The 45,650-nt window shown below is 70.8% G+C and carries 32 protein-coding genes; 17 read left to right on the top strand and 15 right to left on the bottom strand.

The features are described from left to right. The first annotated feature begins 349 nt into the window (after window positions 1-349). Entirely contained in the window at window positions 350-4,054 is a 3,705-nt protein-coding gene (locus AB0I16_RS31595) for a serine protease (protein WP_363253105.1), read from the top strand. Between the two features lie 159 nt (window positions 4,055-4,213). Further along, window positions 4,214-5,167, top strand: coding sequence for a bifunctional riboflavin kinase/FAD synthetase (locus AB0I16_RS31600; RefSeq protein WP_363253079.1), 954 nt, complete (start codon window positions 4,214-4,216; stop codon window positions 5,165-5,167). An 85-nt stretch (window positions 5,168-5,252) separates the two neighbouring features. Here the strand turns inward: AB0I16_RS31600 and AB0I16_RS31605 are convergent, their stop codons facing one another. The 8 genes from AB0I16_RS31605 to eccE all read right to left on the bottom strand — a co-directional run bounded on the left by AB0I16_RS31605 (window position 5,253) and on the right by eccE (window position 17,081). Next, window positions 5,253-6,254 carry an ABC transporter ATP-binding protein gene (locus AB0I16_RS31605; RefSeq protein ID WP_363253080.1) on the bottom strand — a complete coding sequence of 334 codons (1,002 nt, stop codon included), beginning with the start codon at window positions 6,252-6,254 and terminating at the stop codon, window positions 5,253-5,255. A 29-nt stretch (window positions 6,255-6,283) separates the two neighbouring features. After that, window positions 6,284-7,303, bottom strand: coding sequence for an ABC transporter ATP-binding protein (locus AB0I16_RS31610; protein ID WP_363253107.1), 1,020 nt, complete (start codon window positions 7,301-7,303; stop codon window positions 6,284-6,286). A gap of 35 nt (window positions 7,304-7,338) precedes the next feature. Next, complete coding sequence (locus AB0I16_RS31615) at window positions 7,339-8,316, bottom strand: ABC transporter permease (RefSeq protein WP_363253081.1); 978 nt, start codon at window positions 8,314-8,316, stop codon at window positions 7,339-7,341. Continuing rightward, window positions 8,313-9,416 (bottom strand): ABC transporter permease, encoded by a 1,104-nt coding sequence (locus AB0I16_RS31620; RefSeq protein WP_363253082.1) that lies wholly within the window; start codon window positions 9,414-9,416, stop codon window positions 8,313-8,315. Before AB0I16_RS31620 ends, AB0I16_RS31615 begins: the two co-directional genes overlap by 4 nt. Window positions 9,417-9,419: 3 nt before the next feature. After that, on the bottom strand, window positions 9,420-11,312 hold the full coding sequence (locus AB0I16_RS31625) for an ABC transporter substrate-binding protein (RefSeq protein WP_363253083.1): 1,893 nt from the start codon (window positions 11,310-11,312) through the stop codon (window positions 9,420-9,422). Window positions 11,313-11,672: 360 nt separating this feature from the next. Further along, window positions 11,673-14,801 carry an SCO5717 family growth-regulating ATPase gene (locus tag AB0I16_RS31630; protein WP_363253084.1) on the bottom strand — a complete coding sequence of 1,043 codons (3,129 nt, stop codon included), beginning with the start codon at window positions 14,799-14,801 and terminating at the stop codon, window positions 11,673-11,675. Window positions 14,802-15,105: 304 nt separating this feature from the next. Further along, window positions 15,106-15,873, bottom strand: coding sequence for a hypothetical protein (locus tag AB0I16_RS31635; RefSeq protein ID WP_363253085.1), 768 nt, complete (start codon window positions 15,871-15,873; stop codon window positions 15,106-15,108). Next, window positions 15,873-17,081 carry a type VII secretion protein EccE gene (gene eccE / locus AB0I16_RS31640; RefSeq protein ID WP_363253109.1) on the bottom strand — a complete coding sequence of 403 codons (1,209 nt, stop codon included), beginning with the start codon at window positions 17,079-17,081 and terminating at the stop codon, window positions 15,873-15,875. Before eccE ends, AB0I16_RS31635 begins: the two co-directional genes overlap by 1 nt. Window positions 17,082-17,458: 377 nt before the next feature. Here eccE and eccB point away from each other — a divergent pair, with 377 nt between their 5' ends. Both eccB and mycP read left to right on the top strand, forming a co-directional pair. Beyond that, window positions 17,459-18,997: a type VII secretion protein EccB gene (gene eccB, locus AB0I16_RS31645; RefSeq protein ID WP_363253086.1), complete on the top strand. Its 1,539-nt coding sequence runs from the start codon at window positions 17,459-17,461 to the stop codon at window positions 18,995-18,997. Window positions 18,998-19,020: 23 nt separating this feature from the next. Further along, window positions 19,021-20,274, top strand: coding sequence for a type VII secretion-associated serine protease mycosin (gene mycP, locus AB0I16_RS31650; protein ID WP_363253087.1), 1,254 nt, complete (start codon window positions 19,021-19,023; stop codon window positions 20,272-20,274). A 22-nt stretch (window positions 20,275-20,296) separates the two neighbouring features. Here the strand turns inward: mycP and AB0I16_RS31655 are convergent, their stop codons facing one another. The 3 genes from AB0I16_RS31655 to AB0I16_RS31665 all read right to left on the bottom strand — a co-directional run bounded on the left by AB0I16_RS31655 (window position 20,297) and on the right by AB0I16_RS31665 (window position 23,655). Continuing rightward, on the bottom strand, window positions 20,297-20,785 hold the full coding sequence (locus AB0I16_RS31655; protein WP_363253088.1) for a hypothetical protein: 489 nt from the start codon (window positions 20,783-20,785) through the stop codon (window positions 20,297-20,299). Between the two features lie 102 nt (window positions 20,786-20,887). Then, window positions 20,888-23,146 (bottom strand): hypothetical protein, encoded by a 2,259-nt coding sequence (locus AB0I16_RS31660; RefSeq protein ID WP_363253089.1) that lies wholly within the window; start codon window positions 23,144-23,146, stop codon window positions 20,888-20,890. After that, window positions 23,146-23,655 (bottom strand): hypothetical protein, encoded by a 510-nt coding sequence (locus tag AB0I16_RS31665; protein WP_363253090.1) that lies wholly within the window; start codon window positions 23,653-23,655, stop codon window positions 23,146-23,148. The genes AB0I16_RS31660 and AB0I16_RS31665 overlap by 1 nt, the downstream gene beginning before the upstream one ends. Window positions 23,656-24,062: 407 nt before the next feature. On the opposite strand from AB0I16_RS31665, the gene AB0I16_RS31670 reads away from it, so the two are divergent. From AB0I16_RS31670 to AB0I16_RS31685, 4 genes are all read left to right on the top strand, one after another. Further along, the gene (locus AB0I16_RS31670) at window positions 24,063-24,500 is read left to right on the top strand and encodes a hypothetical protein (RefSeq protein ID WP_363253091.1); all 438 of its coding nucleotides are present in this window, start codon (window positions 24,063-24,065) and stop codon (window positions 24,498-24,500) included. 1,813 nt (window positions 24,501-26,313) lie between these two features. Then, entirely contained in the window at window positions 26,314-27,432 is a 1,119-nt protein-coding gene (locus tag AB0I16_RS31675; protein WP_363253092.1) for a S8 family serine peptidase, read from the top strand. Between the two features lie 167 nt (window positions 27,433-27,599). Continuing rightward, window positions 27,600-27,938 (top strand): WXG100 family type VII secretion target, encoded by a 339-nt coding sequence (locus AB0I16_RS31680; RefSeq protein ID WP_363253093.1) that lies wholly within the window; start codon window positions 27,600-27,602, stop codon window positions 27,936-27,938. Window positions 27,939-27,995: 57 nt separating this feature from the next. Next, on the top strand, window positions 27,996-28,298 hold the full coding sequence (locus AB0I16_RS31685; RefSeq protein ID WP_363253094.1) for a WXG100 family type VII secretion target: 303 nt from the start codon (window positions 27,996-27,998) through the stop codon (window positions 28,296-28,298). 187 nt (window positions 28,299-28,485) lie between these two features. Here AB0I16_RS31685 and AB0I16_RS31690 read toward each other — a convergent pair whose 3' ends face one another. Then, window positions 28,486-28,791, bottom strand: a complete 306-nt coding sequence (locus AB0I16_RS31690) for a DUF397 domain-containing protein (protein WP_363253095.1) — start codon at window positions 28,789-28,791, stop codon at window positions 28,486-28,488. Between the two features lie 94 nt (window positions 28,792-28,885). Further along, window positions 28,886-32,869 (bottom strand): type VII secretion protein EccCa, encoded by a 3,984-nt coding sequence (eccCa, locus tag AB0I16_RS31695; RefSeq protein ID WP_363253096.1) that lies wholly within the window; start codon window positions 32,867-32,869, stop codon window positions 28,886-28,888. Between the two features lie 394 nt (window positions 32,870-33,263). Between eccCa and eccD the strand changes: the two genes are divergently transcribed. The 6 genes from eccD to AB0I16_RS31725 all read left to right on the top strand — a co-directional run bounded on the left by eccD (window position 33,264) and on the right by AB0I16_RS31725 (window position 40,584). Further along, entirely contained in the window at window positions 33,264-34,790 is a 1,527-nt protein-coding gene (gene eccD / locus AB0I16_RS31700) for a type VII secretion integral membrane protein EccD (RefSeq protein ID WP_363253097.1), read from the top strand. 249 nt (window positions 34,791-35,039) lie between these two features. After that, window positions 35,040-35,327, top strand: a complete 288-nt coding sequence (rpsO, locus tag AB0I16_RS31705) for a 30S ribosomal protein S15 (protein WP_055568703.1) — start codon at window positions 35,040-35,042, stop codon at window positions 35,325-35,327. Window positions 35,328-35,696: 369 nt separating this feature from the next. Beyond that, the gene (locus AB0I16_RS31710) at window positions 35,697-37,925 is read left to right on the top strand and encodes a polyribonucleotide nucleotidyltransferase (RefSeq protein ID WP_363253098.1); all 2,229 of its coding nucleotides are present in this window, start codon (window positions 35,697-35,699) and stop codon (window positions 37,923-37,925) included. Beyond that, on the top strand, window positions 37,922-39,301 hold the full coding sequence (locus tag AB0I16_RS31715; protein ID WP_363253099.1) for a pitrilysin family protein: 1,380 nt from the start codon (window positions 37,922-37,924) through the stop codon (window positions 39,299-39,301). The genes AB0I16_RS31710 and AB0I16_RS31715 overlap by 4 nt, the downstream gene beginning before the upstream one ends. A 48-nt stretch (window positions 39,302-39,349) precedes the next feature. Next, window positions 39,350-40,102: a 4-hydroxy-tetrahydrodipicolinate reductase gene (gene dapB, locus AB0I16_RS31720; protein WP_363253100.1), complete on the top strand. Its 753-nt coding sequence runs from the start codon at window positions 39,350-39,352 to the stop codon at window positions 40,100-40,102. Between the two features lie 29 nt (window positions 40,103-40,131). Further along, window positions 40,132-40,584, top strand: coding sequence for a hypothetical protein (locus AB0I16_RS31725; protein WP_363253110.1), 453 nt, complete (start codon window positions 40,132-40,134; stop codon window positions 40,582-40,584). A gap of 39 nt (window positions 40,585-40,623) precedes the next feature. On the opposite strand, the gene AB0I16_RS31730 is transcribed toward AB0I16_RS31725, so the two are convergent. Beyond that, window positions 40,624-41,184: a PH domain-containing protein gene (locus AB0I16_RS31730; RefSeq protein ID WP_363253101.1), complete on the bottom strand. Its 561-nt coding sequence runs from the start codon at window positions 41,182-41,184 to the stop codon at window positions 40,624-40,626. A gap of 122 nt (window positions 41,185-41,306) precedes the next feature. After that, window positions 41,307-41,546, bottom strand: coding sequence for a hypothetical protein (locus AB0I16_RS31735; RefSeq protein WP_062781321.1), 240 nt, complete (start codon window positions 41,544-41,546; stop codon window positions 41,307-41,309). 189 nt (window positions 41,547-41,735) lie between these two features. Between AB0I16_RS31735 and thyX the strand changes: the two genes are divergently transcribed. From thyX to AB0I16_RS31750, 3 genes are all read left to right on the top strand, one after another. After that, entirely contained in the window at window positions 41,736-42,476 is a 741-nt protein-coding gene (gene thyX / locus AB0I16_RS31740) for an FAD-dependent thymidylate synthase (RefSeq protein WP_363253102.1), read from the top strand. A 190-nt stretch (window positions 42,477-42,666) separates the two neighbouring features. Then, window positions 42,667-43,566 (top strand): 4-hydroxy-tetrahydrodipicolinate synthase, encoded by a 900-nt coding sequence (gene dapA / locus AB0I16_RS31745; RefSeq protein ID WP_363253103.1) that lies wholly within the window; start codon window positions 42,667-42,669, stop codon window positions 43,564-43,566. Window positions 43,567-43,699: 133 nt separating this feature from the next. Beyond that, entirely contained in the window at window positions 43,700-45,385 is a 1,686-nt protein-coding gene (locus AB0I16_RS31750; RefSeq protein WP_363253104.1) for a ribonuclease J, read from the top strand. Window positions 45,386-45,650: the final 265 nt, after the last annotated feature.

Raw genomic sequence — 45,650 nt, forward strand, 5'->3', positions numbered from 1 at the left:
GTGGGCCACGTCGAGCATGCGGTCGAGCAGGTCGGCGTGGGCGCCCGAGCCGCCGGAGGCACGCCGGGCCGCCACCACGGCGTCGACGGTGCCCTCGGTCCGCCGCTCCACTGCCCCCCTCTGCAATGTGTCCGTCACGGCCCGCCGATTCACCCCTTCGGGCGGGCGCTCGGAGTGAACCGGGGGAGCGGAAGGGGGCGCGTTCGCACCGCGTCCTGTCCGGCTGATCACCGCCGACCTACGGTCGGGACACGCGGTACGGCCGGGAGGTTCGAGCATGGCGGGACGGGGTCCGGGGGCAGGGGACGCCCCGGGCACAGGGGAGCGGGGCGGGCACGAGGCCCTCGACATGTCCCTGGTGCGGGTGTGCGACCCGGCGGGGCGCCCGAGGGGCATGGGCTTCGCGGCCGACGACATCGGCACGGTGATCACCGCGCACGAGGTGGTGGACGGCCTCGCGGGCCTCGTCCTGCGCGCGCCGGGCGAGCGGACCTGCGTGGTCTCCGCCGACGCCGTGGTGGCGCTGCCGGACAGGGGCCTCGCCCTGGTGCGCACCGAGGGCCTAGGCCTGCGTCCACTGCCGCTCGCCGTACGGGACTCCGTGGCACCCGGCACCTACGTCCGCATCGCCGCCTGCGGCTGGCGCGAGGCCCGGCTGCTCGGCTCGTCCCCGGTGACCTACCCCGCGCGGGACGGCGTCCACCCGCTGGCTTCCGCCCTTGAGCTGGCCATCGGCACCTCGGGCACCGACGCCCTGCGGCTCGGCGGCGGCGCGGCGGGCGGCCCGGTCGTGGACGCCTCGTCCGGCACGGTGCTAGGCGTCCTCGGAACCGCACTGCTCCCACGAACGCCCGACACGTCCCCGCCCGGAGAACCACCCCCACCACACCGACCCGCGGCCTTCGCCGTGCCGCTGAGGGGGGCCGTGCGGCCGGCGGGGGTCGGGTCGGTGCGGGGGGCCGGGACAGTGGCGGGGCCGGGGCCGGGGACGCTGCCGGGAGCCGGAGCAGTGGCGGGGGTCGGATCGGCGGTGGGAGTCGGAGCACTGTCGGCTGCGGGGCCGCCGGCGGGGGGCGGTTCAGTGGCGGGAGCGGGACCACTTCCCGGGGTCGGGCCACTGTCCGGAGGTGGTTCGGCGGGGGGAGGCGGGGCGCTGGACGGGGGCGGGGCGCTCGGGGAAGTGGTCGGGCGCAACGCCGCGACCGTGCCCGCCTACGGCCCCGACCTCAACCTCGCGGGCGCCCTGCACCTGACGGCGACCTCGGCGGGGTCCGACGGCCCGCGCCCCGAGCTGCTCGAACCGGTCGCGAGGCCAGGGACGGCAGCGGAGTTCGACGCCTTCACCGCGGGCCCCGCCTCCGTGCTCGCCCTGGTCGGCGACCCCGGCACGGGCCGTACGACGGAGCTGGCCGTGCTCGCCGCCCGGCGGGCCAGAGGCGCCGCGCCCCTGCCGACGCTCTGGCTGCGCGGCGCCGACCTGCGGGGCACGGACACCTCCGTGGCCGACGCCGTGGAGCGCGCGCTCTCCAGGGCGGGGCGCATCCTCGCCGCCGCGCGCGACACCCCGGCGGACCAGGGCCTCGGCGACATCTCGGCGGGGCGCGTCGCACGGCTCCTACGGGACGCGGGGCGGCCGCTGCTCCTGCTCCTCGACGGGCCGGAGGAGATGCCGCCCGCGGCGGCGCACCGCCCGGCCGCGTGGAGTGAGGGCACCGCTGCGTGGCTGCGGGAGACGGGCGCGCGGCTCGTCGTCGCGTGCCGCGCGGAGTACTGGGAACAGGCGGGGGCGCACTACGCCCCGGGGACGCTGCACGGCACGGACGCGGGCACCGGCCTGCCTCCCCGCGTCCACCTCGGCGACCTGCCGGAGCCGCGGGCACGCGAGGCCCGCGAGCGGTACGGCATCCCGGAGGGGGCCCTCGCCGACGCCGACGCACGGCACCCGCTGGCGCTGCGGCTGCTCGGCGAGGTGCGGGCGGCCCTGCCCGACGCGCCACCACCGGGCACACCCTCCAGGGAGGAGGTCCTCGCCGCCTACCTGGACCTGCTCTGCCTGCGGATCGCGGTGCGCCTCGCCGCGCCGAACGGACTGCGGGGCACCGCCGTGCGCCGGCTCGCCGCGAAGGTGTCCGGGCAGGTCCACGAGGCCGCCCGGCGCAGCCTCGGCCCCGGCCACGGCGAGCTGGACCGGGCCTCCTTCGAGGCGGTCTTCCCGTGGGGAGCGGCACCGGACCCGCGCTTCCACGGCTGCACGGGGTGGGCGTCGGCGGTCCTCACCGAGGGGCTGCTCGTGCCCGCGGGAGCCGGTTACCGCTTCGCGCACGAGGAGCTGGCCGACTGGCTCCAGGGCACGCACCTGGACGTGGACGTCGCCCTGGACGCCCTGGTCCACCGGCACGGCCGCCAGGGTCCGGCCGTGCCCGAGCAGCGGAGCCCGGCCTCGGGGCGCCCGTCGCCGGTGCCCCGCCACCGGATCGGCCCGGTCGTCCAGGCCCTGCTGTCGCTCGGACGCCAGCGCGGCCCCGCCGCACTGGCCCCGCGTCTGCGCGATCTGGCGGACGCGGCGGCGCGGCCCGCGGACGCCACGCCCGGCGGTGCGGACACCGACGCCGCGTGGTGGGGGAGGCATCTGCTGCGGGGGGTCCTGTCACGCGTGCCGGACGCGGCCCCGTATCTCCCGGTGCTCGAAGTCCTCGCCGACCGCGGGGAGTTCGACACCGGCTTCTGGCTGCGGCTGCCGCTGGGGGAGGGCGAGCGGTTCGCGCTGCTGCGGCGCCTCGTCGTGCGCGACGGGCCGCCGGGGACCCCCGGCCGCTGCCTGGACGCCGTCGCCAAGCTCCTGGCCGCCGACCCCGTGGGCGCACAGCCGCGGCTCATCCGCTGGTTCGCCGACGAGCGGCCGCTGGACGCGGCGCCCGACGCCACCGTGGCCTCCGCCGCGCAGGCGCTCCTGTACACCCACCGGCACCGCGCCGTCGACGCCCTCACCGACGCCCTCGTCGAGAGCGGCCACGCCCGCGCCGACGAACTGCTCGCCGCGCTCGCCGAGGAGGAGCCCGCCGCGGTCTGCCGCGCCGTCGACCGCTGGGCGCAGGACGAGCGGCCCGGACGGCGCGCCGCTGCCGCCGCGCACGGTCTGCGCGCCGCCGCGCACACCACCGCCGAGGCCGACCGCGAGCTGCTGCGCTACACCGCGCTGACCCTGCTCGCGGCGCCTGGCGGTGAGTCCCTGCACGGGGCCGCGCTCGCGCTGCTGGTCCGCGATCCGGCGACGCGTACGCGGTATCTCACGCGTGCCCTGCGGCTCTTCTCCGACGGGGACGCGCGGATGCCGGTGAGCGCGGTGGCCGCGGCCCTGCCCTCGCATCCCGAGGCGGTGCTCGCCGCCTTCCGGGCGCGGTTGCGTGCGCCGGGGCCCGTCGCGGAGGACGTGCTGGGCGGCCTCCTCGACGTGACGACGCCCGCGCTCGCCGAGCGGGTCGCCGCCCTGGTGCGCGACCTCCTCGCGGCAAGGCCCGAGGCCGGTGAGGCCGCCGCGGCGTACGTCGACCGGCGGCTCGACGAGGGGCCCGGCGTACGGGACGTGCTGTCTCCCCTGGTGCTGGTGGTGCTGCACAGTCCGGTGCCGTCGGTCAGGGCCACGCTCGCCCCCGTACTCGCCGGCCCGGGCGGCGCGGCTCCCGGCGGTGTCGCTTCCCGTGGTGCCGCTGCCGGTGATCCGCGGGGTGAGCTGCTCGACGCCCTGCTCGGACAGGAGCGGGACCCCGTGGTCCTGGAGAGCGTCGTGCGGAGCGTGGCCCGTGCCGCCGCCGCACGCGGCGAGGAGCAGACGCGCGAACGCCTGCTCCGGGCGGCGCGGCCACTGGTGCGCACGCCCGGGGGCGCGTCCCGCTTCGGCCGCTGCCTGGTCGAACTGGCCCGCTCCGAGCCCGGCTTCGCCGCCCTCGTGACCCGGTGGTTCCGCGGAGCCCCCGAGGAGTGGGCCGCCCTGGTCGGCCCGGACACCCGCCGGACGATCGAGAACCTCGCGGGCGGGGTGCGGGTGCCTGCCTGAAGCCCCGCGTCCGGGGCCGCGAGTGACCCCCGCCACCCCGGACGAACAGACACCGATGCGAGCCGGGGCCGCCCGGCATGGCAGTCTTAGACCTGCGTAATCGGCAATGGGAACGTACAGACGTCACGGACGTACACAGGTTCGGCGAGGAGCAAAGAAGTGCAGCGCTGGCGTGGCTTGGAGGACATCCCCCAGGACTGGGGGCGCAGCGTCGTCACCATTGGTTCCTACGACGGCGTGCACCGCGGGCACCAGCTCATCATCGGCCGGGCCGTGGAGCGCGCCCGGGAGCTCGGCGTGCCCGCCGTGGTCGTCACCTTCGACCCGCACCCCAGCGAGGTCGTGCGCCCCGGCAGCCACCCGCCGCTGCTCGCCCCGCACCACCGGCGCGCGGAGCTGATGGCCGGCCTCGGCGTGGACGCGCTGCTGATCCTGCCGTTCACCACCGAGTTCTCGAAGCTGTCGCCCGCCGACTTCGTGGTGAAGGTCCTCGTCGACAAGCTGCACGCGCGCGTGGTCGTCGAGGGCCCCAACTTCCGCTTCGGCCACAAGGCCGCGGGCAACGTCGACTTCCTCGCCGAGCTCGGCCGCACGTACGACTACGAGGTCGATCTCGTCGACCTGTACGTCAGCGGCTCCGCGGGCGGCGGCGAGCCCTTCTCCTCGACGCTGACGCGGCGCCTGGTCGCCGAGGGCGACGTCACGGGCGCCGCGGAGATCCTCGGCCGCCCGCACCGCGTCGAGGGCGTCGTCGTGCGCGGTGCCCAGCGCGGGCGCGAGCTCGGCTTCCCCACCGCCAACGTCGAGACGCTGCCGCACACCGCCGTCCCCGCCGACGGCGTCTACGCCGGCTGGCTGCACGCCCAGGGCGAGGCGATGCCCGCCGCGATCTCCGTCGGGACGAACCCGCAGTTCGACGGGACCGAGCGGACGGTCGAGGCGTACGCGATCGACCGCGTCGGGCTCGACCTGTACGGGCTGCACGTGGCCGTGGACTTCCTGGCCTTCGTGCGGGGGCAGGCGAAGTTCGACTCCGTCGAGTCGTTGCTCGTCGCCATGGCGGCTGACGTGAAGAGGTCCCGGGAACTCGTCGAGGCCGCCGGGCGCGCGTAGCCGCCGTGCGTTGCCCGACCGCGGATGCGTCGTGGTTCGCTCGCGCAGTTCCCCGGGCCCCTGACGGGGCTTCGCCGGGCGCCCCTCAAGGCGCCCCGCCCGCGGCCGCCCAGTGGCAGGCGACCTGTGTCTCGCCGCCGCCGGACAGGAGCGGGAGGTCCACCTCCCGGCAGCGGTCCGCCACGCCCGCCCGGCCGGCCTCGCCGGAGGCGAGGACCTGGCACCGCACATGGAACCGGCACCCGCCGGGAACGCGGGACGGGTCCGGCGGCTCACCGGAGAGGACCACCGGGTCGCCGGGGGCCTCGGGCAGCACCGAAAGCAGCGCCTGCGTGTACGGATGCCGGGGCGAGGTCAGGACCTCCTCCACCGTGCCCGTCTCGACGATGCGGCCCAGGTACATCACCGCCACCCGGTCCGCGATGTTCCACGCCAGCCCCAGGTCGTGCGTCACCACGAGCGCCGACAGCCCCAGCTCCTCGCGCAGACGCAGCAGCAGGGCGAGGATCTCGCCGCGTACGGAGGCGTCGAGCGAGGCCACGGGCTCGTCGGCGACGATCAGCTCCGGCTCCAGGACCAGCGCGCCCGCGATCACGACCCGCTGGCGCTGACCGCCCGACAGCTCGTGCGGATAGCGCAGGAAGAACCGCTCCGGAGGCCGGAGCCCGGCCCGGGAGAGCGCCTGCGCGACCGCGGCCCGCTCGTCCCCCGCGTACCCGTGGATGCGCAGCCCCTCGGCCACGGCGTCGTACACCGTGTGCCGCGGGTTGAGCGAGCCGCTGGGGTCCTGCAGGACGAGCTGGACGCGCTTGCGGTACGCCTTGAGGGCGCGCCCCGCGTAGTTCAGCGGCTCCCCGGCGAACGTCACCCTGCCCGACGTCGGCGGCACGAGACCCAGCAGCGAGCGCGCCAGCGTCGTCTTGCCGCACCCCGACTCGCCGACCAGGGCGACGATCTCACCGGCCCTGATGTCGAGGTCGACGCCGTCCACCGCCCGCGCGGTCGGCGCGCCCCGGCGGCCGGGGAAGGCGATGTGCAGGCCGGCGGCCGACAGTAGCGGGCCGCCGGGCTCCTGAGTGGTGGTCATGCGCGGGTCCTCTTCACGGTTCTCCTCGGTCACGGTGTGCGCTCCGCCGCCGAGGGCGCCGCCGTGGGCTGCGCGGGAAGCGGGGCGCCCGCGTGCACGCAGGCCGCGCGGTGGTGCGGGCCCGCGTCCCGCAGGGCCTGGTCCTCCGTGGAGCAGGAGTCCAGGGCGACCGGGCAGCGCGGGTGGAAGGTGCAGCCCGTGGGGAGCGCGGAGGGGTCGGGCGGATCGCCGGGCAGACCGCGCGGCGCGAACCGCGACGCCGGGTCGCCGATCCGCGGGAAGGCCGCCGACAGGGCCTTGCCGTAGGGGTGCCGGGCGCGCTCGTAGACCTCGGTGGCCGGGCCCTCCTCGACGACGCGGCCCGCGTACATCACCGCGAGCCGGTCGCAGGTGTCGGAGAGCACGGCGAGGTCATGACTGATCATCATCAGGCCGAGGTCCTGCTCGGCCACCAGCTGTTCGATCAGCCGCAGGATCTGCGCCTGGATCATCACGTCGAGGGCGGTGGTCGGCTCGTCCGCGATGATCAGGCGGGGATCGCAGGCCAGCGCCATCGCGATCATCACGCGCTGCCGCTGGCCGCCGGACAGCTCGTGCGGATACGCCGCCGCGCGCGCGGCGGGCAGCCCCACGTGTTCGAGCAGCTCGCCGACCCTCTTCTCCGCGCCCGCCCGGGTCGCCTTCCCGTGCAGCAGGATCGGCTCGGCGATCTGGTCGCCGATGCGGTGCACGGCGTTCAGCGAGTGCATCGCGCCCTGGAAGACGATCGAGGCACCGGCCCAGCGCACCGCGCGGACCCGCCCCCACTTCATGGTGAGGACGTCCTCGCCGTCGAGCAGGATCTCGCCGGACACCTTGGTGCCCGCGGGCAGGAGCCGCAGCAGGGCGAGGGCGAGCGTGGACTTGCCGCACCCCGACTCGCCGGCCACGCCGAGCTTCCGCCCCGCCTCGACATGCAGGTCCACGCCACGGACGGCGGCGGCGCCGTTCGCGTACGTCACTTCGAGGTCGCGCACGTCGAGGAGCCGGGGCCCATCGGCCTTCTGCACGCCGTTCCTCTGTACGTCGTTCTTCTGTACGTCGTTCAACGGGTGGCCCCCAGCCTGGGGTTGAGCACGGATTCCACGGCACGGCCGCACAGCGTGAACGCCAGCGCGACGACGGCGATGGCGAGGCCGGGCGGGGCGAGGTACCACCAGTGCCCGGCGCTGACCGCGCCCGCCTCGCGCGCGTCCTGGAGCAGGCCGCCCCACGAGACGCTCGTCGGGTCGCCGAGGCCGAGGAAGGCGAGCGTGGCTTCGGTGAGGATGGCGCCGGAGATGACCAGCGTGGTCTGCGCGAGGACGAGCGGCATGACGTTGGGCAGCACGTGCCGGGCCATGATGTGGCCGTGGCCGCCGCCGAGCGCCTGCGCCCGCTCGATGTAGGGCCGCGACTCCACGGCCAGCGTCTGCGCCCTGACCAGGCGTGCCGTGGTCGGCCATGTCGTCACGCCGATCGCCAGGATGATCGTCCAGATCGTGCCGGACAGCACCGCGGCGAGCGCGATGGCGAGCACGAGCGTCGGCATCACCAGGAACCAGTCCGTGACGCGCATGATCACCGTGGCGTACCAGCCCTTGAAGTGCCCGGCGGTGATCCCCACCAGCGTACCGATGGCCACCGACAGGACGGCGGCGAGCAGCCCCACGGTCAGCGACATGCGGGCGCCCCACACGAGCAGGCCCAGCAGGTCGCGTCCGAACTGGTCGGTCCCCAGCGGAAACTCCCCGCTCGGCGACTCCATCGGATCGCCCGGCGCGTCGGTCACGCTCTGCGCGTCGGAGCCGACGAGCAGGGGCGCGAAGACCGCGGCGAGGGCGATCAGGACGAGCACGGCGAGGCCGACGAGCCCGGCGCGGTGCGTGCGGTACTCGCGCCAGAAGCGCGCCGCGGAGTGCCTGCGCCGCGTCCGGGCGAGCGACCGCGCGCTCTTCGCGGTCGCCGCGGGGGGCAGCGGCGCGGAGTCGGCCGGTGTCGGTCCGGCCGGTGCCGGGTCGGTCGGTGCGGATTCGGTCGTCATCGGCCCACCCGGGGATCGAGCAGCGGATAGATCACGTCGGCCAGGGTGTTCATCAGGATCACCGCGACGGAGAAGACGAAGAACAGTCCCTGCACCAGCGGCAGGTCGGGCACGCTCAGCGCCTGGTAGAAGAGCCCGCCGAGGCCGGGCCAGGAGAAGACGGTCTCGACGAGGATCGCGCCCGCCACCACCGTGCCGAGGTTGACGAACATCAGGGTGACGGTCGGCAGCATCGCGTTCGGCACGGCGTGCCGACGGCGTACGAGATCGTCGCGGAGCCCCTTGGCGCGCGCGGTCGTCAGATAGTCGCTGCCCATCTCGTCGAGCAGGGACGACCGCATGACGAGCAGGGTCTGCGCGTAGCCGACCGCGACCAGCGTGATCACGGGCAGGACCATGTGGTGGGCGACGTCGACGACGTACGCGAAGCCGGTCTCGCCGCCCGATTCCAGGCCGCCGGTCGGGAACATCCCGGGAATCGGTCCGATGCCCACCGCGAAGGTGATGATCAGCAGCAGCCCGAGCCAGAACGACGGCACCGAGTACAGCGTCAGGGCGAGCCCGGTGTTGAGGCGGTCGCCGAGCCTGCCGTTGCGCCAGGCGGTGCGGGTGCCGAGCCAGATGCCGATGAGGGTGTACAGGACGTACGCCGTTCCGGTGAGCAGCAGCGTCGCGGGCAGGGCCTCGGTGATCTTGTCCATCACCGGGGCGTGGAACTGGTACGAGGTGCCGAAGTCGCCGGTCAGGACGTTGCCGGTGTAGTCGAAGAACTGGGTCATGACCGGCTTGTCGAGGCCGAACTCCTTGCGCATCGCGGCGAGCTGTTCGGCCGAGACGCGCTTGCCGCCCGTCATCTGCTTGACGGGGTCACCGGGGATCAGCCGGAACAGGAAGAAGCTGGTGACGAGCACGGCGAACAGCGACACCGCCGCACCGCCGATCTTGCCCGCCGCATAGAGGAGGTAGGCGCGGGTGTCGCGGGCCCGGGGCCCGCGGGCCGGCGCCGCCCCGGCCTGGACCGGGTCGGCGCCGGCCCCGGGGCCCTTGGGGCCCTTGGGGCCCTCGGTGTCGAGCAGTGCGGGATTGCTGTCAGCGGTCATGCGTTACTCGCGGTCCTCTGCGGTCGAACGGCGGCGCAGGGCGAACAGGACTCCGCCGCCCACGAGCACCACCGCGGCAGCGGCGATACCGATGATGACACCGGTCGGGCTGCCGTCCTTGGAGGAACTCTTCCCATCCGCGGGCACGGCGGACCACCAGCTCCAATATCCGTCCTGGCCGTAGATGTTGCCCGCCGCCGTCGGCATGGTGGTGATGGACTTGATCTGGTCGGTGCGGTAGGCCTCTACGGCGTTCGGGTACGCGAGGACGTTCATGTACCCGGAGTCGTACAGCCACGACTGCATCTGCTTGACGATGTCGGCACGCTTGCCCTGGTCGTACTCGGCGAGCTGCTTCTCGTACAGGTCGTCGAACTTCTTGTCGCAGATGAAGTTGTCCGTGGCCGCGCTCTCCTTGGCCTTCACCGGCAGCGCGGCGCAGGTGTGGATGCCCAGCACGAAGTCGGGGTCGGGGTTGACGGACCACCCGTCGAAGGCGAGGTCGTACTCACCCGCGTACCAGGGCACGGACACGTCGTCGAGACAGTTGACCTTGAGCCCGATCCCGAGGTCGCCCCACCACTCCTTCAGGTACTTGCCCACGGCCTTGTCGTTGGGGTCGGTGGCGTGGCACAGGATGCGGAGGTCCAGCGGCCTGCCGTCCTTGCCGACGCGCTTGCCGTCGCCGTTCTTCTTGTAGCCCGCCTCGTCCAGGAGCCGGGCGGCCTTCTCCGGGTCGTACGCCATCCGCTGGTCGGCGCTCGGCTGCCAGGCGTACTCGGAGAAGCGCGGCGGGATGTAGCCGGCGCCCTCGACGGCGTGGCCCTGGAACACCTTGTCGACGATGGCCTCGCGGTCCACGGAGAGGAAGAGCGCCTGGCGCACCTTCTTGTCCAGCAGCGCCGGATGGCCGTCACCGAACTTCTCGCCGTCGCGCGTCTTGGCCCCCGGGTTGGTGGCCAGGGCGAAGAACCGCCGGCCAGGACCCTCGTTGACCTTGATGTTCTCCTCGTTCTTGAGGGAGTCGGCCTGCGCGGGCGTGAGCGCGGGCTGCCCGGCCACGAACGACACCTCGCCCTTGCGGAGGGCGGAGACGGCCGCGTCCTGGTCCTTGTACGTCTTGAACACCAGCTCGTCGAACTTGGGTGCGCCGCGCCAGAAGTCCTTGTTGGCCTTCAGCCGCACGTACTGGTCGACCTTGTAGTCCGTCAGGATGAACGGCCCGTTGCCGACGACCGGGAAGTCCTTGTCGTTGTTGAACTTCGAGATGTCGTCGACCTTCTCCCAGACGTGCTTGGGAACGATCGGCACATCGAGGGCGGCCATGGTGGCCTGCGGCTTCTTCAGCTCGATGACCAGCTTGGTGGGGCTGGGCGCGGTCACCTTCTTGAAGTTGGTGACGAAGTTGGAGTTCGCGGTGGCGGTGCCCTCCTTGGACATCACCTTGTTGAACGTCCACGCCGCGTCCTCGGCGGTCGCGGGCTTGCCGTCCGACCACGTGGAGTTGTCCCGGATGGTGTACGTCCAGGTCAGCTTGTCGGCGGAGGGCTTCCAGTCCGTGGCGAAACCATCGATCGCACGGTTGTTCTTCGCGTCGTAGTTCGTCAGGTACTCGTAGGTGAGGCGGTGCAGGCTGGTGCTGAGCAGCCGCTGGGCGAGGAACGGGCTGAGCGAGTCGACGCTCTGCGCCACGGCGACGGTCAGGACCTTCTTGCCGTCGTCCGCCTTGGCCTCGGCCTGCTGCGGGGCGGGGTTGAGCGGTGTGGCGAGACCGGCCGCGAGGGTGAACGCGGCGGCACCCCCGGCGAGCACGAGCCTCAGCCGCCCACGGGGCCGGGGTGCGTGCGGAGCCGCTTCCGTCACTGCTGTTCTGCCGTGCTGATCTTGTGTGTCCATGGGTCGGTGACCTCGCGTCATCGCTCGCGCAGGGATGGCTGGTTGAACTGGTTGAACGCTGGAATGCACGCTGGTTGATCAAGGGACGTCAGCTGGTTGCTGTGTGTTTACCAGCGCCGGTCAGCACACGTCAACGGCAGGTGAACCCCATGTGGCCTGCGGAAATAACGACTTGACGGCAACTTCACCCGCATTGGTCAAGACCTCTGACGCAGGGCTGGTGAGGGGGTGGCGGCTGGGGGAGCAGCAGGTGGGCGGCTGCGCGCGGACCGGCGTCCGCGGGGTACCGCCGGACGGGCGAAACGCACGGCGGGCCCGCGCCGGTGAACGGCACGGGCCCGCTGGTGCGAGGGGCGGTGACTACTGCTGCGGAGGCTGCGGCTGCTGCTGATGGGGAGCCGCGGGCTGCTGCGCGGGGGGCGGGGCCTGCCAGTCTTGCGGCTGCTGGGGGTGAGCCTGCGGGGGGATGCCGGGCTGGGGGTGCTGCGGGTGGGGCTCCGGCTGCGGGTGGGGCTGCTGGGTCTGGTGGGGCTGTTGTGGGGCATACGGCTGGGGCTGCGGCTGCCCCGGGTAGGGCGCCCCGGCGTGCTGCGGCGGCTGCCCCTGGCCGGGCAGCGGAGGGGCCACCCGGGGCGGCGGGTTGCCGTCCGAGGTCCAGAGCCCCTGCTGCTGCTGGGCCCGCACGAAGTCCTCGGCCACCATCGCCGAGAGGTTGAAGTACGCCTCCCGCACCTTCGGCCGCATCATGTCGAGATCGACCTCGGCGCCGGCGGCGAGGTGCTCGTCGAAGGGGACGACGACGACCCCCCGGCACCGCGTCTCGAAGTGCGACACGATGTCATCGACCTTGATCATCTTTCCGGTCTCGCGCACCCCGGAGATGACGGTGATGGACCGCGAGACCAGATCCGCGTACCCGTGCGCGGACAGCCAGTCCAGCGTCGTGGACGCGCTGCTCGCCCCGTCGACGGAGGGGGTGGAGATGATGATCAGCTGGTCGGCGAGGTCGAGAACCCCGCGCATGGCGCTGTAGAGCAGACCCGTGCCCGAGTCGGTCAGGATGATCGGGTACTGCTTCCCGAGCACGTCGATGGCGCGCCGGTAGTCCTCGTCGTTGAACGTGGTCGACACGGCGGGGTCCACGTCGTTGGCGATGATCTCAAGCCCGGAAGAGGCCTGCGAGGTGAAGCGCCGGATGTCCATGTACGAGTTGAGGTACGGGATCGCCTGCACCAGGTCGCGGATGGTGGCCCCGGTCTCGCGGCGCACCCGGCGCCCGAGCGTGCCGGCGTCCGGGTTGGCGTCGATCGCGAGGATCTTGTCCTGCCGCTCGGTGGCGAGGGTGGACCCCAGCGCGGTGGTGGTGGTCGTCTTGCCGACGCCGCCCTTGAGACTGATGACGGCGATGCGGTAGCAGGACAGCACCGGCGTCCTGATCAGCTCCAGCTTCCGCTGCCGCTCGGCCTCCTCCTTCTTGCCGCCGAGCTTGAAACGACCGCCCCCGGACCGGCTGCTCTTGGCCTTCGGCTTGGTGTTGCGCAGCAGCCGGTCGGAGGACAGCTCGACGGCCGCGGTGTACCCGAGCGGAGCCCCCGGATTGGTCCGCTCCCGCTGATCGTGCTGGACGGCCTGCGGCCAGGCGGCGCCGGTGCGGGGGTCGACGGGGGGCTGGGGCGCCTGCGGTTGCGGCTGCGGCTGTCCCTGGGCGGGGGGCTGGGGCAAGCCGTGCGGCTGCGGCTGGGCCTGGCCTTGGCCTTGGGGGCCTTGGGGGCCTTGGGGCTGCGGCTGGGCATGGGGGGCCGGAGGTTGCTGCTGGGCATGGGGGGCCGGAGGCTGCTGGGGGAAGCCGTAACCACCGGCTTGTACGGGGGTGTCGCCCGCGCCCGGCTGCTGCGGGAATCCGTAACCGGCCTGCGGCGAAGGCGCGGGTGCGGCGGCTCCGGCCTGCGGGAACCCGTAACCCTGCGGTGCCGGGCCCTGGGCGGCCTGGCCCTGGGGGGTGTGCCAGCCGCCGGGGGCCGGCGGCTGCGGGGTCTGGGGCTGTACGGGCGGTTGCGGCGACGGCTGGGCCTGCGGGGGCACGGCTGCGGGGGGCGGGGGTGCCTGCTCCGGCGTAGGGTCGGGCGGCGTCTGCGCCTGCACGGCGGGGGCGGGCTGCACCGGCGGCTGCTCTCCCTGGACCGGTGGCGCGGGCTGGACCGGCGGTGCGGCCTGGGTCGACGCGGGCCACTGGGGCGCGGCGGTCGGAGCCGCGGGCTGGTAGGCGGGAGGCAGGGGCGGAAGCCCACCCTGCGGCGCGACCGGCGGCGAGGCCCAGGAGCCGGGCACGGAGTCCCGCACACCGCTGCCGCTGTCACTGCCGCTGTCACTGTCAGTGCCACTGTCACCGGCAGTGGCAGGCTCGGCACCCCGAGGAGCAACGGCTTCGGCGGACGGAACCTCGACGGGCCCGGGAGACTCGGCGGGCTCGGCGGCCTGGACGGGCTCGGGGAACTGGACGGGCCCGCCAGGCTGGACGGACTCGGCGGCCTGGGCGGGCTCGGCGGCCTGGACGGGCTCGGTGGTCCGGCCGGCCTCGGCAGAGGGCTCCGCCTCGGTGGCGGAACGCTCCTCGATCTCCCGCTTCAGCGCACGCGCGGAGAACCGCATGGTGGCACCACTCTCAAGGTCGCCACCCCCCAGGCCCTCCGCGACGGGCGCGGCAGCGGCCGCGGGCCCTGACTGCGCATCAGGACCGGAGGAACCCTGCGCGTCCTCGGCACCGGAAGCCTCCTCGGCGCCACCTTCCGCGTGACCTTCCGTGTCACCCTGAGCGTTGGCCTTGGCCTCGGCCAGTGCATCGACCTCGTTCTTCGGTACGACACCGGTCACGTGAACGGAAGCGGCGGGCCCGGCGAGAGCGGAGCTCCAGTCGGTGGCGGCACCTCCGGACGCGGATTCAGGCGCGGAGCCGGCAGCGGAAGCAGAACCGCCCCGCTCCTCGCCCACACCACCCACACCACCCGGATCAGCGGGCTCGAACCCGCTCCCCACGGGAAGCTTGGGCACCGCACCCGAAGAGGCCCCGTCCCCGGAAGCGGACTCGGCAGGCGCCACGGGCTCCGCACCGACCGGAGGAACCGGCCCGGTGGGCGGAGCCAGCGGAACGGGCGGCATGGCGAACGACGGCAGGGGAGCCGGTTCCGGAGCCGGAGCGGACTCGGGGGACGGCTCAGCCTCAGGCGCGGGCGGAGCGAACGGAGCGGAGTCGGGCGGCTCAGCGGAGGCGGAGGGCTGCGCGGCGGGCGGCGGCGTGGTGACCGGGGGAGTGGAGACGGGCGGAGGCGGGGGCGTCTCCCCGGCGCCGCCCGAAGCGTTCTGCGTGTACCAGGCGGGCGGCGCGTAGTCGATGGTGAACTCGCCCGTCGTCTCGGCAGCGGACTCCGCGTCGGACTGATCATCGACGGGTGTGTCCCAGCCCCCGCGGATCTCGTCCCGATCGCTGTTCACAATGCCTCCTGATGTGGTCGAGCACCCTCGTGCCGTGGTGGGGGGCGACCGTTCGTGTCGTCCGATCCGCCTGGCTCTCCCCGTTGAGGACGCGCACGGCCCACACGTGGGTTCTTGTGTCGCGCCTTGTCCCAGCCTAATCACCGGAACCGGGAGCACGGCAGGGCAGTCCGCCCCACCAATGCTGTCCATTGCGTCACGCCTCGCTCAGAAACGAGCCGCATACACCAAACAGCGAAGGACAAACCACCCAACGAGGCATGGAGCACTCCGAAGCCCCCGTCAACTCCGCATCCGCGGCGGCTCAGTCCACCCGCCGAGCGGCACCCAACAATCCGGTCTCGGCGTCAGTGGCCCGCGTCATCACGTACTGCCGGTCGCGGTCGGCACACCACAAGGTCACCCCGTCCGCGAGCGTCGGCAACGACGCGACGTCGGCGTCCGGCAACCCGAGCAGGCGCCCGATCCGCACCGCCTCGTCCGGCGACACCCGCTGCACGCCCACCAGCGACGCCTGCCGCACGAGCCGAGGCGCGACGGGGCTCAGATAGGGCAGCACCGTCAGCACGGACTGCCACGGCGCGGAGACGACCCGCCCCCGAGGCGGCCGCATCCCGCAGTCCCGCACCACGAGCACGGGACTCCCCGCGGACGCCCCCTGCGGCGGCACCCGCCCCACGTCGTGCACGGCCATCCCGCTCTGCCCGGCCCCGAGCACCCGCGCCAACTGCGCCCACGCCCCGGCCCGCCCGGTCTCCACAGCCACCCGCGCCCCGGTCGCGGCGGCCCGCAACGCGATGACCTGAGCCGTCCAGAGACCGCCGACGAAGAGAATGTCGTACGGCGTGGGACGGCTGACGCCCAGTGCCGCGGGCCGGCCCTCGGCATCCACACCGATCACGACCCCGTCGTCACCGATCGGCAGGGTGAGCGCGTCCACCTGACCGGCGGGGAGGGCGTGCCTCGCGTGCCGGGGGCCGACCAGCCCGAACCCGCCTCGTGGAGCCGCCGCGAACGCGCCCCTGGCGGGTTCCCCCGGAGAGCCCGGGAGGAAGGGAGCCGAGCCGGCCATCAGCGAGTACCTCCGAGCGGCATGGTGGCCAGCATCCCCGGCAGCTGTTCATGGTCCAGCCGCACCAGCCCCGTACCGGCCTGCCGTGCAGCCCGCTCCAACGAGCGCCGCGCTGCCACGAGTTCGGCATCACCGCGACCGGTCACCCGCAGGTGGCCGCGGACGGTGGTCCCGTGCTGCGCGCCACGCCCGAGCGTGAGGCTGAACGTCGTGGTCAGCGCCGGCACCGCGGTGAGAAGCGCCACGAGCTGCGGCAGCGCGGGCCCCCCGGAACCCCGCAACTGCGGCCAGCGCTTCACCCAGTAGGTGGTGTGGCGCCGGTTGTCGCACCGCCAGACACGCGGAGACTCCTCTGTCCTGCGCTCCAAAACCGCGCCCCGGTCGGCCAGAGCCGTCACCAGGGGGTTGGCGCAGGCGGAGGTCGCGATGGCGGAGGCCACCTCCTGCTCGTTCAGTACGGTCACGCGGAACCCCGCTCCCGTGAGCCGACTCGCGAGCTGGTCCGCGGCCCGCACCACGCACTTCTGGGCCCCGAGCAGGCCGCCTCCACGCGCCGCCACGGCTTCGGGGGAGAGCTCCGGGTCGAGTTTGAGGGCGATCCAGGTGATCCGCACGGCGGGCGCGCCCGTGAGGGCCTGCAGCGGCGCGTAGTTGGTGACGGCCAGGGACTGCTGGGGCAGGTGCAGTGCGGGCGCGGGCTGGGTGTGCAGCACGATCTGGGCGGACTCAAGCCGGATGCCGTCCACTTCGAGTGCGTCACGCACCAGGTGCACCGGCAACGGCTGCCGCCCGCGATCGGCCCGCAGCGCCGTCACGGCTGATTCGACCTGGAGGACCGCCGTCACGAACGTTCCGTCCCCGACCAGGCCGACCCTGCGACGGTCCCGTCCGCTGTAGGCGTACGTCCGGAGAGCGGGGTCGCATTCGACCGCCGGTGCGAAGGCGGGGTCGGTGCCCGGCGGTATCGACCGCTCCGCGGCACTGCGCCGACGGGAGCGCAACGCCCGAGCGGCGTCGAGCCATTCGTGCAGGGGGCGGCCACGGCGACGTACGACGGCGAACAGCACGAGCACCACCGCGACCACGGATGCCGGGGCGAGCGCCAGAGGGCCGGCGACCCAGGCCGCGACGAGCAGAGCGGCGGCGACCTGGAGCAGCACGAGCCGCAGCAGGCCGGCCGAGCCCGACTCGCCCGGGAGGGGCCGCAGATGGACGGGGTCCGCCCCGGATGCCCCCGCCGCGGACGATGGGCCGGCGGCCGTCTGCGTACCTGTCTGAGTACGCGTACTGGGACACGTCCCAGTACGTGTCCCAGTACGCGTCCCTGTACGTGTCCCAGTACGCGCCCCTGTACGTGTCCTCGTACGCCTGTGCGACGCTGAAGTCACCGGCCCAACCCCCGCAATTCTCCCGAACCGCCTTATCCGGCAAGGCGCTTGGACCTCTCTTACCTCACCCAGCCCGCACGCGCGGTTACTCAACAGGCATAGTAGGGCCCGGCCCGACTACGGAGTGCGGGGGAACGACTCGCAACCGTAACCGGACAGCAGCCACTCAGGTCGCTCACGGGGAGAAGCGGACACGTATGGCATCACGGCGGGACGAACTCAACGCGTACACCTTCGCGAAGCGCCGCACGCTGGCCGCGTTCATCCAGCCCTCACCCTTGGGCTCGGAGGAGGGAGCCCCCCGCCCCCTGCGGGCGGTGGTGCCCGGACTCGTCGTCGCGGTGGTCGTCCTCGCGGTCTTCGGCGCGTGGGGAATGTTCCGGCCCGCCGCCAAACCGGGCTGGGACGAGCCCAAGAAGCACGTGATCATCGCGAGCGACTCGACGACCCGCTACGTCATCCTGGAGACCCACGGCAAACCCCAGCTGCACCCGGTCCTCAACATGGCCTCGGCCAAGCTGCTCCTCGACTCCGGCGAGGGCAAGGTCATCAACGTCGACGAGTCGGTGCTCGACAAGGGCACGGTCCCCCACGGGGCCACCATCGGCATCCCGTACGCGCCCGACCGCCTCCCCTCGGCGCGGGAGGCGGGCTCCGCCAAACGCTGGGCGGTCTGTGAGCGACCGGTCGAGGGCGGCAGCAGCGTCCAGAAGGCCGCGTTCGTCCTGGGAGAACGCGACCGGCACCGCACCGACGGCCGTGAACGGCTACGGGGCGGCGAACTGCTGTACGTCATGGGCCCGGACAGGACACGCTCTGTGGTCGACGCCCGCGGCCGGGCGTACCGGATCGCGGAGAAGGAAGACCGCGGACTCCTCCTGCGCGTCCTCGTGGGATCGGGCCGCGAACCGCAGAGGGTGTCCAGGCAGTGGCTCGACACCCTGAGCCCCAGGGACGCGATCGCCTTCCCCGAGATCGACGGCCGCCCGGGCGCCGACGCGAACGTGCCGGGCCTCCAGGACGACGCGGCGAACAAGGTCGGCATGATCCTCACGGCGACCGACGGCGAAGGGCCCAAGCACTACGTCGTCCTTCGGGGACGGATCGCCCCGGTCTCCGATTTCACCGCGAAACTGCTGCTCAGCAGCCCCGACCTCGACCTGGAGGAACTCGGGCAGAACGGCCGCGCCCGGCAGATGAGTGCCGCGGCGTTCCGCCCCGCGACGGAGGAGTTCGGGGCGGAGAACGACTGGCCGCGCCTGGAGCCGAGCACCGCCAACGAGGCATCCGGCACACGCGGCGGCAGGAACACCGTCTGCAACGTCCTGCGCGACGTCGACGCCGACGACGGCACGACCACCCTCAGCACATGGGCCGGCTCCGACTTCCCCGCACCGCTCCCCACCGGTTCGTCCAGCGCGTACGTCACCCCCGGCTCCGGCCAGCTCTACCGCCAGTTCCTCGGCTCCGAGACCAGGGCCGGAGGCGTCTTCCTGGTCACCGACACGGGTCTGCGGTACGCGATGCAGTCCAACAGCGACAGCGCGACCGACGACGCGGGCATCGGCACCTCCGCCGAACAGCGCGAGCGGCAGCAGCAGGAGGCGCGGCAAGCCCAGACGCGCCTCGGATACGGAGACAAGGACATCACTCCGGTCCCCGCTGCCTGGTCCACGTTCCTGCCCACGGGACCACGCCTTTCGACGGCCGCGGCGCGCCAGCCGCAGGGCTCCTGAGGCGCGGGACGAGGAGCACTGAGATGACGCAGCCGTTCACCGTACGACGCCGCGGCGCGAGCAGGGCCGCCGGAACGATCGCCGCCGCGCTGACGCTCGCGGTGGCGCCGCAGGCCGGGACGCCGGCCGCCGCCGACTCCGTACCCTCCGGGCAGTGCACGTTCCCGTCCGAGAAGCACGAGGGGCGCCCCTGGTCCCTGCAACGCGTGCTCCTGGACGAACTGTGGCTCCAGTCCACGGGCAGAGGTGTCCGCGTAGCCGTGATCGACACCGGCGTGGACACCCAGAACCCGCAGCTGAAGCCGGCGGTGGACGTGTCCCGTGGCCGCAACTTCCTCCCCGCCGAGGACGACGAGGGAGAGAAGATCGAACGAGGCAGGGCGAACGGTACGACGGACAGGGTCGGCCACGGCACCCGCGTGGCGGGCATCATCGCGGCACGCCCCGCCAAGGGCACCGGCTTCGTGGGCCTCGCCCCGGACGCGACGATCATCCCGATCACGCAGAACGACGCGGAGGGCCACGGCACGGCCGCCACCCTCGCGAAGGCCATCGACCACGCGGTCGACGCCGACGCGGACGTCATCAACATCTCCCAGGACACCGCGAACGCGGCGGAACCCGCACCGGAACTGAAGCGCGCGGTGGACAGGGCGCTCGGGCAGCACCGGGTGGTGGTCGCCTCGGCGGGCAACGACGGCCTGGGCGGCAACATCAAGAAGACCTACCCGGCCTCCTACGAGGGGGTGCTCGCGGTGGCGGCCTCGGACCGCAACAACGAACGGGCCGCCTTCTCCCAGTCCGGCGACTTCGTCGACGTGGCGGCCCCCGGCGTCGACATGGTCTCCACGGTCCCGGGCGGCGGCCACTGCGCGGACAGCGGCACAAGCTTCGCGGCCCCCTACGTCGCCGGCCTCGCCGCCCTCATCAAGTCCAAGCACCCCACCTGGACCCCACGTCAGATCACGGCCCAGATCCAACAGACAGCAGAACGCCCGGTACCCGGCCACGACCGCCTGGTGGGCTGGGGCGTGGCGGACCCGACCCGCGCCCTGACGGAGGACGACCGCCCCCTCGAATCCCCGACCCCGAACGGAGGAGTCACCCGCGCGGACGCCCCGACACCCGCAGAACTCCACCTGGGCGAATCCGCAGAAGAACGAACAACCCGCCTGGCCACGTACGCCGTGGTCGCAGCGGTGGTTGTGACCGCCGGACTCGGCGGGGCGGGGGTGGCTGCGCGGGACGCTCGGCGGCGAAAGCGTTCCAGGCGATGATGCGCGACGCAACCGCTGTTTTCTATCTACCGGAGCATTTTTTCGAGTTCTCCAACGCGCCCGTATAATTGCTGATCAGCTTCTTCATGGCAGGAGCATCACTGTGGTCGGGCGTAAAGACTTGAATAACGGTGAACAGGGCTTGCTGCGGGTGCGCCGGGTCGCTACATGCGTTGACCTTGCCCACGGCGCCAGTACCTGAGAAAAGATATTTTTCGCTGGTCTCTACCGGGCGTGCTTCAACGTGTGCATGAACAGACGCAACTTCGGCCACGTTGCCCTGTTCGTCCCACCATACTTGGCTGACTCGGAGGGCGGTCTTTCCATCCACCGCAATATCGCACCGTTCGGTTCCGCCGGATGGATGTTCTCGACGGAAGGTGGCCTGCTCGCCGTCAGGCATGAACGGGTCGAGCAGGGCCGCCTTGACCTTGACCGTACAGAGTGAGCGAGGCAGCGAGTATTCCCTCTTTCCTTGCTTCTCGGAACACGCCGACAAAGCGAGAGTCATCAAGGATACCGCGAGTAGTGCCGGACCGATTCGATTACGTGACCGTGGACCGTGACTGCGTAGCTGGAACACCTCTCTCCTCTCCGGTGCAAAGCCCCGACGTCAGATGGCTGTGTGGATGTCCGAAGCCATGGCCGACACATTTGTTCCAGCGACCTGGAAGCCGCGTTGTGCTCCAATTCTCGCCGTTTCCCCGATGTCATCCAAGTCTTTGCGGTGGTGTGCATCGCGCGCACTCTCCGCGCCTTTCTCGCTGTACTTACTGTTCGTTTCCAATCCGCTTTCCCACCGCTCTCCCATGGCGGGGCCGGCCTGTGCTTTAGCCTGTCCTTCGGCATCCTTGAACAGCGATTCCAGTACCATGCTGCTTGCAGTACTCGCTGCACCTCCAACGGCGGCCCCCGTGATCGGGTTGGCAATGTATGCAGTGCCTACTCCAATTCCGGTTCCGATACCTCCGGAGATTGCATTCTTCCACTGAGAAATGGCTTCACCGTACTCTTTGTCGCTGGCCTCGGCCGGTCCCGCCACGGCTTCCTGACGTCCGATTGCCAGGGTTCCGGAGATCTCGCCAGAGCCATACGCGATTTGATCGATGCTCCTTTCCGGATTGCTGTAGCGGAGCTCGGTCGGCAGGTCCGGGTCCAAGTGATATTCCATGAGGTTCGCCATGTAGGATTTTTGACCCACTTCCACGGCCGCGTATCCTTCGCTGTGCTGGCCGATGGCGAAGAGGAACCGGATCGCATCCCTGTGATGCAAGGTGGCTTCGGAACCAGCTACCGGAAACAATCTGTCTGTATCTCGGTCGTGGTCATTGGTCATGGCTCGATTGATGTCCGGCAGATATTCCGAGGCGATCTGCCCGACACTGTCACTCAAATACGGATGTTCGGTCAGACGTTTGGAGTCGTCCGAGATCGATGAGACCAAACTCTTCATTAGTTTTGCCTGCTCCGCATTGTGCGGCATGTTATCCATCGGCGGCGGTAGCTCACCTGCCGGGTGACCGGTTGTGGCGGCCTCAAGAGCAAGGCCCAGGTTGTTGCGTCCGGTATTACTGAGCTCCCCTGAATCATTGACGTCGTTCGGCCAGCCTCTCTCCTCGAAGAGATACTGGAAGTTGGACTTCGACTTTCCGTCGAACGGATTGTTCTCGTCATTTTTGGAGATGAACTCATCGTTGAAGAAGCTGGTCGCCGCGTGGGGGCTGTTTGACAGACCTTTCAAATAACCGGCCGTCGGGTCCCATCCCGTGTCGCTCCCAGTTCGGTTCAGATGCACATCATTCCCGCTGCGTCGCCATGCTGTTCCTTCACCGTTGCCCGTCATTCTCTTCTCGGTCTCCATCAACCGAGAGCCGTAGTCGGTCAAGAACTGGTCGTCGAAATTTCCCCATCGCATGAGATTACTCATGACCTGGAAGCCCATCGGGCCGCTGTTCCCGACGGGCTTGTTGCCGAGGTCCACCACCTTGCTCGTCCATTCGGTCATGCCGAGTGAGTCGCTCTGGGTGGCCGTGGCCAGGGTGAGACTGAGGTGTTTCTGCAGGTCGTCGAACTTGCCGTGTCGTGCGTGGTTCAACTGGGGGTTCGCGTTCGGGTCGTTGATGTCGGCCCAGAACTCCAGCGTCCCCTTGGCGCCGAGATTCGTGGCGAACTGCTCGGCGAACAGTTCGTCGTCGGCGTACTTCTTGAGGCCGGAATTCAGTCGGTCGAACTCCGCGACGGTCAGATCGGCCGGGTTCTTCTTCGCCAGCTTGGAAAGCTTGTCCGCCTCCTCGGTGGCCGCCACCGCGGCGTCCCTGCTCTTGTACTTGGCGTCAGCGAACCCGAACCTGCTCAGGTCCGCAATCGCCTTGAGAGCCGTCGCCGCTGAAGCGTCGCTCTTGGTCGCCTTGTCGAGGACCTTCTGAACGTCATCGCGGAACGCGTCGACTTCAGCTTGACTGCGGTCCGGTACGGACGTGCCCTTGGCGGCACGGTCCGGGTGGATGTTCATATCGACTCTGAAGCCGCCCCCGCCGGTCGACGTGACCGTCAAGTTCTTCTTCGCACCGTCCGCGATCAGACCGACGAGCTCTTCCTGGTGCTTCCGCAGTTCTCCCAAGGTGTCCCGCATGATCCTGCTGATGCTCTGGGCCTGCGTGTGCGCATCATCGAACTCTCCCGCCGTCTTGGCGATGAACTCACGTGAGACGGTGGCGTTGTACCCCGCCCAGTCGGCCTTCTTGGCCGCTCCCGTCAGCCCTTTCTCGGCGGCTCCCTTGAGATCGTCGAGCTTGTCGACCATCTTCGACCAGTCACTGACAGCCTCGTCGAGCAACTTGAATTCCGCGAAGCGGAGCGCGTCGAGATCCATCAGTCGTCCTTCTTCTTCGGCGGGCCGTAAACGGGATTGTCCTTACCGGGCTCGCCGACCCGCTCGTCGAAGCCGGCATCGAGCATGTCGATGCTGCTCATCTGGCGCCGGATGTAGTGCTCGTCGTCGGCATGCAACTTCTTGGTGACCCGCATGTGGTTGGCGATGTGCGCGCACGCGTCCCGCAAGGACGTGAGCTGTTCCTCCCAGCGCGTCGACACGTGCTGGAGTGCGGAACCCAGAGCGAACCCCTGCCCCGTGAGGTCGGCCGCGGCCTTGTCGCTCCCCGAGAGTGCGCCCCGGCCCTCTTTCCACAGCCGGTCGTAGAGCGTGAAGGCGTGATCGCCGATTTTCGCCAAATCTCCCTGGCTGACGCGCAGGTCACCGTAGGAGGCGGGATCGGGCGCGGTGCTGCCTCCCGTGCCCGGCTCGACCTGGTTCAGCTGCATGTGTGTCGGCTGCCGATCCGCGGCCTGCGACTTCAGCTGTTCCCACTCGTCCCACGCCACGCGCGAGCCCCTTCCCCGTGTTCGAAGCGCATCTTCGGATGCCGGGTGTTGCACCTCAACCTAGCAACGTGCCCAAGTCCAGGCGGTGTTGTTCGATCCCGTGTCATCCGGCACGGCCAGTGCGACTGGTGCATGCCGGGTTGTGACTCCTGGGGCAGCTGGTTCGGCTGCGACTCGGGTGGCTCGGGCATGGCTCGTTCCCAACCGCACGCCCGGAGAGCCGAGTTGGCCACCTTACGGAGTGTGACTAGAGTGACACGCGCACGGTAAGTGACCACCAGCCACACCGCGATCACGAGAGGGTCGGGAGGCGGGTAACGGGGAGGGAAGGCCCAGTGCTTTCTGCGAACGTGCACGGGGGAGTCACGGCGTCGTCAGGCGCTGATATCAGGCGCGGGCTGGAAGCGTTGAAGACGTTCCGGCGGCGCATCAACACGCTTCTCACGGAGTTCGAGGGTTCAGCCGGCGGTTCCGCGAAGGTCGGGGCGCAGAAGGTCTCCCGCGCCTCCTTCAGCGGGGCGGGGAGTGCCTTTCCCGAGGCTGACGGGCTGTACGCGGAGTACGACCAGGTCCACGAACAGCTGACCTCGCTCTCGAAGATGCTCGGCGACCAGATCGACGCCATGGGGATCGCGGTGCACGGCGCCGACGTCGGCTTCGACAACCTCGAAGAGGACCTGCGGCAGCGCTTCTGGGCCATCCAGACCAGAGTCGGCCGCCAGGAGGTGCCGAGCGAGCGCGAACGCGGCGGCGAGCCGGACGCGCAGGGCGGCCAGGGCGGCCAGGGCGACCAAGGCGGCCAGGGCGGCCAGGGCGACGAGAAGTCCGACGCGGGGTGGTCCTAGTGGCGTTCGAAGGACACCGTCTCAACGACATGATCGACCTGGTCGACCAGGCCAGACCGGAGGACATCGAGAGCGCCGGCAAGGCGTTGCAGGGCGCGCGGAACGCGATCGCGTCCGCTGCCCGGGAGCTCGGCCGGCACATCGACCGGGTCGACTGGGAGGGCGAAGCGGGCGAAGCCTTCCGCAAGTGGGGCAAGAGTCTCGTCAACGACACGCACAAGCTGTCCGACTTCGCGGCTGCCGCGAGTTCGCACATGGAGTCGGCAGGTGCCGGGCTGGCGTCCGTGCGCGCCTCCATGCCGCCCCGGGACAACCGTGCCGACCCGAAGGCCGTGGAGGACATCCCCTCGCCGAAGCGGGTCGAGGGGAACGAGGAGTACGGCGCCGCCGTCAAGGCGGAGAAGCACCGTCAAGAGGCCATCAACCAGATGAACCGGCTGGCGTCGTTCTACCTGGTGTCCCGGGAAGGGATGGCGCGCCAGGAGCCACCTACGTTTTCGGCGATGCCCGACGTCGGGGTGCCCGAGCCGGTCCCGGGCAAAGACCCCGTGTCACTCGGTGAGGGACGGGGAGGGCCGTCCGCCACCGCGCCCTCCGGTGGTGCTCAAGCCACCCCGACTGACCGGTTCCTGGATCCGGTGGCCACCGGCGGCAACGCTTCGCCCGACGGCCCCTTGTCACATGGCTCCTCCACGCCTCGGCTCGATGGGCACGGCCCCATCAACACTCCGGATCGAGCGGTAGGTACGGAACTCGACAGTGTGCAGACCTTGCCTCCACAGACCACTGCCCCTGTGCCTGGACCCCCGGCTCCGTCCTCTGGACCAACGCAACACGACGTGACACCAGTTATGCCTATGGGCAGTGGTCGTTCCATCCCAGGGCCCGGTGACCTCACTACACGTACGCCAGGTCCGCCGGCTGCCTCGAAACAGGTGCCGTCCGCCCAAGGGCGCCCGGGATCGGCTGGACCGGGGAGGGCTTACGACAGTACGGGGCGCGGGTCGGCGCCACCGAACGGTCGATCTGCCCCCATCGGCCCGACCGCGCAGGGGCGGAGCGCCAGCAGCCCCGCGGTCTCCGGGCAACCGCCCTTGGGCCGCCCCATCATGGGGGGCACTCCGCGACAGGTCGGCGATCCGGGCCCACGGTCCGGCACCCCGCATGCGGCCGGTGCCAGGCCGGCCCAAGGCGTGGTCGGTGGTCGGCCCAGTCCGGGGCCAGTGTTCGGTGGGGGCGAAAGCAGGGTGGCGAAGGGGCCCGGGGCGGGCGCTGGGACCACTGGCGGCTCGCGTGTCACGAGCGGCAGCGTCGATCAGCGGGGACTCGCGGGAGCGGGCGCGCAAGGCAACGGCGCCAATGGGCCGACCCCGCGCCGGGACGGCAACCGCCAAGGCGGCGTGGTCGGCACTCCCAAGACTCGCGAGCAGACGTCGGGAACTCGTAGAGGCGGCTTCACCGCCGGGGGCACCGGCCTGGTGCGAAATGCCAATGGTGATCATCGGCCCTCCGCACAGGATGACGTAGAGGGGGCGCCGCGGTCCGCTGAGGCGATCGAGGACGAAGAGATGAGTCTGCCCGATGGGCGGCGCGAGGTACCACCAGTGATCGGTTGACTGTGGGCGAGGAAATGCAGGGCATGGAATCGGGACCTGATCGGCGTGGCAGGCGGAACAACGCGAGGATGAGCCATATGCGGAGAAGGCTCAAGGTTTTTGGTCCCGTGGTCGCCGGACTCCCGCTTTTGTTCACATGGTTGGCACCGAGTGCGGCTGCCGATGACGTTCCTTCCAACCAGTGGTATCTGCGAGCCATGGACGCGGAAAACGTGTGGAAGGCCAGCACTGGTGAGGGCATCAGCGTGGCCGTCATTGACACGGGAGTCTCAGAAACGCCCGCACTTCGAGGACGTGTTGAGTCAGGCAAGGATTTCGCCGGAGTGCCTGGCGGCCCATTGAACGACTACCACAGCCACGGCACCACGATGGCGGAGCTCATCGTGGGGTCCGGCAGAGCAGGGCTGAAGGGCCTGGCTCCCGGAGCCAAGGTCATTTCGTTCCGGGTTGGCCTTGGCAAGACTTTCAGGAGCAGGAAGTCGAGCGGCATTCCGGACGCCATCCGAGCCGCGGCCGACAGCGATGCCCGGATTATCAGTATGTCCTTCACTGGTGAATACCTGAGACCCAGCGAAAAGAAGGCCGTAGAGTACGCCCAGTCAAAAGGCAAGTTGCTGTTCGCCGGCGTCGGCAATGATGCGCAGACGAAGAACTTCGTCGGCTACCCGGCTGCGTACCCGAACGTTGTCGGAGTATCCGCCGCAGACAAAACCGGCAAGGTGGCCAAGTTCTCGGAATTCGGGGAGTACGTCGACCTCGCCGCCCCCGGCCTCGGCATTCCCCGCTGGTGCGACAACACCTTCCGCTCCTACTGCGACGAAGGAGGCGGCGGTACCAGCGCCGCCACCGCCATCGCCTCCGCCTCCGCGGCCCTCGTCTGGGCCAAGCACCCCGACTGGACCGCCAACCAGGTCCTCCGTGTCCTCATCGACACCGCGGGCCGCGACTGGCCGAAGGACGAGCCGAGCGACTACCTCGGCTATGGGCTGATCCGGCCGGCCCGCAATGTCGTCAAGGGCCAGGGGAAGCCCGGGCCCGCGGACGTCGATCCCATCACCAACGAGAAGACCACCGGTGCCGGTTCCGACGGCGGTGACTCGGCGCCTGACGCCTCCGCCTCCGCCTCCGCGCCCGCCGCGCCCACGCGACCCGCGACGAAGGAGGCCCCTGACGGGGAGAAGGGTTCCGCCGCCGAGCGGTCCCCGGAAGATGACGACGGCGGCAGCCTTCCGTGGCCGGTCCTGGGCGGCCTCGCCGCGGTCCTGGCGATCGGCGGAGGCGCCTTCGCCGCGATGCGCGCTCGACGCCGCGCCTGAGCCAGGCGGGAGCACGGCCTCCCGGCCTGATCACGCTCCGAAGCCACCCCAGATGTCCCAGCCGTCTTCAGCCATCCCACCAATCCCACCCATCCACTCCACCCCACCCATCTCACCATCCCACCCATCTCACCATCCCAACGACAGTTCACGAAGGGAGCCCAGCCGTGGCTGAAGGCCAGAAGTTGAACAACCAGCAAGTGGCGCTTCTGAAGAAAGAGATCGTGGGCAAGTACGACTCGGTCCAGAAGCAGCTCAAGCGTCTCCAGGGCACGCTCGACATGATGGAAGGCAACTGGCGGGGCATTGGAGCGCATGCCTTCGACAGGAAGCAGACCGAGATCAACGAGCACATGAGGGCGGTCGGAAACATCCTGGTCGACTTCCTTGAGGGCATCAGCGGCAACGAGAAGCTCACGGAAGGGCTTGAGGACCAGGTCCGGTCGACCATGGACAGCATCGACGTCCAATACGGCGCACAGAAGTCAGCGATCAGCAGCTACTGAACCACTGAGGTCTACAAGGGAACGGGTTTCCCACACCTACTGAGAGACGGGGCAGGCATGGCGAACGTGCACTTGGACGAGCTCGCGGTCAAATACGGCGGCCTCGACGCCATCACCACCGAACTCGGCATCCAGGCGAGGCAGCTGGAGGCCGACCTGGCGGACATCAAGCGCGCCGTGGCCAAGGTGGCCGAGGGCTGGGAGGGTGAGGCCCACACGGCGTACGTCGCGAAGCAGAAGGAATGGGACAAGCACGTCGAGGCCATTCACCGGGCGCTCGTCGACATCGGGCAGAAGGTCGGCCGGGCCGGCGGTGACTACCGGGGCGGCGACCTGAAGGGCGCCAGCTACTTCCAGTGAGCCAAAGGGCATTAGCTGCTGCCATAAGGCACTCCAAGACGCACCCAGGGAAGAACTCCAGGGAGCACTCCTGGAGGCACTCCAGGAAGCGCGGCAGGAGTGCCCGGCAGCCGGCGTACGGCATAGGGGTGGACGCGCGCGGGAGGCGTCCACCCCGTCCTATGCGTGACCGGTACGAGGCGTCACGTCACTCGGCCGCCGCGACCCCGCCATTGCGCACAGAAGGCTCCAGGTCGAATTCCCCGTCCCGCGCGCCCAGGACGAACGCCCGCCATTCCGCCTCCGTGTACCGCAGCACGGTCTCCGGGTCCAGTGACGACCGCATGGCCACGGCGCCCTCGGGCAGGTACGCGATCTCCACCCGCTCCTCGTGCTCCTCGGTGCCCGGCGCGCTGTGCCACTCGACGCCGGAGATGTCGAGGGCGTAGAGCTCCTCCTTCTCGCGTTCCTTGCGAGCCTTTTCCCGCGCCTCTTTGTCGGGTGCATCGGCCATGGCGGAGGGTCCTTTCACAACGTACGAAAGAGCTGTGGGGCCACCCTACTTGCGGGCTCCGCCCCTGTTCGGAGGTTGGGCAGAACGGCGGCCCTCAGAATTCCGCGTCCGCCAGTCCCGTCTGCACCATCGGTTTCCCGCGCTTCCGGGACACGAAGATCCCTCGTCCGGCCGGCATGGGGCGCGGCCGTACACCGCCCAGGATGTCGCCCTCGTCGGGGTCGCCGGCGAGGACGACCCCCTGCGCGCCCAGCTCCTTCATGCGCTGCATGAACGGTTCGTACGACGCCCGCCCCGCGCCCGCCGTCGACCGGGCGATGATGAACCGCACCCCCACGTCACGGGCGAACGGGAGGAGCTCGGTGAGGTCGCCGAGCGGGTTGCCGCCGGACGTGGAGACCAGGTCGTAGTCGTCGACGATCACGTACACCGTCGGGCCCCGCCACCAGCTGCGCTCGCGGAGCTGCCGCGCGGTGACGTCCGCGGGCGGGGTGCGCCGCTGGATCAGGTCGGCGAGGGCCGCCATGTGGTGGTCCATGGCGTTGGACATCGGGATGTACTCGGCCAGGTGGGAGGCCGGGGCGGCGTCGAGGAGGGAGCGCCGGTTGTCGACGACGAAGAGTTTGCAGACGTCGCCGCCGTACCGCTCCGTCAGCCGTTTGATGAGCAGCCTCAGCAGGTTGGACTTGCCGGACTCGCTCTCCCCGAAGACGAGGAAGAAGGGGTCCTGGTCGAAGTCCACGAAGACGGGTTCGAGGTTGTTCTCGTCGAGGGCGAAGGACAGACCCCGGTCAGGGAAGAGGTGCCCCGGGGGCAGCTCGTCCGCCGGCAGTGCGCGCGGCAGCAGACGGACCGCGGGCGCACCGGGTGCCGTCCAGTGGCGGGCGGCCTCCGCGGCCAGGGCGGCCGTGGCCTCGGCGAGGCCGGTGTCCGAGGACTGCCCGTCGATACGGGGGACCGCGGCCATGAAGTGCTGCTTCTGCGGCGTCTGACCGCGCCCGGGCACCCCGGCGGGGACGTTGGCGGCGACCTTGCGGTCGAACTCGGAGTCCATGGTGTCGCCGAGCCGCAGCTCCAGGCGGTTCATGAGGTGGTCCTTGAGGTTCGCGCGGACCTCCATGGACCGCGACGCGGTGAGGACCAGGTGGATGCCGTAACCGAGGCCCCGCGCGGCGATGTCGAGGACGGCCGGCTCCAGGCCCTCGTACTCGGACCGGAAGTTGCCCCACCCGTCGACGAGCAGGAAGACGTCGCCCCACGGCTGGTCGGTCACCGAGATCTCGCCCCGGGCCCTGCGCGCGCGGAGGTCGGCGATGGACGCGATCCCCGCCGTGCGGAAGTACTCCTCCCGCCGGGACAGCACGCCGTACACCTCGGCGACGGTGCGTCGGACCCGCTCGGGGTCGAGGCGCGAGGCGACACCGCCGACGTGCGGGAGCCCGGCGACGGACGCCATCCCGCCGCCTCCGAAGTCGAGGCCGTACAGCTGCACTTCGTGGGGCGTGTGCGTGAGGCAGAACGCCGCCATGAGCGAGCGCAGCAGGGTCGATTTCCCGGACTGGGGTCCGCCGACGATCTGCATGTGGCCGGCCGCCCCGGAGAAGTCGCACCACAGGGGATCGCGGCGCTGTTCGTACGGCTTGTCGACCAGGCCCAGCGGTATGACGAGCCGTCCCGTGCCCTCGTGGCCGGGTCGGCCGAGGCCGCGGCCCTCCACCGCCGTGAGCCCCGGGAGCAGCGCGTCCAGCGGCGGCGGGCTGTCCAGCGGCGGCAGCCACACCTGGTGGGCGGCCGGGCCCTGCGCCTCCAGGCGGCGCACGATCACGTCGAGGACGGTGTCGGCGAGCGCGTCGTCCGCGCTGCCCGGGTCCGGGCCCGCGGCGGCCCGCGGCTCGGGCGCGGTCACGGCCGCATGGCGCACGGGCACCTCGGCGGCGGTGAACAGCACCGGTCGGCGGTCCACGGGGCGCGGGCCGCCCGGCACGGTGGCCCGGCCCGATTCCGGCCGGTACACGCCGGAGACGTAGGCCGCCTTGAAGCGCACCATCTCGTCGGTGCCGTACGTCAGGTAGCCGGAGCCGGGCACGTTCGGAAGGTGATACGCGTCCGGCACACCGAGAGCGGCACGCGACTCGGCGGCGGAGAACGTGCGCAGGCCGACGCGGTACGAGAGGTACGTCTCCAGGCCGCGCAGCCGGCCCTCCTCCAGGCGCTGCGAGGCCAGGAGCAGATGGACGCCGAGCGACCGGCCGATGCGGCCGATCTGCACGAACATGTCGATGAAGTCGGGCTTCGCGGTGAGCAGCTCGCTGAACTCGTCGATGACCAGGACCAGGGACGGGATCGGCTGGAGCGCGGCACCCGCCGCACGGGCCTTCTCGTAGTCGTGGATGTTCGCGTGGTTGCCGGCGTCCCGCAGCAGCTCCTGGCGGCGGTTCAGCTCACCCCGGATGGAGTCGCCCATGCGGTCGACGAGGGCGAGGTCGTCCGCCAGGTTGGTGATGACGGCGGCGACGTGCGGCAGCTGCGCCATGCCCGCGAAGGTCGCACCGCCCTTGAAGTCCGCGAGGACGAAGTTCAGGCTCTCCGAGGAGTGCGTCACGGCGAGGCCGAGCACCAGCGTCCGCAGCAGCTCCGACTTGCCGGAACCGGTGGCTCCCACGCACAGCCCGTGCGGGCCCATGCCCTCCTGGGCCGCCTCCTTGAGGTCGAGCATCACGGGGCGGCCGTCCTCGCCGACGCCGACGGGGACGCGCAGCCGTTCCGCGAGCGAGCGGGCGCGCCACGTCCGCCGCGTGTCGACCGAGTCGGCGTCGCCGAGGCCGAGGAGGTCGGTGAATTCGAGGTCGGCGAGGAGGGGTTCGTCCTCGTCACCGCCGGACGGGACGCGCAGCGGGGCGAGCTGCCGGGCCAGGGCCTCCGCTCCCTCGTACGAGAGGACGTCCGGAGTGCCTTCGTACACCAGGCCGTGGTCCGACTCGATCCGCAGCGCCCCCGGACGCACCGCGAGCGACAGTCCGCCGCGCCCGTGCGTCAGCTCACCCGGTACGACCTCCACGACCGTCACGCCCTGCAGTCCCTCCGGTGAGGCGAGCGCGGCCGTCGGAGGGAGCGAAGGGCCGTCGAGCACGACGACGACGTGCGGCTCGTCCGGCAGGGGCGACCCCTCCGGGTGGAAACGCGGCCGTCCCCGGAGGCGGGCGGTCAGCAGGGCCTCCAGTTCGATCGGGTCGCCGGTGATGAGCCGGCGGCTGCCCGCACCGTCCGCTGCCCCGGGCACCTGGCTGTGCGGCAGCCACTTGGTCCACTCCCACGCGGGCGCGGCTGCCGTGCCCGTCCCGACCGCGATCACCAGGTCCTGGGGGGAGTGCAGCGAGGCGAGGGAGGCGATGAGCGCCCGCGCCGTGCCCCGTGCCGTCTCCGGGTCCCCGCTGACCGTCACGTGGTAGAAGGCGCGCAGGGAAATGGCCATGGGCAGGTCTTCCAGCGTGCCGTGCGCGGCGAGGAAGCGCTGCATCGCGCCCGCGGTGAGCGGCTCCAGCTCGTCCACCGGGGCCGTCTGCGGCGGTACGAGCGGCGTGGCGAGCGACTGAGGCCCCAGGCCGATGCGCACCTGTGCGAAGTCGGCGTCGCCCGTGCGGCGCTCCCAGACCCGGCTGCCCTCGGCGACCAGGGCCCACAGCTGTTCGGGGGAGGGGTGGAGGTAGTACTGCGCGTCGCGCTGGGCCCGCGCCGTCTCGACGGCGGCGCGGCGGGTCTGCTTCAGGTATCCGAGGTAGTCGCGCCGCAGGTCCGCCAACTGCCCCTGGTTGCCGCGGCGGTAGCGGACCAGCATCGCCACGGACATGGCCACCGTCGACGCCACCATGACCATGCCCATGACCTTCATGAACGGGTGGGCGCTCGGCATGAAGAAGAACACCACGGAGCCGCCCATGCCGAGCATGGGCAGCAACTGCATCATCGCGCCCTCCTGCTGCCCGCGCGGCAGCTCGGGCGGGGGCCGCAGCACGACCTCGTCGGTGGGGACCGGCGAGGGCAGCGTCCGAGGCGGGCGCTTCACGACGATGTGGCTCACTGAGCACCAATTCCCTTGTCGGGCGGGCGTTCCGCTCGCCGCCCGGTGACCGGGGGGCGTGATCGCTGTGTGATCATACTGATACCGGTAGTCACCGCTCGGGGGCAGGGTGCCTGACGCGCACCCGTGCGGTGGGAGATCCGGCCAGCCAGCGGGGCGGGCAACTGCCGGAAGAATGCGGGCATTTCCCGGTACGCGTCGGGGGCACGGCCCCCGGAATCAGCCAGGAGGACCGGTTCTCCCGCGACCGCGCCACGCCCTACGAGACAGTCGGTGAACGCGGCGCGCGCGACATCAGCAACAACGGCACCACGGTCGGCAGCGAACGGTCGCCGGTGAACGGTCGGCAGCGGCCGGAACCGGCACGGGCATCAGCGACGAGGGGGAACAGCAGGTGGGTACGACGGCTTCCACGACGGCCACCGGATTCGGGCGGCCCGGCGGCGGAAACCCCCCTGAAAGCTCATCCGGGCCTGGTGCCGGGGCCGGGGCCGGCACGTCCTACGGCTTCTGCCGGGTCACCATCGTGGCGCCCGACAGCCGCATCGACGTGGCGCTGCCCGACGACGTCCCGGTCGCCGACCTCCACCCCGAGGTCCTGCGGCTCTCCCGGCAGGGCCCGGCCGAGGGCGCACCGGTCGGCTACCACCTCGTACGCCGTGACGGCACCGTCCTCGACAGCGCCCGCACGTTCGCGGCCCAGCGCGTCCTCGACGGTGAGATCCTCACCCTGCGTCCGTTCTCCGCGTCACTGCCACCCGCTGTCTTCGACGACGTCTCCGAGGTCGTCGCGGCCGCGGTGACCCGTGACCACGTGCTGTGGACCGGCGACCTGACCCGCGCCGCCGGACTCGTCGGCGGGGCCGTGCTGTCGTCCCTCCTCGCATACGTCGCCTGGGCCGCCGCCCCCCACCACGACCTGCATGGACTGCCGGGCGTCCTCGCCGCCGTCGCCGGCGTGCTGCTGCTCACCCTCGCGGGGGTCCGCGCGCGGGTGTACGACGACCGGGCCGCCGCCCTCGCCTTCGGCCTCGGCGCGCTGCCGAACGTGGCGGCGGCGGGCTCCGGGCTGCTGCCGGTGACCGACGGGCAGGGCGTGGGCAGGCTCCAGTTCCTGCTGGCCTGTGCCGCCGTCCTGACGGCATCCGTGATCCTCGGGCTGCTCTCACCGAGTGGCGACGGGCCGTTCGTCGCGTGCGTCTTCGCCTCCGCGGTCGGGCTGGCCGCCACGTTCCTCGCGGCACTGTGGCGGCTGGAGCCGGTCGAGACCGCTGCCCTGTGCGCCCCGCTCGCGGTCGGGGCCCTGGCCTTTCTGCCCGGCCTCTCCATGCGCTTCGCCCGGCTGCCCATCGGCTACGAACCGCCGCACGGCGCGCGGGGCGGCTATGGAGCGGACCCCGCCCCGCAGGAGCCCGTCGACGCCGAGCGCATCGCTGCGCAGGCCCGCCGCGGCCAGGAACTGCTCGTCGGCCTCGTCGGCGGCTGCGCGCTCGTCGCGATCGGGTCCGCGGTGGTGCTCGCCCTCGCCGCCGATACGTGGGGACAGGTCCTGGCCCTGGCGACGGGGATCGCGATGCTGACGCGTGCGCACCTGTTCCGCTACACCGCCCAGGTCGCCGCGGTCCTGGCCGCGGGTCTGGTGACCCTCGTCCTGCTCGGCATCGGCCTCTGCCTCGACCTGCCGGTCGGCCCGGCCGGTGACGGCGCGGCACCGGACCTGCGGACCATCTGGCTCGTCGTGGGGATCGCGGCGGCGACGGCCCTGGTCACCGGTGTCGGCATGATCGCCTCACGCACCGGGGTGACCCCGTTCTGGGGCCGCTTCCTGGAGATCGCCGAGTCCTTCGTCCTGCTCACCCTGGTGCCGCTGACGCTCGCGGTCTTCGGCGTGTACGCCGAGGCCAGGGCCATGACGAGCTGAGCGCGCCGAGCGAGGGTCCGAGGCCGGCGGCCGACCTCCGCTACGGGGCCGTCGCGCCGGCTGGTAACCTGTGTGACGACCGTCAGTCTGCGCACCTCCGGATCCGGCAAGGATCAGGACGGGAGACGCAGGGACCCGGGCCCGTGAGGGCCCGCCCGACGGCCATCCCCGCCTCACGAGTCCCGTAAGCCCCCCTGAGACGTAGACCAGGGGCACTCGGAGGCACACGAAACACCACGAGGAGTACGCGTGTCGCTCGACGCCGCTACGAAGAAGCAGATCATGACCGAGTTCGGCCAGAAGGAGGGCGACACCGGCTCCCCCGAGGTTCAGGTCGCGCTGCTCTCGCGCCGCATCTCGGACCTGACCGAGCACCTCAAGACGCACAAGCACGACCACCACTCCCGTCGTGGTCTGCTGATCCTGGTCGGCCAGCGTCGCCGCCTGCTGCAGTACCTGGCCAAGAAGGACATCCAGCGCTTCCGCGCACTGGTCGAGCGCCTGGGCATCCGCCGCGGTGCGGCGGGCGCCAAGTAAGACGCCGTGAAGGGAGCGGTTCCCACTCGAAGCACTCGAAGGGGGCCGCTCCCTTTGCTGTACGTGCGCGGTGTCACCCCGGCTTTGTAGTCTGGTGACGAAAGCACGTCCCCGTGGGTAGGGACCGATCACGGTCCAGCGCCCCCGGGACACCAGTACGACCCCACGAGGGAGAGACGCACCCAGCCGCCGCCGGTCCTCGGTAGTGGCCCCCGGGAGAAACCCCCGGGAGCTTCGATCGAAGACCGGCCCGCACACACGGCGCGTTTCTCCGCACGGTCCCCGTCCACGGAAGGACGCATGGGACGCCGCCCCCGGGCCACACGGGACCAGGGGCGAGAAGACGAAACGTAGACACGTAGGAGAACAGTGGAGAACGAGACCCACTACGCCGAGGCCGTCATCGACAACGGCACGTTCGGCACCCGCACCATTCGCTTCGAGACGGGCCGTCTGGCCCGTCAGGCCGCCGGCTCCGCCGTGGCCTACCTGGACGACGACACGATGGTCCTCTCGGCCACCACCGCGTCCAAGAAGCCCAAGGACCAGCTCGACTTCTTCCCCCTGACGGTGGACGTCGAGGAGCGGCAGTACGCCGCGGGCAAGATCCCCGGCTCCTTCTTCCGCCGTGAGGGCCGGCCCTCCGAGGACGCGATCCTCACCTGCCGCCTGATCGACCGCCCGCTGCGTCCTTCCTTCAAGAAGGGCCTGCGCAACGAGATCCAGGTCGTCGAGACGATCATGGCTCTCAACCCCGACCACCTGTACGACGTGGTCGCGATCAACGCCGCCTCCTGCTCCACGCAGCTCGCCGGCCTGCCCTTCTCGGGCCCGATCGGCGGCACGCGCGTGGCGCTCATCAAGGGCCAGTGGGTCGCCTTCCCGACGCACACCGAGCTTGAGGACGCCGTCTTCGACATGGTCGTCGCCGGTCGCGTCCTCGATGACGGCGACGTCGCGATCATGATGGTCGAGGCCGAGGCCACCGAGAAGACCATCGAGCTCGTCAAGGGCGGCGCCGAGGCGCCGACCGAGGAGGTCGTGGCCGCCGGTCTCGAGGCCGCGAAGCCCTTCATCAAGGCCCTGTGCAAGGCCCAGTCGGACCTGGCGGCCAAGGCCGCCAAGCCCACCGGCGAGTTCCCGATCTTCCTGGACTACGAGGACGACGTCCTGGAGGCCCTGACCGCCGCGGTCAGGACCGAGCTGGCCCAGGCGCTCACCATCGCCGGCAAGCAGGAGCGCGAGACCGAGCTGGACCGCGTCAAGGCGCTGGCCGGCGAGAAGCTGCTCCCGCAGTTCGAGGGCCGCGAGAAGGAGATCTCCGCCGCGTACCGCTCGCTGACCAAGACCCTGGTCCGTGAGCGCGTCATCAAGGAGAAGAAGCGGATCGACGGTCGCGGTGTGACCGACATCCGTACGCTGGCCGCCGAGGTCGAGGCCATCCCGCGCGTGCACGGCTCGGCGCTGTTCGAGCGCGGCGAGACCCAGATCCTGGGTGTCACGACGCTGAACATGCTCCGCATGGAGCAGCAGCTCGACACGCTGTCCCCGGTGACGCGCAAGCGCTACATGCACAACTACAACTTCCCGCCGTACTCCACCGGCGAGACCGGCCGCGTCGGCTCCCCGAAGCGCCGCGAGATCGGCCACGGCGCCCTCGCCGAGCGCGCGCTCGTGCCGGTGCTGCCGACGCGCGAGGAGTTCCCCTACGCGATCCGCCAGGTCTCCGAGGCCCTCGGTTCCAACGGCTCGACGTCCATGGGCTCCGTCTGCGCCTCCACCATGTCGCTGCTGAACGCCGGTGTGCCGCTGAAGGCCGCCGTCGCCGGTATCGCCATGGGTCTGATCTCCCAGGAGATCGACGGCGAGACGCACTACGTCACCCTCACCGACATCCTCGGTGCGGAGGACGCCTTCGGCGACATGGACTTCAAGGTCGCCGGCACGAAGCAGTTCGTGACCGCGCTCCAGCTCGACACCAAGCTCGACGGCATCCCCGCCTCGGTCCTGGCCGCCGCGCTGAAGCAGGCCCGTGACGCGCGTCTGCACATCCTCGACGTGATGAACGAGGCGATCGACGTTCCGGACGAGATGTCCCCGAACGCGCCGCGCATCATCACCGTCAAGATCCCGGTGGACAAGATCGGTGAGGTCATCGGCCCCAAGGGCAAGATGATCAACCAGATCCAGGAGGACACCGGCGCCGACATCACGATCGAGGACGACGGCACCATCTACATCGGTGCCGCCGACGGCCCGGCCGCCGAGGCCGCCCGCGCCACGATCAACGGCATCGCCAACCCGACCATGCCGGAGGTCGGCGAGCGCTACCTGGGCACCGTCGTGAAGACGACGACCTTCGGCGCGTTCGTCTCCCTGCTCCCGGGCAAGGACGGCCTCCTGCACATCTCCCAGATCCGCAAGCTCGCCGGTGGCAAGCGCGTGGAGAACGTCGAGGACGTCCTCGGCGTGGGCCAGAAGGTCCAGGTCGAGATCGCCGAGATCGACTCCCGCGGCAAGCTCTCCCTCATCCCCGTGGTCGAGGGTGAAGAGGGCGACGAGCAGGCCGCCGACAAGAAGGACGACACCGACAAGTGACGTCGCGTAGCACCACGACGACGGCCCGCACCTCCTCGGAGGCGCGGGCCGTCGCCCGTACCCAAACCCTCATCAAGGGCGAGCACGGCATCGGCACGGTCCGCAGGACCACCCTCCCCGGCGGCCTGCGCGTCGTCACGGAGACCCTGCCCTCCGTGCGTTCGGCGACCTTCGGCATCTGGGCCAACGTCGGATCGCGCGACGAGACCCCGTCGCTGAACGGCGCCACGCACTACCTGGAGCACCTCCTCTTCAAGGGCACCAAGAAGCGCAGCGCCCTCGACATCTCCTCCGCGCTCGACGCGGTCGGCGGCGAGATGAACGCCTTCACGGCGAAGGAGTACACGTGCTACTACGCGCGCGTGCTCGACACCGACCTGCCGCTCGCCATCGACGTCGTCTGCGACATGCTGACGGGCTCGCTGATCCGCCAGGAGGACGTCGACGCCGAGCGCGGCGTCATCCTCGAAGAGATCGCGATGACCGAGGACGACCCGGGCGACTGCGTGCACGACCTGTTCGCGCACACGATGCTCGGCGACACCCCCCTCGGCCGGCCCGTCCTCGGCACCGAGGACACGATCAACGCCCTCACCGCGGACCGCATCCGCCGCTTCTACAAGAAGCACTACGACCCCACGCATCTGGTCGTCGCCGCCGCGGGCAACGTGGACCACGGCAAGGTCGTACGCCAGGTCCGCGCCGCCTTCGAGAGGTCCGGCGCGCTGCGGGACACCGAGGCCGTCCCGATGATCCCGCGCCAGGGCTCCCGGACACTGCGCACCGCGGGCCGCGTCGAGGTCATCAACCGCAAGACCGAGCAGGCCCACGTCATCCTCGGCATGCCGGGCCTGGCCCGCACCGACGAGCGGCGCTGGGCCCTCGGCGTGCTGAACACCGCGCTCGGCGGCGGCATGTCGTCCCGCCTCTTCCAGGAGGTGCGGGAGAAGCGCGGCCTGGCCTACAGCGTGTACTCGTACACCTCGGGCTTCGCCGACACCGGTCTCTTCGGGGTCTACGCGGGCTGCCGGCCCAGCCAGGTGCACGACGTCCTCAAGATCTGCCGCGACGAGCTGGACCAGGTCGCGGAGCACGGTCTCACGGACGACGAGATCACCCGCGCCATCGGCCAGCTCGCGGGCTCCACCGTCCTCGGCCTGGAGGACACCGGTGCCCTGATGAACCGCATCGGCAAGAGCGAGCTGTGCTGGGGCGAGCACATGTCCGTCGACGACATGCTGGCCAGGATCTCGGCGGTCACGCCCGACGAGGTGCGCGAGGTGGCCCGCGACATACTGGGGCACCGCCCGTCCCTCTCGGCCATCGGACCCCTCAAGGACAAGCAGGCGGCCCGCCTCCACGACGCGGTCGCCTAGCCACCCGGGCCCACGGGCCCGACCGGTTCGACGTAAGGAATGAAGGACATGAGCAAGCTGCGCGTGGCGGTCATCGGCGCCAAGGGACGCATCGGTTCCGAAGCCGTGAAGGCCGTCGAGGCCGCCGACGACATGGAGCTGGTCGCCGCCCTCGGCCGCGGCGACGAGCTGCGGTCGCTGGTGGACAACGGCGCCCAGGTCGCCGTCGAGCTGACCACCCCCGACTCGGTGATGGCCAACCTCGACTTCTGCGTGGGCCACGGCATCCACGCCGTCGTCGGCACCACGGGCTGGACCGACGAGCGCCTCGCGCGGCTGCGCACGTCCCTCGCCGCGTCCCCGGAGACGGGCGTCCTGATCGCCCCGAACTTCTCCATCGGCGCGGTCCTGACGATGAAGTTCGCGCAGATCGCCGCGCCCTGGTTCGAGTCCGTCGAGGTCGTCGAGCTGCACCACCCGAACAAGGCCGACGCCCCCAGCGGCACCGCCGCCCGCACCGCCCAGCTCATCGCCGAGGCCCGGCGGGAGGCCGGCAGCGCCGCGCAGCCCGACGCCACGACGACGGCCCTGGACGGCGCGCGCGGCGCGGACGTCGACGGCGTACGGGTCCACTCCGTACGCCTTCGCGGCCTGCTGGCCCACCAGGAGGTGCTGCTCGGCGGCGAGGGGGAGACCCTGACCGTCCGGCACGACTCGCTGCACCACAGCAGCTTCATGCCGGGCATCCTGCTCGGCGCCCGCCGCGTGGTGAGCACCCCGGGCCTGACCTTCGGCCTCGAACACTTCCTGGACCTCGGCTGAGCCGGGAAGAGAACCCCATGCGAGCCTCCATGCGAGCGAAGATCACCTACGCCGTCACGGCCGCCGTCCTGGTCGTCTACTTCGTCCTGGTCGGCAGCCGCGGCGTACTCCTCATCAAGCACGGCACCCTGCTCACGGTCACCTTCGGCGTCGCGGTGCTGATCCTGCCGGTCATCGGCGTCTGGTTCCTCTGGCAGAACACCCGGTTCGTGCAGCGCGCCAACCGGCTCGCCGCCGAGCTCGACGCCGAAGGCGGCCTGCCCGTCGACGAGTTGAGGCGTACGCCCGGGGGCCGCATCGACCGCGACTCGGCCGACGAGGTCTTCGCCCGCCGCAAGGCCGAGACGGAGGACGCCCCGGACGACTGGCGCTGCTGGTTCCGCCTCGCCGTCGCCTACCACGACGCCCGGGACACACCCCGGGCGCGCAAGGCCATGCAGCGGGCCATCGCCCTCCACGAGGGCAGGCCGGTGAACGCCTGACCGAGGGCCGGACTTCTGTCCTCAGGCGCCTCAGGTGCCTCAGGCAGTGGTGCGGTACTCGTAGGCCCACGCCTCGATGGAGTCGGCCGCCCGCTCGAACGCCTCGGCCCGGGCGACGAAGTCGGCGTTCTTGTCGGTGAGCAGCAACCGCTGCCCATCGGCGGCCCCACCACGTCGTACGAGGATGAGTGCCTGCCCCTGCACCGTGCGGGGCAGGCCCAGCCAGCGCACCGGCTGCTGCGCGGTCCGCACGGCCGCGATCTGCGCCCACGGCACGGTCCGCGTCGACAGGAAGCCGACCCGGCGCACTCCGTGCGCGCTCACCCAGGTGCCCATGCGCAGCAGCCGCAGCGAGATCACGACGGTGACCGCGGCGAGCGCCGCACAGACAGCCGCGCCCGCGAGCGAGTCGGTGAGCGCGATGATGACAGCGGCGAAGAGCACGAACGAGGCGAGCAGCAGCAGAAGTGCGGCGGCGCCCACACGCCACGGACCGGGACGGTAGGGCCGGCGCCACTGGTCGCGGTCGTCGAAGGGCAGCGCGGCGTCGAGCGCCGCGTCGTCGAACGCGCGGTCCGCGGTCAGGAAAGGCAGGGGCACGGGCTGGTCCTCACTCGATCCACGCATGAGCTGTGCCCGGTGAGGCTACCGAGCCGTGTCCCCTGCCACCACCCTTGGGGGCCCGGACGAGTCAACGTCCGGATTGGGCGTATTTTGCCCGGTCAGCGCCCGTCCGAGGCCTCGGACTGCTGGGTGTGCGCGGGTGACTGGTCGGCCGACATCGCGGGCATCCCGAAGAGCAGGGATCCCACGAGACCGGCGACGACGGTCAGGCCGATGAGCGTGCGGCCCACGATCTGACTCGCGGTGGCACGCTCACGGGGCGGGGGAGTGACGTTGCTGCGGAACTTGTCGGCTTCGGCGATGAAGGCGAACGGGACGGGCTCTCGCCGACGGAACATGGGACGCGCTTCTCCTCACGGGTCTCGAGTGTTCTCTCTTACATGGACAGACGCTCGAACCGCCCCAAAGGTGCCCTGTTTCAGCAAATTAGGCGAAGAATGTCGCGGCGGGTCACCGAACGGCCGATTGTCGGTGCCGGGCCATAGAGTGGGCGCCGCCCGAGTGATGCACATGGAAGGACCCCGCCAGTGAGCGAGACCCCCACCGAAGACCTCAAGCCCAGCTTCCGCAGCGAGGTCACCGTCGAGCTGGTGAAGCACGCCGCCACCGACTCCGACGTCCTGTGGGCCGCCCGCGTCTCGACGGCGGGCGAGCAGTCCCTCGACGAGCTCCAGAAGGACCCGGAGCGCTCGAAGGGCCTGATCAACTACCTGATGCGGGACCGCCACGGCAGCCCCTTCGAGCACAACTCGATGACGTTCTTCATCAGCGCCCCCATCTTCGTCTTCCGCGAGTTCATGCGCCACCGCGTCGGCTGGTCGTACAACGAGGAATCGGGCCGCTACAGGGAGCTGGAGCCCGTCTTCTACGTCCCGGACGCCTCCCGCAAGCTGGTCCAGGAAGGCCGCCCCGGCAAGTACGTCTTCGTCGAGGGCACCCAGGCCCAGCAGGAGCTCACGGGCCGCGTCATGGAGGACTCCTACCGCCGGGCGTACGAGGCGTACCAGGAGATGCTCGCCGCGGGCGTGGCCCGCGAGGTCGCCCGCGCGGTGCTCCCCGTCGGCCTGTTCTCCTCGATGTACGCGACGTGCAACGCCCGTTCGCTGATGCACTTCCTCGGTCTGCGCACGCAGCACGAGCTGGCCAAGGTCCCGTCGTTCCCGCAGCGGGAGATCGAGATGGTCGGCGAGAAGATGGAGCAGCACTGGGCCGAACTGATGCCGCTCACCCACGCCGCCTTCAACAAGAACGGGCGCGTGGCCCCGTGAGGCACTGATGTGCGGACGGTGCGAGCGAAGTGTCCGGATTGCGGCACTTCGTGAAGTTCGCCTAGCCTGATCGAACGGACCCGGTACTGCCTGAACCCCCGAGCAGGCAGTGCCGGGCTCCGCACCCGTCAGGCCCGCTCACGTCCCCCGAGGGGGGACCCCACGCTGAGCAGCGAGTAGCGTGTTACCCATGGCTCCGACCTCCACTCCGCAGACCCCCTTCGGGAGGGTCCTCACCGCCATGGTCACGCCCTTCACGGCGGACGGCGCACTTGACCTCGACGGCGCGCAGCAGCTCGCCGCCCACCTGGTGGACGCAGGCAATGACGGCCTCGTCATCAACGGCACCACCGGTGAGTCCCCGACCGTCAGTGACGCGGAGAAAGACGATCTCGTACGAGCCGTGCTGGAGGCGGTCGGAGACCGCGCCCACATCGTCGCGGGCGTCGGCACCAACGACACCCGCCACAGCATCGAGCTCGCCCGCGCCGCCGAGCGGGCCGGCGCACACGGCCTCCTGACCGTCACGCCGTACTACAACAAGCCCCCGCAAGAGGGACTGCTCCGGCACTTCACCGCGATCGCCGACAGCACCGAGCTGCCGGTCATGCTGTACGACATCCCGGGCCGCAGCGGCGTACCGATCAACACCGAGACGATCGTCCGCCTCGCCGAGCACCCCAGGATCGTGGCCAACAAGGACGCCAAGGGCGACCTCGGCCGCGCGAGCTGGGCCATCGCCCGCTCGGACCTGGCCTGGTACTCCGGCGACGACATGCTGAACCTGCCGCTGCTCTCCGTCGGCGCATGCGGTTTCGTCTCGGTCGTCGGCCACGTCGTCACCCCCGAGCTGCGCGCGATGCTGGAGGCTCACCTCTCGGGCGACGTGCAGAAGGCCACCGAGATCCACCAGAAGCTGCTCCCGGTCTTCACCGGCATGTTCCGCACGCAGGGCGTGATCACCACCAAGGCGGCGCTCGCCCTCCAGGGGCGGCCCGCGGGCCCGCTGCGCCTGCCGATGGTCGAGCTGACGCCCGACGAGACGGCACAGCTCAAGATCGACCTCGCCGCCGGCGGGGTACAGCTCTGACCACAGACTTCACAACTGAATACGCGACACCCGCGGGCCCCGCGCCCGCGGTCACCCAACAACTGCTCACGCACGAACGTCACGCGCGCCACGTGCCCCGGAGGCACGTGGCGTGTGTGGTGAGGAGAGTCTTTTGAGTCATCCGCATCCTGAACTCGGTGCCCCGCCGAAGCTCCCGAAGGGCGGCCTGCGCGTCACCCCGCTCGGCGGCCTCGGTGAGATCGGCCGCAACATGACCGTCTTCGAGTACAACGGTCGCCTGCTGATCGTCGACTGCGGAGTGCTCTTCCCCGAGGAGGAGCAGCCGGGAATCGACCTGATCCTGCCGGACTTCTCGTCCATCAGGGACCGCCTCGACGACATCGAGGGCATCGTGCTCACGCACGGCCACGAGGACCACATCGGCGGTGTCCCCTACCTCCTGCGCGAGAAGCCGGACATCCCGCTGATCGGCTCCAAGCTGACCCTCGCCCTGATCGAGGCGAAGCTCCAGGAGCACCGCATCCGTCCGTACACGCTGGAGGTCGTCGAGGGCGACCGCGAGCACCTCGGCCCGTTCGACTGCGAGTTCATCGCGGTCAACCACTCCATCCCGGACGCCCTGGCCGTCGCCATCCGCACCCCCGCGGGCATGGTCGTCGCCACCGGCGACTTCAAGATGGACCAGCTTCCGATGGACGGCCGCCTCACGGACCTGCACGCGTTCGCGCGCCTGAGCGAGGAGGGCATCGACCTCCTCCTCTCGGACTCCACGAACGCCGAGGTCCCGGGCTTCGTACCGCCCGAGCGCGACATCTCGGGCGTCATCCGCGGTGTCTTCGCCGGCGCCCAGAAGCGCATCATCGTCGCGAGCTTCGCCAGCCATGTGCACCGCATCCAGCAGATCCTCGACGCCGCCCACGAGTACGGCCGCCGGGTCGCCTTCGTCGGCCGCTCGATGGTCAGGAACATGGGCATCGCCCGCGACCTCGGCTACCTCCGCGTGCCGCCGGGCCTCGTCGTCGACGTCAAGACGCTCGACGACCTGCCCGACAGCGAGGTCGTCCTGGTCTGTACGGGTTCCCAGGGCGAGCCCATGGCCGCGCTCTCCCGCATGGCCAACCGCGACCACCAGATCCGCATCGTCCAGGGCGACACGGTGATCCTGGCGTCGTCGCTCATCCCCGGCAACGAGAACGCGGTCTACCGCGTGATCAACGGCCTGACCCGCTGGGGCGCCAACGTCGTCCACAAGGGCAACGCCAAGGTGCACGTCTCCGGCCACGCCTCGGCCGGCGAGCTGCTGTACTTCTACAACATCTGCAAGCCCAAGAACCTGATGCCGGTCCACGGCGAATGGCGCCACCTGCGCGCCAACGCCGAGCTGGGCGCCCTCACCGGCGTCCCGCACGACCGCATCGTGATCGCCGAGGACGGCGTGGTCGTCGACCTGGTCGAGGGCAAGGCCAAGATCGTCGGCAAGGTCCAGGCCGGTTACGTGTACGTCGACGGCCTCTCGGTCGGCGACGTGGGCGAGCCCGCGCTGAAGGACCGGAAGATCCTCGGGGACGAGGGCATCATCTCGGTCTTCCTGGTGGTGGACTCCAGCACCGGCAAGATCACCGGTGGTCCCCACATCCAGGCCCGCGGCTCCGGCATCGACGACGGGGTGTTCGGCACCGTCATCCCGAAGATCCAGGAGGTCCTGGAGAAGTCGGCCCAGGACGGCGTGGTCGAACCCCACCAGCTGCAGCAGCTCATCCGCCGCACGCTGGGCAAGTGGGTGTCGGACAACTACCGCCGACGCCCGATGATCCTGCCCGTGGTCGTCGAGGTCTGACCCTCCCGACCGCACGAACGACGGAGCGGGGCGCCTCGATTTGCATCGAGGCGCCCCGCTCCGTTAAGTTTACGGCTCCGCCCAACCGGGAAGCGCCCGCGCACAGTCGTGCCGGGACCGATCCGAACGGGGCGGGAATTCGGACTCAGAATCTCTGATAAAGTCTGAATCGCCGGAAAGGGAAACGCGAGAGCCGAAAGGCCGAGCGGGAACCGGAAAGGCGCCGAGGAAATCGGACACGAAAGAGTCTGATAGAGTCGGAAAC

The sequence above is a fragment of the Streptomyces sp. NPDC050703 genome, from assembly GCF_040654435.1.
Taxonomy (GTDB): domain Bacteria; phylum Actinomycetota; class Actinomycetes; order Streptomycetales; family Streptomycetaceae; genus Streptomyces.

Coding starts and splice junctions, on each gene's coding strand:
- AB0I16_RS31595 (WP_363253105.1), top strand. CDS start 350: ATGTCCCTGGTGCGGGTGTGCGACCCGGCGGGGCGCCCGAGGGGCATG.
- AB0I16_RS31605 (WP_363253080.1), bottom strand. CDS start 6,254: ATGACCACCACTCAGGAGCCCGGCGGCCCGCTACTGTCGGCCGCCGGC.
- AB0I16_RS31615 (WP_363253081.1), bottom strand. CDS start 8,316: ATGACGACCGAATCCGCACCGACCGACCCGGCACCGGCCGGACCGACA.
- AB0I16_RS31620 (WP_363253082.1), bottom strand. CDS start 9,416: ATGACCGCTGACAGCAATCCCGCACTGCTCGACACCGAGGGCCCCAAG.
- AB0I16_RS31625 (WP_363253083.1), bottom strand. CDS start 11,312: ATGGACACACAAGATCAGCACGGCAGAACAGCAGTGACGGAAGCGGCT.
- AB0I16_RS31635 (WP_363253085.1), bottom strand. CDS start 15,873: ATGGCCGGCTCGGCTCCCTTCCTCCCGGGCTCTCCGGGGGAACCCGCC.
- eccB (WP_363253086.1), top strand. CDS start 17,459: ATGGCATCACGGCGGGACGAACTCAACGCGTACACCTTCGCGAAGCGC.
- mycP (WP_363253087.1), top strand. CDS start 19,021: ATGACGCAGCCGTTCACCGTACGACGCCGCGGCGCGAGCAGGGCCGCC.
- AB0I16_RS31655 (WP_363253088.1), bottom strand. CDS start 20,785: ATGACTCTCGCTTTGTCGGCGTGTTCCGAGAAGCAAGGAAAGAGGGAA.
- AB0I16_RS31660 (WP_363253089.1), bottom strand. CDS start 23,146: ATGGATCTCGACGCGCTCCGCTTCGCGGAATTCAAGTTGCTCGACGAG.
- AB0I16_RS31675 (WP_363253092.1), top strand. CDS start 26,314: ATGGACGCGGAAAACGTGTGGAAGGCCAGCACTGGTGAGGGCATCAGC.
- AB0I16_RS31685 (WP_363253094.1), top strand. CDS start 27,996: ATGGCGAACGTGCACTTGGACGAGCTCGCGGTCAAATACGGCGGCCTC.
- AB0I16_RS31690 (WP_363253095.1), bottom strand. CDS start 28,791: ATGGCCGATGCACCCGACAAAGAGGCGCGGGAAAAGGCTCGCAAGGAA.
- dapB (WP_363253100.1), top strand. CDS start 39,350: ATGAGCAAGCTGCGCGTGGCGGTCATCGGCGCCAAGGGACGCATCGGT.
- AB0I16_RS31725 (WP_363253110.1), top strand. CDS start 40,132: ATGCGAGCGAAGATCACCTACGCCGTCACGGCCGCCGTCCTGGTCGTC.
- AB0I16_RS31735 (WP_062781321.1), bottom strand. CDS start 41,546: ATGTTCCGTCGGCGAGAGCCCGTCCCGTTCGCCTTCATCGCCGAAGCC.
- dapA (WP_363253103.1), top strand. CDS start 42,667: ATGGCTCCGACCTCCACTCCGCAGACCCCCTTCGGGAGGGTCCTCACC.